The sequence below is a fragment of the Leifsonia sp. Leaf336 genome (assembly GCF_001423695.1).
In the GTDB taxonomy this organism is placed as follows: Bacteria; Actinomycetota; Actinomycetes; order Actinomycetales; family Microbacteriaceae; genus Leifsonia.
This window is the reverse complement of record NZ_LMOZ01000001.1, coordinates 337291-393102: the sequence shown is the minus strand read 5'-3', so window position 1 is coordinate 393102 and position 55812 is coordinate 337291. Positions and strand designations below refer to the sequence as shown.

The following is a 55812-nucleotide window of genomic DNA, read 5'->3' as shown; positions in this document are numbered from 1 at the left end:
GAGTTGCCGACCACGGCGGAAAGCGAGAACTCATGACCACTCCTGTCGAAAACTCAGACGAGGACCGCGACGAATCGCTCGCAGGCTTCGCGTTCGCGACTCCGCTCGGTCTCTTCAGACTCGCAGCCAAAGCGAACCAGGGCGCATTCAGTGCGCCCAGGACTGGCCCTGCGATGGTGGCCGCCACTGCGCCGATGACGATGGCGAAACCGCCCATTGCATAGAGCCGATGGCGCAGCCGCACTCGGCCGGCGGCGCCGGTGAGACCCTGCGCAAGCGCGAAGGAGGACAGGGTCACGCCGAAGACCACGTAGAACGCGGAGAGTCCGCGACTGTCATACTTTGCCAGCGGAACGACATCCTCCTCCTGAACCGCGAGCCCGGCGTGTGCCGCGATACCGTGCACCAGGACTCGTGCTGCGCCGCTTTCGGTCAGCCCTTTGGCACCGGCGTAGTCGAGCTCCATGGCCTACCGGGAGGTGAACCCGATGGCGGCGACAGCGTCCCCGTCACGCACCATACGAGCGCCATCCTCGAGCGAGGTCACCCGCTTCACCTCGACCCTGTCACCCAGCTGCTGCTGTGCCGCCGAGGCGAGCCGCTCGCTGGCGACCGCCAATGGGAGATGAAGCGGCTCCGGGGTCACGCTGGATGCCCACGTAGACCGCGATGAACGCCGCACCGATGATCAGGCTGCTCACCACGGCTGCTATCCACGCGTTGTGATGATTTCGGGGAGCTGCATTCGCGGGGGGACGTGTGCGGGGAAGACATGGCACTGCCCTCTCGATTAGAATGGTTTGGATGTCAAACTCCGATAAGAATCCGCCAGCGGTTTGAAAAACAAACCATCTAAGGATTCGTTAGCGGTCGCCTTGGACGCCGTCAACGACCGATGGTCTCTTCACATCGTGCGCGCCCTCGCCTTCGGCGCCTCCCGGTACACGGAGATCCTTCGATCGGTCGGTGCGCCGCGTGATGTGCTCTCAGCGCGACTCAAGAAGCTCGCGGAGACGGGAATCATCCAGGCCAGGTCCAGCGAATCGGGCGTCGCCGGGTACGAGCTCACGCAAAAGGGCAACGACCTCGGCCAGGTGATCCTCGTGCTGAAGAGGTGGGGCGACCTGTACAAACCAGACGACGTGTCGCAGGTGGATTTCACTCACACCGCGTGCGGAAACGCCTTCGTCGCAGATGTTCGATGCGAGGCGTGTGGTAGCAGCGTCAAGTCCGGCGAATTAGCCGTTCGATCCACCGAGCACGAGGGCTAGGAGCGCCACGAAGTGAGTCGCGCCTCCTCGTCGGCGGTGATAGGGATCACGGATCCATGCCGCGCGCCAGCCGGGAGCATGGTCTCGGTCACGTGCTCCCAGTCGCCGGAGTGCGGATCCCGGCTCCGATACAGCTGGTATCCGCGGAGTTCGAACTCGTCCAGCAGCAGGTAGGCGAAGCCGTCGTCGAGGCCTGCGAATGCGGCGGGCCCCTCTGCCCGCGCCTGGTCCGCGCTCCCCAGCATCAGCGAAACTGTTCGCCCGGTCGACGTGTCCAGAGATGCCGCCCTGTCCTGCCGCACGAATTGCGACCTCCGTGCTCGGTCGGCGGTGAGCGAGTCGGCCGCGAATCGCGAGAGTTCACCCTCCCATTCCAGGAAGGTCGCATCGATCACGTCGTGGCCCGGATCCCAATAGACCGCAGGGGATGTGAAAGCGCGGAAGTCGGTGGTGTCGACGGTGAGGATGCGCTGGTGCGCTTCCGCCTCCCGGTCTGTCGGCGATTCGTACAGGGCCGAAGCGAAGAAAACCCGCCACGTCTCTCCGTCGGGAAGGAGGAACGCCTTAGGCGCCCACACGTTGCCCGCCGAGGCCGATGCAATCTCCTCCGTACGGGGAGGCGTCCAGGCCAGCAGATCGCTGCTCTCCCAGATCGTGATCGAGCGACTCCCCTGGCGAACTGCCCGGTGCCAATTGCCATCCGGGTGGATGCGCAGGTCCGTCGCGATGACGATGAAGCGGCCGCGGCGTTCGTCGCGGAGAAGGAACGGGTCGCGGGCGCCGAGCTGTCCGACGGTGGACCGCAGCATCGGGGCGCCCCCTCGGAGCGGGATCCAGCGAGTCGGCGAGCGACCTGCGCTCAGCGCGAAGCGGATCTGCTCGGCGTCCTCGCTATCGCCATTGCAGAAGTACGCCATGAGGTAGGCCGCGAAGGCTCCCATCTCAGCCCTTGACGCTTCCGCTCACCAGACCGCTGACGATCTGCCGCTGGGCCACCAGGAAGAAGATGACCATCGGCACGAGGACGATGACGCTCAGGGTCATGAAGGCCGGCCAGTCGGTCGTGAACTGCCCCACCGCCGAATACACCTGGAGGACCAGGGTCTGCTTGTCCGGGGAGTTGATGAACACGTTCGGTGTGATGAAGTCGTTCCACACCCACATCGTCTGGAAGACGCCGACCGTGACGAGGATCGGACGGATCAGCGGGAGGGCCACGGACCAGTAGATCCGGAACGGCCCGGCGCCGTCGATGCGCGCCGCCTCGAAGAGCTCCCCCGGGAGCGAGCGCATGTAACCGATGATGAGGAAGTAGCAGAAGATGGATCCGCAGGCGTACATGACGATCAGTCCGTTGAGCGAGTCCACGAGCTGCACCCCCGCGAGCATGTGGTACAGCGGGATGAGCGTGGCTTGCCCCGGCACCAGGAACGCGATCACGAGGACCACCCCGATGATCGTGGCCAAGCGGCCCCGGCCGATGAGGACGCCGAACGCGGCCATGGACCCGATCAGCAGCATGAGCGCGATCGAGATCACGGTCACGTAGAGCGTGTTGAGGAAGCTCTGGAAGATCGGCAGGGTCTGAAACACGTGGACGTAGTTGCCGAGATAGAACGAGGTTGGCAGTGCGAGCGGGTTCGCCGCTGTCTGCTCCTGCGTCTTCAGGGTGTTGACGAGGATGTAGTAGAAGGGGATCGCTGCGACGCAGGCGATGGGCAGCATCACGACGGAGAGGATGACCCCACGGCTCTTTTTCATGAGTAGCGCTCCTGAAGTCGGCGGGAGATAACGAGCTGGACGACGATGACCAGTCCCACAGCGAGGAGGAAGAGCACGCTCAGCGCTGATGCTTTCCCGACGTCGGACTGCGCGATGCCGTTCTCGATGATGGATTGGGTGAGGGTCCGGGTCGCGAATCCGGGACCGCCCTTGGTGAGCGTGAACGGCAGGTCGTAGACCTTCAATCCGTTCGTCAGGAGGAGGAGCGTGCTGACCGACACGGCAGGCATCAGGAGGGGCAGGGTCAGCATCCGGAACTCCTGCCAGCGATTCGCACCGTCGATCTTCGCCGCCTCGAAGATGTCGCTGGGCAGCGACTGGAGGTAGGCGAGGTAGAGGATGGCGTGCCACCCCGTCTGCGCCCAGACCGCGACGAGGATGACGCTGAACTGCGCCAGCGTCTCGTCGGAGAGCCATGGAATTGGGGCTATGCCGAGGTGGCCGATCAGCGAGTTGATGACGCCGGAGCCGAGCGGGCTGAGGATGAAGGTCCACACGAGGCCGAGGATGGCCACGCTGGGCACGGCGGGGAAGAAGAACACCGATCGCACGAAGCCCCGGCCGATGAAGCGGCGGTTAAGCACCATCGCGAGGGGGATCGCGAACAACGTCACGACGAGAGTCGTGATGAGCGCGTAGCCGAAGGTGAAGCCCAGGGCCGCCAGCATCGATGGATCGGAGCCGATGCTGAGGTAGTTCTTGAAGCCGACGAAGCTCGGAGAGCTGACGTAGCCGTTGTAGTCGGTGAAGCTGTAGTAGACGGACTGGGCGAGCGGGATCAGGTAGAGGACGACGAAGACGATCAGGATGGGGACGACGAACCAGTAGGACGCGTATCCTTCCCGTCTCCCTCTGGTGCCCATCGCCAGTCGCGGGCGTGGAACGATCTGAGGGCGCCGGACGGTGGCGGTGTCCCGGATCGGTGTCGCGTTGACCATGTGACTGACTTTCTCGAATCTGGCAGGGCGGGCCGGGTTGTGGCGCGTCGGCCCGCCCCGACGGTGACTACTTGGTGGACTGCAGCTTCGCGTCCAGGCCGGTACCGACGTCTTCAGGGTTGATCTTCCCTGCGATCAGCTGCTGCAGCAGCGCGACGGCTTCACTGTTGAGGACATCGCTGTGGTCGGGCCAGCTCACCTGCGGCAAGTAGAACTTGCCGTCCCTCACTGCCGAGCTCATCGTCGTCAGGGCCGGGTCGAGCGAGGGGGTGAAGTCGGCGGTCGTGGTGATCGACTGGGTCTGCTTCTGGTAGATCTCGACGCCCTTCTTGCTTTGGAGGAACTGTACGAACTTGTCGGCGGCCGCCGGGTCCTTCGCTTTGGCATTGATCGCGTAGCCCGGAGACACGGCGCCCGCCCAGTAGCTCTCCCCGCTCGCGCCGGGCACGGCGAGGAAGTCGAGCTTGAGGTTCGGCGCGGCCTGCTGCACCGCGCCGAGGTTCCAGGAGCCGGTGCCGATCATGGCGACCTTGCCCTGCTCGAACTGCTGCGTCACCTGGTCGCCCGTCAGGCCGGCCACCGTGCGCGGCTCGGCGCTCTCGGTGAAGAGCTTGTTCCAGGTCTTCACCGCGGGAGTCCAGGTCTTCGCGAAGGTGGTCTTGCCAGCCCAGATCTGCTTGTCCATGCTGCCTCCGTGGCTCTCGTTCTCCAGCCCTAGCAGCGCGGCCAGGCTGACCGGAACGCCGTCCGCTGCCTCATAGAACGGGGTGATTCCCGCACTGCTGAGCTTCTTGGCCAGGGCGAGGAAGTCGTCCCAGGTCTTCGGGGGCGCCGAGTAGCCGACCTTGGCCAGGAGGTCCTTGTTCACCAGGAACCCGCCTCCCCACGAAGCGACCGCGGCGCCATAGACCTTGCCATCCTTCGTGTACGTGTCGCGGGCGGCCTTGGCCACGTTGGAGATCCACGACTCACCGCTCAGGTCTTTGGCGAACCCGCCGTTCATGATCTGCGTCTTGTTCTCAGCAGTGATGATGAACACATCGGGTGCGGTGCCCGATCCCAGTTGGGTCTGCAGCTTCTGGATGTACTGCGGCACAGGAGGCGCGTAGGACGCCTGGACCTTGTAGCCCGGGTTCTCCTTCTCGAACTCCGCGAAGACCGGCTGCATCGTCTGCTGCGAGTCCCACGAGAGGAACGTGACAGTCTTGGAATCGGCGCTCGCCGAGCCGGCTGAGCAGCCGGTCAGGGCCAGGGCCGTGGCGGCGATCGCGGAGAGCGCGACCACCGTCCGCGCAAGCGCGCGGCGGCGCAAGGGGGCTGCGGGAAGCGACATTGCTTTCTTCTTTCTCTGAGCCTCTAGATATCGAGGGTTTCTGGAATTGCTGTCTTCGTCAACCGGATCGGCTCGAGCGTGGGGGTGACGCGCTCGAGGTCGCCGGACGGGAGGTGCGTCAGCGGGTCGATGACGATCTCCCGGTGGAATCCGTTCCCGTCCGGAATAGCGAAACGGTGATACGCGATGACCCACTCGTCCGTGCCGGAGAGCCGCAGGATCGAGTGGTGTCCGGTGCTGAGGATGCCGTCCTTCGGGGATTGCTCCAGAAGGATCCCCCCGTCCTCCCACGGCCCGGTCGGGCTCGCGCCCCGCGCCCAGCGGACGCGGTAGTCGGGGTTTCGCGTGTCGTTCTCCGACCACGTGAGGTAATACGTTCCGGCGTGCTCGTGGACGTGTGCGGCCTCGCGAAATGTCGCGTGCTCCCACGCGACGACCGAGGACTCGTCGATCGAGACCATGTCCGCCTCGAGCCTTGCGAAGTGCGCGACCGCGTTTCCCCAGATCAGGTAACTGGTGCCGTCGCGGTCGGTGAAGACAGAGGGATCGATCGCCCGGCCCGGGTACTGGCCCTTGGCCACCAGCGGGCGCCCGGAGTCGCGGAACGGTCCCTCCGGTGCCATAGCAGTGGCGACGCCGATGTTGTCGTCGGCCGTGAAGTAGAAGTAGTAGACCCCGTCCTTCTCGGCGGCGGCGGGCGCCCACGCGTTGCGGCGAGCCCAGGAGACGTCGCGGCCCAGGCGCAGGATCTCTCCCCAGTCCTCCCAGTCGCGCAGGTTAACGGATGCGAGCACATGGAAGCACGTCGAGGACCAGTCCACGAGGCCGTCCGTCGTCGGATACAGGTAGTAGCGGCCGTCGAAGTGTACGAGAGCAGGGTCGGCGAAGAACCGCGGCGAGTGCGGAGAATCTCTTTTCACCGGTTCGGTCATCTTGTTCCTCACCATCGAAGGGGTTCCATTTTTGTATCGATACACGATCGATGGGATGTATCGTTACATATCGAACCGGGGGCGCGCAAGTGCCGAACAGAATCCGCGTTGATGTAACGTTCAATACGGGAAGGCGCCTCGAACCGGAAAGGCTGAAAGATGGTGACGATTCGCGACATCGCGCAAGCAGCCGGTGTTTCGCCGATGACCGTCTCGAACGTCCTCAACAAGCGCCCGCACGTGGCAGAGGCCACACGCGAGAAAGTTCTCGAGACGATCGATCGGCTCGACTACCGCGTGAACGTAGCGGCCAGGAACCTCCGGCGCGGGCGCACGCACACCATCGGCCTCGCCGTCCCGGAGATCGACCGCCCCTACTTCGGTCAGCTCGCAGCGGCGGTCATCGAGGAGGGCGCGCGGCGCGACCTCAATGTGGTGGTCGAGCAGACGGGACGCTCCCGCGAGAGCGAGCTCAACGCACTCGCGGCGTCGCGCGTCCGCATGTACGACGGGTTGATCCTCAGCGCCGTCGGCCTGGGTTCATCCGACCGCGATCTCCTCCGGGTCGACTTCCCCGTGGTGATTCTGGGTGAGCGCATCTTCCAGGGGCCCGTGGATCACGTCGCGATGGCCAACGTCGAGGGCTCCGCGGCCGCCGTCTCGCACCTGATCGCTCGCGGCAGCCGCCGCATCGTCGCCATCCACGACCATTTCGAGGGCGACGAGGTCAGCGTCTCCAGCCTCCGGAACGCCGGGTACCGTCGCGCTCTCGCGGCACACGGGATCGCTTACGACCCGTCACTGGTCGTCGAGATCGACGAGTTCACGCCTGAGCGAGGCGCCGAAGCCATCGCGCGACTGCTGACGCAAGGCATGCGCTTCGATGGCGTATTCTGCGTCACCGACTATGTCGCGCTCGGCGTCCTTCGTGGCCTTGCGGACGCCGGAGTCGATGTTCCGGGAGACGTGAAGGTAATCGGCTTCGACGACGTCGAGTTCTCGAAGTACGTCGTGCCCTCGCTCTCGTCCGTGAACCCCGACCATGCGTTCATGGCGCAAACAGCCGTCGAACTGCTCGCCGCACGAATCGAAAGCAATGACCGCGAAGCCGTCGAGATCGTCAGCCCGTATACCGTCGTGGGACGGGAGTCCACCGGCGGGCGAGTTTGGTCTCCGCTGAACTGACGGAGGTCGTTGCGTGTCCAGCTGCATGACCTCGTCACCTGAGCGCCCGCCGATGTTGGTCACGGTATCTCGCGCGACGATTTCCCGGTAGATCGGTGACGTCATGCTCGAGCAGGAACCGTTCTCCGGTCAACCGATGAGCCAAGATCACGAGCCGGGTTGATCGCGACGGCCGTTGAGCGCAAATCGATGACCGCGGCGATCAGCATCAGCAGGAGCGTCGTCCGACGATGGCGATCGACTATTTCTTCGGCCCAGAGTTCGCCTCGCCCGATGCCGAGAACGCGCTCGTCCTCGGCTTCGTCGAGCTCTCGCGCACCATGCCGAAATCGCCGGAGGTGCTCACGACCGCGTATAGCGCCACCCGGGTGCCGCTCGTCGACTCGTGCAACTCGCGAAACCCGAGGTCAGCGCCAAGGTCTGCCATGTGACCGCCTACGGAGTGCCCACTTTGCGGCATCGGCACCGTGTTCTCGGCGATGTCGACAAGTATCCGACCCGTCCTACCATTTCGCGTGCCGCAGCCGAGGCAATGATCGCCGCGCTCTGCCGTGTCTATTCGCCACATTTAGCGACCGATTCCGTGTAGCTCCCGGCGAGCATTCATATGCGCGCGCGCGTCTCCTACCGATTCGACGGCGGCGAGTCGGCCGAGCCGGTAACTGCGCACGGAGAACTTCCCCGAATTAGGGTCACCCACGACCTCATACTCGTCGTCTGCCCGAGTAAGCCCCGCGATGTGCAGTTTTACTGAACCTTGATGCGACCAGAACACCGGCAGGGCGTCGAAGGGATCCTCTGCCCCCGTCAGCATGTGCCGCGCGGCATAGCGGGCCTGGTCGCCGGCGTTCTGCACCGCCTCCAGCCTCGTCGGCACCCCCCGGTACGGAAAATTCGCACAGTCGCCGATCGCGTAGATCCTCGGATCGCTGCTTCGCAGCGACCCGTCGACGACGATCCCGTTGCCAACTTCGAGTCCAGCGCGCTCGGCCAATCCGACCCGGGGCAGCACTCCGATCCCGTAGAGGACGAGATCCGCCGAGTAGGCGCCGCCCCCCTGCGTGCGAACCGCGGTCACGCGCCCCGATCCATCCGTTTCGCAGGCGACGACGGCCGAATCGAAGTGGAGCTCGACGCCCGCCCCCCGATGGGCGGCTTCAATCCACTCCCCGAGCAACGGACTCGTCGCCCTCGACATCGCCCGCGGCGCGTATTCGAGCACAGTCACGTTCACCCCGCGCTCGCGCACGGCCGCGGCGAACTCCAAGCCGATGAACCCGGCGCCTACGACCACCACGTTGCGTGCGGTAGTGAGCGCCTGACGCAACGCCCGAGCGTCTGCAAGTGTGCGTAAACCGAAGATGCCGACCGCACCTGCTCCGGGTACCCCCAGGGCCCGGTTCTCGGCCCCAGTGGCAAGCACCAGCCGGTCATAGCGCACTCGCTCTGACTCACCCCCGCCCGCGGTCGCGATCACAAGCTCGGAGTTGCCTCGGTCGATCTCGGCCACACGCATGCCGCGACGCAATTCGATAGCGGCGTCTTCGAAGAAGCGGGGCGCCCGGAGCGGGAGCGCATCGAGCTCGCAGCCATCACCAACGAACTCGGCCAGGAAGTCTTTCGAGAGCGGTGGTCTCTGGTAGGGCTGCGCTGGCTGCTCGTCCACCAGGCTGATTGCTCCCTCGAAACCGCCCGAGCGCAGCGAATCGGCGAACTGCACGCCGGCGTGCCCGGCCCCCACCACCACCACACGTTCGACGTCTGCGGCTGTCACAGCTGGCTCTTTGGAACGTCGACCTCTAGGCCGGAAAGCTCGTCGCTCATGCGAATTTGGCAGCCCAGGCGCGAGCGCTCGCTGCGCTCCTCACTCGTGCAGTCCAACATCTCGTCCTCGTCCTCGCTCATCCCGGGCAGTCGGTCGAGCCAGGCGGGGCGCACATAGACGTGGCAGGTGGCGCACATGGCCTGCCCGCCGCACTCGCCGACGATGCCGGGAACGCCCGTCATCACGGCGGCACGCATCACCGACGTGCCGGCGTCGGTCTCGAGCTGCGTCTGGGATCCGTCTGGCTGACAGTAGAGGATGCGAGGCGACATGGTGGTACTCCTTGTTCGTTTTTGAGTATGCGGAGCCGGTTACCAGCTGACCGGAAGACTGGTAAAGCCGCGGAAGCCCCAGCCCGCGGCGCGCGACTCGCGGCTGTGGTCGAGATGCAGCCCCGGGAACCGGTCGAAGAGTCTGGGCAAGGCACAGTCAGCGACACTCGACTTCGCGATCCAACGACCGGCGCACTGATGCACGCCGGTGCCGAAAGCCAGCTGCCCACGTGAGCCGCGCTCAAGGTCGAAGCGGTCGGCCTGCTCGAATACCGCACTGTCTCGGTTAGCCGAAGCCAGGAGCAGGCCGACCGGCATCTCCGCATCCATACGCACCCCCTGCCACACCAGATCCTGGGTGGTCACCTTCGCCACCATGCCGATGGGTGAGAGCCATCGCAACGTCTCGTAGAACACGTCAGCCCAGTCCTTCTGCCCGCTGCGCACCAGTCCGAACTGGGCATCATTCTCGAGGAGCGCCCACGTGCAGCTGGTGATCATATGCTGAGGCTCGTTGACCCCGCCAGAAATGACGAGGTGCACATTGGAACGCGTGATCCGTTCCGGCACTCCAGCCTCCAGCAGATGCGAGGTTACTGAGCTGTCGGGCGTGCGACGCAGGATCGGGATCAGATCGTCGAGCAGAACGTCGACCTCGGCGCGGCTGCTGCGCGCACGATCCCAGACCGCCGGATCGGCGAACTCATTGTCGAGGCCGGAAATGTAGTCGCTCGACCAGCGTGCCATGTCGTCGGCCACAACGGAATCTGGCAGCCCCACGAGGTCGATGATGTTCTGCGCTGCAAGCGGCGTGGCAAAGTCGCGCACCAAATCGGCCTGCTCCGGGCCGATCTCTGCGAGGCGTTCGATCATTCGGCTGGTATTGGCCTCAAAGCGTTCCCTCCAGATCTGCGACACCGCGAGCGGCCGCAGGGTGGGATTGATCGCACCTCGCTCGCTTGCATGCTCGGGATCATCTTTGTGCAGCATTGCTCGGCCGCCGGTCACGATGTCGACATCCTCACCGGGGATGAGCGCGCTGAACAGCTCGGGGTGCCGTTCGGCCTCAACCACGGTCTCGTGGGTGGTCAGCAGGTAGCCATCGAGCCCCGGAACCCGCACGACCGGCCCCGTCTCGCGCAGCCTTGCGTAGCTCGGATACGGGTCTCGTTCCATCTCCTCGAAGTCGATCCAGTCGGCGAGGGGCGCTTCGATCCCGTCCTGTTGCATTGCGACTCCCAGAAATCCGAGCTCTCAGATCGCAGCGATCTGGGTCCCGATTCTCGGGCCCAGACTTAGCGTGACGAGCGAGACAGCGCGGTGATCCTCTGAGTCGCCGAGTAGCATCCTCGGAAGAACCGGGGTGTTAGGGCGCAGCCTCCACACCACGTCGCACTTCATCGGCCACCCGCAGCAGCAGGCTGACCGCCGTGTTTGGGTCTGCGTCCCGCCACACCAGCTTGATGTCGATCACCGGGCTCTCAGGTGCGATGCGTAGGTGCCGCACCCGGTTGCCATCCCAGGTGAGCTGCGGGTCGCTGTCAGACATCAAGATCGAATATCCCAGCCCCTGCCCCACCATCGCGCGGCAGAGCTCAACGTCAATGGCACGATGTGCGATGCGGGGCCGCACGCCGGCACGCCCCATCAGCTCGAGGGTGTGCGTGCGGGCCGTATCGATGTCGAGCAGCACCATTGGCTCGTCTGACAGCTCCCGCAACTCCACCACTTCGCGCAGTGCGAGAGGATGCCCATCATGGACGACCACAGTCGCCTGCGTGCGATCGAGCGTGTAGCTCGGCAGCTCGTGCGAGACATCGATATCGAATGCCAGCACCGCGTCGAGCCGACCCTCACGCAGCGCATCCACCAGCTCATGCTGGTCGGCGATGGTGTATCGGACTTCGACGGCCGGAAACTCACGCTGCATAACGACGAGCAGCAGCGGGAGCACGCTCGGAGCAAGCGCCTGGACAGCGCCGACTCGAACGACTCCACTGGCTTGCCCCGCTTCGGGCCCGAGCACGGCAGAGAGCCGTTCGGACTGGCGCAATAAATCACGTGCCGACGCGAGCACGGCGATCCCATCTGAGGTCAGCTCAATGCCGCGGGCACGCTGGCGGACGAGCAGTGTGGTCGCGAAAGCGCCCTCGAAACTTCCAAGCGCCTCTGCCACTGCCGATTCGGAGAGATGCAGCAAGCGCGCTGCACTTGCGATACTGCCGGCATCGGCGACCGCCACAAAACACTCGACCTGGCGCAGGGTGTAGGAGCCGGCACGAAACGCTGGGGGTGGCTTCACGACTTCAGCGTAACCGCGCCCGCGGGCGGCGACCTCAGCATCTTGCGACTGGGAACAACGGGAACCCAGCGAGAGAGGGGAACGGTCCAAACGGAGTCTCCAACCCACATTCGAGCCGCCGTTACCTTCGCCTCGAACAAACAGGTCGAGCTGCCCAGAGCGAAGGGACGCAGCGTTAAGCACACTGCCGGACGCCGACGACTGTTGGCCTGGGGCGGAAAGTCCCTGGCCAAGACCGACGGCTGTCCCTTCCACGGTGCCACGGGCAAAACATCAGGATCAATTCAGATCGCAGCTGGCCACCTGCCTGCCTGGATGGGGTCAGCGTCAGGTTGCGCTGGCAATCACTCGACTTCGCAGCTCGGCCTTGCGCACCTTTCCTGTTGCTGTTCTTGGGAGGTCATCGAGCACGATCAATTGTTTCGGATGTTTGTAACGCGCCAAGCGCCCCTCCAGGTGGGCGCGCACGCCATCGAGATCGAGGCTCGCGCCGACCCGCAGCGTGACGACCGCCCACGGGACCTCTCCCCAACGGTCGTTCGGGATGCCGATGACGGCCACACCCGTTACACCGTCCAGTTCGGAGATAAGGTCTTCCACCTCGGCTGGGTATATGTTTTCTCCCCCGGAGATGATCATGTCCTTCAGCCGGTCGGAGACGAATAGATAGCCGTCGTCGTCAACTGAGCCGAGGTCGCCCGAACGAAACCAGCCGTCGGCGGTGAAGGCCGCGGCAGTTGAATCTGGAAGGCCGTGGTAACCACCGAACACGTTCGGTCCGCTGACCTGAATCTCGCCGACGACGTATGGTGGAAGGGGGGTACCGTTCTCGTCAGCGACACGGACGTCTGTGAAAAAGTGTGGCAGGCCAACGCTTCCCTGCTTGGCCCGTGTCATTTGCGGGTCGAGAGACGTCGCGCCGGGGCTGGTCTCCGTCATCCCGTAGCCTTGCGAGAAGTGTAGGCCGCGCTCCTCATACGAGTTGAGCACCCGAGTCGGCACGGGCGAGCCGCCGCAGGTGAGCTTGTTCAGGCTGGAGAGATTGGTCGCCGCCCAATCTTTGTGGTCGGCAAGTAGTTGGAAGGTTGTGGGGACGCCGCTAAGCATGGTGACGCCGTACCGTTCGATGAGTCGCAGCGCTCGGCCAGGGTCGAACGAGCGCTCTAGGATGAGCGTGCCTCCCTTGAGGATGACCGGGAGCGCCCCCATCCCCAGTGCGGCGACGTGGAAGAGCGGGGAAATCATTAGAGCGACCTCCGAGGACACCACGTCGTAGTCCACCAGCGTGTTTACGGCTACCCAGGTCAGGTTGCTGTGTGTGAGCACGGCACCCTTGGCGGTGCCGGTGGTGCCGGAGGTGTAGACGATTGCGGCGGGATCGTCTGGGGCGAAAGCGATGTCGTGGACCTCGGGTTGGGTCAGCCGGGCAAGGACGGCGAGGCCCGGGTCGTCGATCTCTCCCGCGTCGGTCACTAGGGTCGGCGGCGCATCGGCCGCGATGAGCTCAATCCGCTCGGCGAACTCGGGCTCGTGCACGAGCAGCCGCGCTCCCGAGTCGCGGAGAACGTGTGCGATCTCGGGAGGCGCGAGTCGGGTATTGACAGGGACGAAGACTGCTCCGATCCGCGCGGCAGCGAACAGCACCTCGAGGAACTCGGGGCTGTTCTCGCCGAGGAACGCCACCCGGTCGCCGGCAGTGATACCGCGGTGGCGCAACAGGGTGGCGACGCGGTCGACGGTGTCGGCGAGGTCGGCATATGTGATGGTCATGCCCTGTCCGAAGACGATGGCGTCTTTCTGCGGCGACTTCAGCCGGCGTTTGTCCATCCATGCCGCGAGTCCACGATTGTTCATCGGCCTCTCCTCTGAGGAACGAATGAGTAGTGCTAACCGGCGCGAGGGGCGCTCACGCGTAGAAGCGATACAGCCCCCGTGCGACGACGGCGGGCTTGAGGCCACCCTCGATTTCGATGGTCTGGTCGACCATGAACTGGTAGCCGCCGGGAATCTCCGTCACCTCGGCGATCACTGCGTTCATGCGTACGCGGGCGCCGACCTTGACCGGAGAGATGAATCGCACCTTGTCGAGGCCGTAGTTGACTTTGGTGGTCACGCCCTGCAGATCGAAGAGGTCGGTCCAGAACTTCGTCGCCAACGACAGCGACAGGAAGCCGTGGGCGATCGGGCCACCGAAGGGGCCGTTCTTCGCGCGCTCGGGTTCGACGTGGATCCACTGGTGGTCGTCGACCGCGTCGGCGAAGAGGTTCACGCGGTCCTGGGTGACCTCGAGCCAGTCGCTCCAGCCCAGGTCAGCGCCGGCGAGCGCGGGAGCGTCGGAGTAGGAGGCGGTGGTTGTCATCGGGATACCTTTCGTCAGGAGGATTGGGGGTCAGCCGGGGAGACCGAGCAGCCGCGCCGCGTTTTCTTTGAGGATGCCTGGCAGGACCTCTGGCTTAAATAGGTCGGCCGTCTCGACGTCGCGACGCCACCGGTCGGGCGTCAGCAGCGGGAAGTCGGAGCCGAACAGCACGCGATCCTTCAGCTGCGTGTTGGCGTGCCGCACGAGTTCGGCTGGGAAGTATTTCGGGCTCCACCCGGAAAGGTCGATCCAGGTGTTGTGCTTGTGGGTTGCGACGGCGAGCGCCTCTTCCTGCCACGGCACCGAGGGGTGGGCCATCACAATCTGCAGGTCGGGGAAGTCGGCTGCGACACTGTCGAGGAGGATCGGGTTGGAGAGTCCGAGTCGGAGGCCGCGGCCTCCGGGGAGCCCGGCGCCGATGCCCGTCTGGCCGGTGTGGAACAGGGCGACGGCGCCTGCGGCCTGGAGGTCGGCATAGAGCGGGTAGTAGCGCTCGTCGCTGGGGTCGAACCCTTGCACCGTGGGGTGGAACTTGAATCCGCGCATGCCGTTCTCGTCGAGCTGGCGGCGAATGCGATCGAGCGCATCCGATCGTCGGGGGTCGACAGATCCGAACGGGATCATGATGTCGCAATTCCGCGCGGCGCCCTCGGCGATCTCGGCGCTCGAAATTGGGGGGTGGCTGAGCTCGCTCACGGCGTCCACTGAGAACACCACTGCGGCGGTCTTTCGTTCTCGGTAGTATGCCGCGACGGAGTCGAGGTCAGGTCGTGGGCCGTCCGTGCGGAAGTATTTTGACGCGGCTTCCGCCAGGTCGTCGGGAAGCGAGGCATGACCGTGACTGTCGACTTCGATGTGCACGTGCACGTCGATCGCGTCGATGCTGTCGAGGTCAATCGCGGGCTCGTAGCGGGTCATGACCGCTGGAGTTCCTCGGGCAGCGCGGGGAACTGCTCGCCAACGGACTGGAGAGCGCTAGCGATCGAGGTGGGGAGTCCCTGTGCGAGTGCATCGGCGTTCCAGCCGCCGTTGTGGTATTCGGTGACGACCGCTTCGGGGTGCGACCACAGCTGGATGCGGTCGCCGCCGATGCCGATCGCCTGGCCGGTCACGCCCGCCGCGTCGTCAGAGGCGAGATAGGCGATGAGGCCGGCGACGTCGTCGGCGGTGCCGAAGCCTAGGTCGTGGCGGAAAAAGGCGGGCATCGGCTCGCCCTTCTCGTCCGCCTCCACCGCGGCAGCAAAGTAAGGCACGGTGGCGGTCATGGCTGTCGCCGCGACCGGGATGACCGCGTTGGCAGTGATCCCGGCCTTTTTCAGTTCGAGGGCCCAGGTGCGGATCATGCCTACGATGCCGGCTTTGGCTGCGGCGTAGTTCGTCTGGCCGAAGTTGCCGCGTTGCCCGGTCGGGGAGCCGATGCAGATGATGCGTCCGGCGATCTCGTTCTCGCGCATGTACCGCGCAGCTTCCCGGGCACAGGTAAATGTGCCGCGCAGGTGCACGCCGATCACGGTGTCGAAGTCGTCATCGCTCATCTTCCAGAGCACCGTGTCGCGAAGCACACCCGCGTTCGTGACCAGGATGTCGAGGCGGCCGAATGTCTCGACGGCGGTGCTCACGAGCTTCTCAGCGGTCGCGGTCGGACCAACCGGTGCCACCACCGCTACGGTCCTTCCGCCGATGGCTTCGATGCTGGCCACGGCGTCCGCGGCCGTCGCGGCATCGACATCGTTTACCACGACGGCGGCACCCTGGCGGGCCAACTCACGGGCGTACGCGAGACCCAGTCCGCGTCCGGATCCTGTGACGACAGCAACCTTGCTCTCAAGCGTCATACTCACTCCAACTTCCTCGGCGAAGCTCGCCGTATGACGCGCCCTCGTGTAATGGCATCACACAATAATTGTGATTGTCAATAAGTAAGAGCATCACTGATTGAGTATCCTCGGACCATGGCCGACCTAGACAAGACCACCCTCGCCGAGGACATGAGCTTCCTGTTGGCACGCGCGAGCGCCATCTCCGTTTCGGCAGCAAACGCTGCACTCGCCCCTCTCGGCCTCAGAGCGCGCTCCTACTCAGTGCTCACTGTCGTTGCGGACGGGGCCAGGCCGACGCAACGCGACTTGGCCGATTTCCTCAGGCTCGATCCGAGCCAGGTGGTAGCGATCGTCGACGATCTTGAAGGGCGAGGGCTCGTACAGCGCGTCCCGGACCCAGCTGACCGCCGGGCGAAGATCGTTGTATGCACGAGCGACGGCGCGGCTCTGCAAAGTCGCGCCGCCCAGTACGCTCGGGCGGCCGAACGGGCCACGCACGCGCTACTCTCCGAACAGGAGCGACCTGGCGTCATCGCACTCTTGCGCGAGTTGGCGTTCCCGAGCCCGATGTCCAGAGAATCCGGGGACGCGAACTCCGCGACGATGCACGTGGAGCGGTAGTCGCGCCTGATAGGGATCGCGTCGCGCAAGAAGCACTCCCGCTTCACAAAGTTGTGAGCAACATCTCGGCCGCGGCGCGCGAACGCCCTAGCCGCGCGGGGTCGGCGTCGAAGTCTCCGAGGAAGGCCGAGCCAAGCGCACAGGTGAGGACACCGTACGCGATAGTGGCGCATGCCTCGCGCGAGGCGGCCGGCTTGGCTTCGGCTACGAGTTCGGCCAGCTGACTGCTGGTCAGGGCGTACGACGAGGCAAGCACCTCCGCGATCTCCGGGTTCGTACGGGAGAGCTCAACGAGCCCCAGCACCACAGCACTCTCGCGGTCCGGGGAGCCGAATACCGGGCCGAAGAGATAGTCGAGCGCTTCGGCAATGGTGGCCACCGGGCCTGGGAGTATCGATCCGACTTCGCCAGACCCATCCGAGAACACCGCAACGGCGATATCTAACATCAGCCGATCGCGATTACCCACGAAGTGCCGCACATGGCCACGCGACATCCCTGCTGTTTCGGCGATCCGATCCAGCGTCGCCCCCCGGATACCGTGCTCCGCGATCGTCGCCATCGCCGCCTCAAAGATCTGCTCGCGCCGTTCGGCCGCTACTGATGCACGTGGCATGGCGCCTCCTCCAGCTCGATTGTAACGAGTGAGTAAATTCTAGTCTAGTCCGACTTGACTAACATAGAGCGACTCCGTAGCGTGACCTCACCGTGATCATCCGTATGGAATGAATCCGACCGTCTCGAAGGAGAGAAATGCCTGAAGTTCTGCGCCTGTCCTCGGCCCCTGAGAGTGCCCTCTCGGTCCCGGCCCGGGTCCGCATGCGCGACGGCATCCTCCTGGCGGCCGACGTATATCTGCCTGGCCCGCCCACTCAGCTCGACGCGACACCGGGTGACACCATCCTTATCCGTTTGCCCTACGACAAGTCGGGCAAATACTGCTTCATCCCGCAGATCGCCAACTACTTCTCACGCCATGGATACCGTGTCGTGGCGCAGGACGTGCGCGGAAAATTCCGCTCCGAGGGCGAAGCGCTGCTCTTCGTGAACGAGGTCGACGATGGCTACGACACAATCCAGTGGATCACGCAGCAGCCCTGGTCGAACGGACGCGTCGCGATGTGGGGGGACAGCTATTACGGTTACACCCAATGGGCAGCGGCGGCGAGCGGTCATCCCGCGCTCAAGGCGATCTCGCCGCGGGTAACGGGCACCCAACTCGGCGAGCCGGTGCACCGGAACTCCGGCGATCGCACCCGGCCGGTCGAGTGGGCCGTGACCTACATGTACCCGCTCACGCAGTTCTTCGGCCGGGATACGTTCCAGTGGGAGCCGGACTGGTCGCGCCGCGATTTCGCGGCCCAGGCCGAGGAGTTCATGGCGCAGGTCGGCGAGCGCGGAGTGTCTTACGACCAGTGGTATCCGCGTCCCGTCCACCTGCCGCGCTTTCCGGAGGGCGACCCCTTCGCCGGCCGTTCTGTACCAGTGCTGCACACCATCGGCTGGTGGGACAACTGCGCTCCGCTTTCGTGGGCGGACGTCGAGCACATCGCGCGGCACCCCCAGTGGGATGCGCACCACTTCCTCCGGGTCGAGCCGATCGACCATGAGAGCTTCCAACTGCTCGACGCCGACGACGACCGCACGTGGGACCGGAGCGATGAGCAGATCCATGCCCTCCTCCCGCGGACGCTCGACCCCGCTCTGGAGTTCTTCGAGGTCTTCGTGCGCCGCAACGGCACGGTGGCCGACATCCCCCGGGTGTCCTGGAACCTCGCGCACACCGACGGGATGCGCGAGAGTGCGACGTGGCCACCGGCGGGTGCGCGCGCCGTCAGCCGCTTCGCTTCGGCGACTGGAGCGCTGCTCTCCGAGCGCCCGGCCGAGGCGTCCACGGCGAACTGGACGCACAACCCTGACCACCTAGTCCCCTCCAGCGTGCCCGATGCCTTCTCGTACCTGCTCACCCGTCCCGACGAGGGACCCATCGGGCAACGGCCCGACGTTCTCCGATTCGATTCGCTGCCGGTAGCGGCCGATGTCGATCTCGCTGGGCCGGTGCGTGCACGAGCCCAGATCCACTCCAGTGGCCCGGTAATGGACCTGTTTGTGCGGGTGCTCGACGTGGCACCCGACGGCACCGCGCTGCGCATCGCCCGCGGTCAGGTGCAGATGCTAAATGCGTGCGAACCGGGCGTGGTGGAGGTCGACCTCGGTCAACTCGGCTACCGGCTGCGGGCGGGCCACCGGCTGCGCGTGCACGTGTCCAGCAGCGACTACCCCGAGTTCCTGCCCCAGACCGGCACCGGTGCCGACCCCTGGACCTGGGGTGAGACCGCGACGAACACGCAGTCCCTCACCCTCGGCGGAGACGACGCCTTCGCCCTGACCTTCACCGTCCTGGAAGGAGAACTGCCGTGATCGAGCCCCGGCTGGAATACGTCTTCGAAATCCGCGCCCAAATCGCCGCGGACCTGCACATCGGTCGCGGCCCGGAGGAAAAGCTCGCGTTCACGCCCGTCACGGGTGGGACCGTCGCCGGGCCACGATTGAACGGGGAAGTCCTCTCCGGCGGCGGCGACTGGGCGGTGGAGCGGTTCGGCACGGCGCAGCTGGAAGCGCACTACCTTCTCCGCGCTGACGACGGCGCCGTCATCGACATCCTCAACCGGGGGTACTTCCGGGCGTCCCCGGCCGTGTGGGAGCGCATGGAGCGCGGCGAGAACGTCCCCGAAGACGAACCGGAACTCTACTTCCGCACCGCGCCGGTCTTCCAGACCGACGCACCCCAACACCGCTGGCTCGCGGAGAACCAGTTCGTGGGCCTGGCCCGCGACGAAGACGGGGCCGTCTGCGTCCGCGTCTTCCTCCTCACATAACCGAACAGAATCAGCAACCGAACGGCTCCTCAACCGAACTAAGCGATACACCCGACAACGACCCCGACAGAAGGACAGCAGCATGAAACGAACAGCAGTCTCGGTAGCAGCGCTGACCTGCGTGGCAGCGCTCACGCTCGCCGGATGCGCGCCCCGCGACAACGGCTCCGACACCAGCAGCTCCAGCGGAAAGCTCACCATTGTCGACTCCCAGCCGGCGGGCACCAAAACCGTCGACAAAGTGACCTGGGCCATCGTCGAGGGCGAGCCCGCGACACTCAACCCTGCCGCGTCCGCCAACCTGATCATCCCGAACCTGTGCGACAACCTCCTCACCCTGCAGCCGGACTACTCCATCAAACCCGGAATCGCCAAGAGCGCCGAGTTCGTCAATCCCACGACCTTCGTCATCGAACTGCGCGACGACGTGAAGTTCTGGGACGGAACCCCCGTCACCGCCGACGACGTCGTCTATAGCCTTGGCCTCAACATGAACCCAACCTCGCAGTGGTACGGGGCGTTCGCACTGGTCAACCCGGCTCCGGGTCAAGGCATCGTCGCTACCGGACCCCATGAAGTCACTGTTCATTTCGTAGCACCCGACTCCGCCTTCCGAGACGCGTTGTCCGGCCAAGGCGCTGCCGTCATGGAAAAGGCGTACGGCGAAAAGGTGGGCGCGGCGCTCGGCACAGCCGACGGCGGCCTGATGTGCACCGGTCCCTACGAGCTAGCCAAGGGTGGCTGGAAGGCCGGCAGCGAGATCGACACGACCGCCAACCCCAGCTACTGGAACGGCAAGGTGCTCGCCAAGAACCTGAACTACACGTTCGTCTCCGACGGTTCCACACTTACCACGGCGCTCACTCAAGGCGAGATCGACGGTGCCATCAACGTGCCGCCGAGCTCACGGAGCGCGTTCCAGGGCGGCGCCGGCACGCTGACGATCGGGCATTCCACCGCCTCCTACGGTTTCGGGCCCGCCTCAGCTACCGGGCTGGCGGCGAACCCGAAGATCCGCCAAGCGTTGAGCATGGCGATCGACCGGCAGCAGTACATCGACACCGTGGTCAACGGCCTCGGCTACGTGCAAAAGACGATCGTCCCGGAGTTCTCGTTCCAGACCATGCAGGAGGCCAAGACCTACCAGGCCGGATACGACGCACTACCGACCCCGAAAGTCGACATCGCCGGCGCGAAAAAGCTGATCAAAAACAGCGGAGAGGACGTCAGCAAGCCGCTCGTCGTGGCGGTTCCGGCAGGGGCGACGCAGTTCCTGCAGACGGCGACGATTATGCAATCTGCCGCCAAGCAGATCGGCCTTAGCATCAAAATCGATGAGATGCAGGCCTCCGACTTCGGAGCACTCTTCTACGACCCGACAAAACGGCAGGGAGTCGACTTCGTGGCCACTCAGGGCTATCTCGAGACGCCCGGCGTCGTCGGGTACCCGTCGCTGTTCGTTCTCCCCGCCGACAAGGGAGGCGTCTTCAACTGGAGCAACTACAGCAACCCTGAGGTCACGCAGCACATGCTGGCGGCACGGAGCGCGACAGACCCGCAGACGGCGGCGAACGAATTCGTCTCCGCTCAGAAGATCTTCGCGCCCGACCAGCTGCAGACCACCCTCGCCGGCACGTATCAGCTCACCTACCTCAACAAGAAGCTAACCGGCGTGACGACCTCCGTGGCCGCCTACGACAGCCCCTGGGCCCTGCGCCTGGGCGGCAAATAGAAACCTGGGGAGGGGTCGCCACCGCTACGGCCCCTCCCCACCCGACCAACGGAAACGCACCAATGACCACTTCGGACACAGAGAGGAGAAGCGGATGAACACCGTCGCCAGAACACTGCTCGGCAGGCTCGGCGGACTTGTGCTGACACTATTCCTCGCGAGCATCGTGATCTTCTCCGCGACCCTGCTGGCCGGCGACCCCCTCGCCGCGCTGGCAGGCGGCGCGAAACCGACTCCCGAGCTCATTGGGCAGATCCGCGCGTCGTATCACCTCGACGATCCGCTCTGGACCCGCTACTGGCTGTGGCTCACCGCCGCCCTCCACGGCGACTTCGGCACCTCGTTCGTCTACAAGACGGACGTCATGACCCTGATCGCACCCCGGTTCGCGATCACTCTCGAACTGGTGCTCCTGACCGTCATACTCATCCTCGTCTTCGGCGTAGGCTCGGGTATCCTGGCCGCCATCCGCGGCCGAGCGGTCGACCGGACGGTGTCGATCCTGACCTCGCTCGGGATGGCGCTGCCGACGTTCGTTGTTGCCATCCTCCTGATCTGGATTTTCGCGAAGACCCTCGGCTGGTTCCCGGTTTACGGCGCGGGCACCGGCGTATGGGATCGCGCCTGGCATCTCTTCCTGCCCGCGGTGTCCCTTGCCGTCCTCTTCATTGCCTACATCAGCCGGGTGACACGCAGCTCGCTCGTGGCGCAGCTGCACTCGGAGCATGTCGACACCGCACGCGTGCGCGGCATCCCCCGCAGCCGGGTCTTTACCGTCCATGTCTTCCGCAACGCCTCGCCCCAACTTCTCGCGATCGCCGGAACCACCATCGCCGGGCTCTTCGCCGCCTCCGCGATCGCCGAAGTCGCGTTCGGCATCGGCGGCATCGGATCGCTGCTGGTCCAGGCAGCTAGCCGCGCTGATCTGCCGGTCGTTCAAATCGTGTCCCTAATCCTGGTCACCATCTTCGTGGTGCTAAACGCCCTCGCCGACCTCGTCAGCGCCCTGATCGATCCGTCCAGCATCTCCGGAGGGAGCCGAGCATGAGCGTCGCACAGATCGCCCGCGGGCGTGTTCCCCACGCCGCCAAACGCGCAGCCTCCCGAGACTGGCTCGTCATCGGCGCGCTGGCCGTGCTGGCCGTGCTGACAGTAGGTGCGGTACTCGGCCCCTGGATTGCGCCGTACGACCCGAACCAGCTGTACACCGGACCGATCAACGGGCCGTCCAGCCTCGCGCACCTGTTCGGCACCGACGACCTCGGCCGCGACATCTTCTCCCGCGTCCTTGTCGGAGCCCAGACCAGCCTGTTCGCCCCTGTCTTCGTGGTCATCCTGTCCACGGCGCTCGGTGTCTCCGTGGCGATCGTCGGCGCCTGGTTCGGCGGCTGGGTCTCCGGAGGCATCGCCCGCATCGTCGACGTGATCTTCGCGATCCCAGGATTGGTCATCGCCGTCCTGGCAGTCACGATCTTCGGCAAGGGGCTCGCTGCCCCGATCGTCGCGCTCTCAATCGCCTACATCCCTGTCGTCGCACGCCTAACTCAGACCGCCGCCTCCCGAGAGATCGGCCGCCCCTTCATGGCCGCGCTCCGCGTACAAGGCGTATCGGGCCCCGCGATCTGCTTCCGGCACCTCGTCCCCGCGCTCGTCCCACTCGTCGCCGCTCAGATGGCCGTCGGCTTCGGCTACGCAATGCTGGATCTCGCCGCGATCTCCTTCCTCGGACTCGGCCAGCAGCCCCCCGCACCCGACTGGGGATCAATGATCGCCAGCGGCCAACCCGGCATCCTGGCCGGCGCACCCGAGCAATCGGTCTACCCCTCAATACTCGTAGTCGTAACGGTGCTCGCCGTCGGCATCGTCGGCGCTCGCGTCACCGTCTGGGCCGAGGAGAAGGAACAATGAGCCATCCTGTCCTCGAACTCCAAGATCTCGACATCTTCGCCCCCGCCGCCGACGGCCCCCGTCAGCTCGTCTTCGGAAGCTCCCTCACCGTCGGCCGCGGCGAGGCCGTGGGCCTCGTCGGGGAGTCCGGGTCAGGCAAGACACTCACCGTCCGCGCCGTCGCCGGGATCCTCCCGGACGGCTTCACAACCTCCGGCACGATCCGGATCGACGGGCAGAACCTCCCCACGCTGGGCGAGCGCGATCTGCGCGCGCTTCGTGCGCGTCGGCTCGGGATGGTCTTCCAGACTCCCCGCGCACACCTCAACCCGCTTCTCACCATCGGCGAGTTCCTGACCGAGGCGCTCGTCCACGTCGCGGGCGAGAAGCGCGCGCAGGCCGAACAGCGGGCGTGCGAGCTGCTTGACGAGGTCGGGATCACCGATCCCCGCCGACGGCTGCGCCAGCATCCTGCCGAGCTGTCCGGCGGCCTGCTCCAACGTGTGATGATCGCCGCGACGCTGGCGATGGACCCGGACATCCTGCTCGCCGACGAGATCACCACCGCGCTCGACGTGACGACGCAGGAGGAGGTGATGGCGGTCATCGCCGACCTGCGGACGCACCGCGAGCTGTCGCTGCTCTTCATCACCCATGACCTCGCCCTTGCCGGCGCCGTGTGCGACCGCGTGACCGTGATGCAGCACGGGCGCATCGTCGAAACCCTCCAGGCGAGCACGATGCGCCGCGACGCCACCGAGCCATACACGCGGACACTCATGTCGGCAGCGCTCGACGAGACTCCCCCGATAGCTTCGGACAACGAGGCTGCCGCGCCGATCCTGACGATCGACGGCCTGCGCAAGACCTACCGGATCCGCGGCGCTGACGGAGGGAAGGAAACCCTCATCGCCGTGGACGACGTGTCGCTCGAGGTGCTCCGCGGCGGATCCGTCGGTATTGTCGGCGAGTCGGGCTCGGGCAAGTCGACCACCGCACGGGTCCTCCTTGGACTCGAGCATGCCAACGCCGGAACCATCACCGTCAACGGCCAGGAGTGGAGCCAGCCCGCGCGTACCGGCCGCGAACGCCGTCAGCGCGCCAAGATCGCGCAGATGGTCTTCCAGGACCCCTACCAGTCCCTCGACCGCCGCCAGACGACAAGGCAATGCCTGACCGAGGCGATCCGCGTGCACCGCCCACACGACACGAAAGCCGCCATCGCCGAACGGGTGACGGAGCTTATGTCGCAAGTGCACCTGGACGAAGCACTGCTGGACACCCGGCCGCGCGCGCTGTCCGGCGGTCAGCGCCAACGCGTCGCGATCGCGCGCGCCCTGGCCGCCGACCCCGCCCTGCTCGTGCTGGACGAAGCCGTCTCGGCCCTCGACGTCACGACCCAGGTAGAGATACTCACCCTGCTCGACCGGATCCGACGGCAGACCGGGGTGACACTGCTGATGATCACACATGACCTCACCGTTATCAGACGGCTCTGCGACCAGGTCATCGTCATGCGCAACGGCCGCGTTGAAGAACGCGGCACCGCCGCCGACATCCTCGACGCGCCACAAGCGGAATACACCCGCCTTCTTCTCGACTCGATCCCACGCGAGGGCTGGACCCCTCAGCGACAGCGCCTAGGACGAACCCGAGCACTTCCAGCCATAACCAGCAGCAAGACGCGTCGAAAGTAGGGCACACCTCATGCCAGCACCACTGATGGAACCCGCCTTCGAGTACTGCTTCGAGCTGCGCTGCCAGGTTGACGAGGCGCTGCCGCTCGGAGGACAAATGCCAGGCGAAGGACTGCACTTCGCCCGGGTATCCGGCGGCTCGTTCGACGGGCCACGGCTGCGCGGGACGATCCTCGACAGCGGCGGCGACTGGTGGCAGGGCAAAGGGCTCACTGTCCGGCTGGACGCCCGGTACGTGATCCAAGCCGATCTCCCAGAGACAGGCGCGCGCGCCGGCGTGGAAGTGGTCAACCGCGGAATCTGGCGCACCGATGCTGCCACGTTCGAGCGAATGCTCGCGGGCGACCACGTGCGCGAGGAGGACCTCTACTACCGCACCGCCTTCCAGTTCCGCACCGATCACCCCGATCTGCAGTGGCTGGTGGAATCCCAGTTCGTCGGCTACGCCCGCGCGGAGCCCGGTCTCGTCGTCATCCGCGTCTTCCGCCTTCTCTGATTCCCGCGAAAGGAACCCCAACATGAGCTCCGCAGACCTAGTTGTCTTAAACGGCCACGTATTCGACGGAAAGGTGCGCACCTCCTCCACCGCAGTGGCTGTGTCAGGCGACCGCATCGTGCGCGTCGGTTCCGACGAAAGCGTGAGCGAACTCATCCGCGATTCCACGCGTGTGATTGAAGCCGACGGCGGAATCATCCATCCCGGGTTCGTCGATGCGCACGTGCATGCCGCATTTGCCGGTGTGGAACGTTTGAGTCTTGACCTCACACCGGCCCGGAGCGTCGAGGAGACGCTCGACCTCATCCGGCAGGCAGCAGCTCACAGCGACGACACGTGGATCACAGGTGGAGGCTGGGACCACGAACTCTTCCCAATGCCCACCCGCCACGCGCTCGACGAGATTGTCGCCGATCGGCCCGTCGCCCTCAGCGACGCCGGCCACCACACCCTGTGGGTCAACACGAAAGCGCTGGAGCTCGCCGGGGTGACCCGCGACACCCCGCAACCGCACGGTGGGAACATCTACCTCGACGATGCGGGCGACCCAATCGGCTACCTCAACGAGACCGCGGCTGAGCTCGTCGGTCGGGTCATTCCTCCGGCAACAGACGACGAGATTTACGCCGGCCTGCTGAACGCGCAAGATCACCTGTGGTCGCTGGGCGTCACGGGCTGGCACGAAGCAATCCTCGGTGAGTACAACGGAAAGGCCGATGCCACAGCCGCGTACGTGCGAAGCATTGCAGACAACACACTGCGAAGTGACACGTCGGGTGCCCTTTGGATTGAGCGTGGACTCAAAAAAGAGGATGTGGCAGCGCTTGTGGCCCACTTCATCGATCTTCGCGAGACCAACGCGACCGCAGGCTTTTCCACCTCAACCGCGAAAGTCATGATCGACGGGGTCCCCCATGGCGAAACCGCGGCGCTCCTGGAGCCCTACTACAATCACGCCGATGGTTTCGCGGGCGAACTGCATTTCGACGAGGAGACGATCTTTGCCTTTGTCACCCAGCTCGACGCAGCAGGGTTCGCCATGCACCTGCATATCATGGGCGATCGGGGAATCCGCGTGGCCCTTGACGCGATCGAGGCGGCACGCATCGCAAACGGCGCTGGCCCCCAGCATCACATCGCCCATCTGTCCATGGTTCGACCGGAGGACGCCGTACGTTTCGGACCGCTCGGAGTAACGGCCAACATGCAAGCTCTGTGGGCAACGCCAGACCCTTACCTGGCAGGGTTGATCGGTGAAGAACGGATGCACGAAGGCTATCCGTTCCGGCTGATCGCAGAAGGCGGCGGCGACCTCGCCATGGGATCAGACTGGCCGGTGTCGCCTGCCGACCCCTGGTTGGCCATCCACGTAGCCGTCAACCGGCAAGCTCCGCGTCCGGTCGCGAGCAACGCGACTACACACCTTGCGGCTTCACAAACCGCGACGCTGGATGCCGAGCACCAGGCCCTCAGCCTGGAGCAGGCGCTTAGTGCATACACGAATGGATCCGCCGAACTCGTCCTTGCGCGGTCGGCCCGCATCCGCGTCGGGGAGCGTGCGAATCTAGCCATCGCCACCGCGGATCCGTTCGAACTGCCGCCCGACGCCATCGGGTCGGTGCAAACGGCCGTCACCGTCGTTGCCGGAGAGGTCGTCTTCTCACGCTGAACGTCGCAACTGTCGGCTCGATGCGCTCTCCCGGCGATACGCGTTTCACATTCGATAGCACCGGTGCAATCGGCAGAAGAGCTCTCGAACGCGAGAACCCTCGCCACATCCGAGGCCGATAGCGTACCCTGCTGTCTGCGTCATTAGGGGCGCGATCGCAAGAGCGGATCGCAACGGCGGAAACGACGGCGCCATCCTCAAACTCGTCGACGCTCTCGGCTACTCCTTTGACTCGTGAGTACTAGCGAGGCGCAGACGGTGAAATTGCAGAGATGAGCCGGCGGAACAATGCACTCGCCGTCGACTTAGCCTTGGAGGTCATCGCGCGTAAGGATGTCCTCGAAGGCCGACCTCATCCACGCGGATCGCGACCGCGGCGAACGCCGCAACCGCACGTCCGGCCAGCACGCTCGCCCGCGAGTCGAAGTTCGAACGCCTTAGGCGTGCTGCGTTGCTACGCCCTCTTTCCGATCCGGCAGCCGATCATAGCGAGCTGAACCAGCTCCGTTCCCTCCACTCGCTTTTTGCAGACTCCACTCGCTGCGCATCAATCGAGCCACCCGCGTTCATTCTCAAGCACTACTCCGACGAGTTCATGGGACACGTTGGAGTGGAACTTTCTCCGATCACCGTTCCGTACCCGGTCTACGCCTTCGAGTACGTCAGCGCCGGCGGCAACAGCTCCCAGCGAAGCACGGTCACGCTGAATACCCAGACCATCGACGCCCTCGTTGAGACGATTTCGCAGAAGATAAAGTTCAACAAGTCCGCGGCCGGCCAGCGAGCGTTGATGACCGCGCGGCTCCGAACCTTCATAAAGACGAGGGATCAGCACACTTGTCGAAACTGTTCGGTCTCGCTCGCGACTGAACCTCACCTATTGCTCGAAGTCGACCATGTCATTCCCGTGTCGAAGGGCGGAATGACGACCGAGGACAATCTGCAGACACTGTGCTGGCGATACAACCGGACCAAGTCGAACAAGATCCTGCCCGTCTGAACCGGCACGAGCGGGGCTGCTGATACGTCATTCCCGAACCGAGATTGAAGTGAGTCGGCTGTTCGTGGGCCCGCCGTCCGGCCGGCCCCGAACGAGATGTAGTCAAATGTAGTCAACCGGCTCTTGGCCTACATGCAAAACGCCCCGGATCCCTGTATTTTCAAGGAATCCCGGGGCATTTTCATGGCGGTACCGGTGGGATTTGAACCCACGGTGGGCTTTCACCCACACAACTTTTCGAGAGTTGCACCTTCGGCCGCTCGGACACGGTACCGCAGGCGAGTTTACTGGAACGGCGGCGAGGTCGCCAATCGAGCGGGTGGCGCGTGCGGGCGACCCCCAGCCGGGCCGCGAAACAGCGGGGTACGCTGCGGGGATGGGGTTCCTGAAACCGGCTTTGTGGGTGAGCGGCGCCCTCGCCGTCGCGACTGCGACGACGGCCGCCGTTCGGGCGGGGCTCGCCCAGCATCAGGCGCGGCTGGAGGCCGGTCGGGAGCGCATCAATCAGACACTTCCGGTCCATTCGGCCTGGTGGCGGGAGCACGCGCACACCGAGGGCGAGATCCTCTACGTTGCGATCGGCGACAGCGCGGCGCAGGGCATCGGCGCGTCCGTGCCGCGCAACAGCTACGTCGGCATCATCGCCGACCACATCCGCGCCGCGACCGGGCGCAGCGTCCGCGTGGTCAACCTGTCGGTGTCAGGGGCGACGGTCGCGCTCGCGGTCGCCGACCAGCTTCCGCGGTTCGCCGGGTACGAGCCCGACCTGGTGACCGTGTCCATCGGCGCGAACGACATCGCCGACTTCGACGCCGACCGGTTCCGGGAGGGTATCCGGGGAGTTCTGGATGCCGTGCCCTCCGACGCCGTGGTGGCCGACCTGCCCTACTTCTACTTCCCCGCCAACGAGAGGAAGGTCGCCGTCGCGAACACGATCCTCCGCGACGAGGCCGGCGAACGCGGGCTGACGGTGGTGCCACTCCACGAAGCCATGCGCCGGGAGGGGATCCGCGGGGCGATCACCCAGTTCGCGGAGGACTGGTTCCATCCCAACGATCACGGCTACCGGGTATGGGCGTCGGCTTTCCTCCCCGCGGTGCTCGAGCGGGCCACGACGAAATTCCCGAGGCGTCCTCCCGTCGACGCCTGACCGCTCCGCCTCACGACTTGGTGCCCGGCGCGAGGTGCGACAGCACGCGACCCCACGCCTGCGCGATGACCAGGTGGCCGACGCCGGGAACCATCTCCATCCCCGCATCCGGGATCGCCTTCTGATACCAGGCGGCGTGCGCGTTCCCCGCGATCGGGTCGGCCTGACCGCCGATGATGAGCGTCTTGGCCTGCACGTCTCCCGGGTCGAAGCCCCAGGGCTGCGCGGTGTAGCTGAGCACGTCGCCGGCGACGCCGACGGGTCCCTGCCGGAACGCATCGATCAGCATTCGGCCGAGCCGGTCGTGGAGGCCGGGGCGCTGCAACGCCCCGGCGTCCGCCGGCCCCGCGCCCAGCAGGTCGAGCGGAACCGCGCCCTCACCGTCGGCAGCGTTGACGGCGTCCGCCTGCCCCTGCATCATCCCGGACAGCCGACTCAACGCGACGTCCGGCGGCTGGTGGCCCAGCTCGTCCGAGAGCTTCTGCAGCTCGGGTGGGATCCACTGCACGTGCTCGTTCGGCGCCGGCGTCGCGACCACTGCGACCCGGTCGACGAGGTCGGGATGGCGTGCCGCGAAGGCGAGCGCCACGCGGCCGCCGGCCGACCAGCCCGCGATGCCGATGGTCGGCGGCCGGTGGACGCCGATCGGACCCTCGAAACGCTTCATGTCACGGATGTACTCGGCGATGTCGTCCGCGGCGCGGACGATGCTGGGCCAGGTGCCGAACGGCCACGGGTCGCTGGAGCCGTAGCCCGGGCGATCCAGCGACACGATGTGGACGTCGCGGTTCGCCGACTCGTCGGGGTCGGGATCGAACACCGACGAACCCGGCGCCGGATGGCAGAACACGACGACGCGTTCTGCGACGGGGTCGCCGAGGGTGGTCACGCCGACGCGCCGGCCAGAACGGAGGGTGAAGGTCAGGTTGGCCATGCCGTCATTGTGCTCCGCACAGCCGACACGCAGTACCCCATCCCGCGCGCGACGGTAACGGAGGAGATCCGGTGCGACGCGCCGTGGGCCGAAGGCTTCGGGAGGAGATCGGACGCGGTCGCGGCGATTTCTCCTCCGTTCCCGGCGACGACGGGCGACGCTCAGAACGCGGCGTCGAGCTCCCGCTCGCGGGGGGTGGCAGCCGCCGAGAAGGCGACGCGGAGAGCCTCGCGCACGGTGGCGCTGCGCTCGTCGATGCGGGTGGTGAAGCCGAGCCGGGCCGCCTCGGCGGTGCGCTGCTTGCCGCTGGTGACGGGTCGGATCTCGCCGGCGAGGCTGATCTCACCGAAAGCCGCGAGCGTGTGCGGGATGGCGCGGTCGCTCGCGGCCGACGCCACCGCCAGAGCGATGGCGAGGTCGGCGCCGGGCTCGGCGAGCCGCACCCCGCCGACGGTCGAGACGTAGACATCCTTGTCGCCGAGACGGATGCCGGCGCGGCGCTCCAGCACGGCGAGCAGCATCGCGACGCGGGAGGAGTCGACGCCGTTGGTCACCCGCCGCGGATTGGGCGCGGTGGTCGCCACGACCAGGGCCTGCACCTCCACCGGCAGCGGACGCCTGCCCTCCATCGCCACCGTGACGCAGGTGCCGGAGACCGGAGTCGTCGTGCGGCTGAGGAAGAGGCCGCTCGGGTCGGGCACCTCGGCGATGCCGTCGCCGGCCATCTCGAAACAGCCCACCTCGTCGGTCGGCCCGAACCGGTTCTTCAGCGCTCGCACGAAGCGGAGCGCCGTCTGACGGTCGCCCTCGAACTGGCACACGACGTCGACCAGGTGCTCGAGCAGCCGCGGGCCGGCGATCGAGCCGTCTTTGGTGACGTGCCCGACGATCAGCACGGGCAGGTCGCGCTCCTTGGCCACGCGGATGAGCGTGCTCGCCACCTCACGCACCTGGCTGGGGCCTCCGGCGATTCCCTCGCCCGAGCTGCTCGACACGGTCTGCACCGAGTCGACGATCACCAGGGAGGGCCGCACCGCGTCGATCTGCCCGACGATGGTCGCCAGGTCGGTCTCGGCGGCGAGGAACAGCTGATCGTGGAGGGCGCCCGTGCGCTCGGCGCGCATGCGCACCTGGCTCACCGACTCCTCCGCGCTCACGTAGAGCACCGGCCGGCCCTCGCGCGCAGCGCGGGAGGCCACCTCGAGCAGCAGAGTCGACTTGCCGACCCCGGGCTCCCCGCTCAGCAGGATCGCCGCGCCGGGCACGATGCCCCCGCCGAGCACGCGGTCGAACTCGCCGATGCCGCTCGGCCGCCGCCGCGCCGGCTCCATGCCGATCTCGGTGATCGACCGCGCAGCGCGGTCGGCGCCCACGTTCACCGGCGTCAGCGAACGCAGCACCCCTGTGCGCGCCGCCGCCTCTGCCACCGTGCCCCACTCCTGACATTCGCCGCAACGCCCGACCCACTTGACGGTCGTCCAGCCGCACTCGGTGCAGCGGTACGACACAGCGGCTTTAGCCACGGCACCTCCTCGGTCGGGCCGGTCGATCCGGCGCCTCCCACACTACGGGCGGCCACCGTCACTCGCCGGAGGATCGCGGAACTCGTGGAGAAGGGCCTTCAGGCCGCGCTGTGGAGGAGAAGCGTCACTGCAGGATGAACTGCTTGGTCGTCGGCGACGTGATGCCCGCGACCGACACCTGTAGGTGATACGACGCGCCTCCCGCGGGAACCTGCTGCCGCTGCGCCTGGCACGTGGCCGGGTCGGATCGCGTGCGGTCCCAGGTGATCGGCGTCTGCGACGAGATGGTCTTGCCGGGCTGCAGGAGCACCTGCGCGTCGACCTTGGAGGCCTGGCAGTCCGTCGACTTCCAGTAGACCTCCGAGCCGCTCGTGATGGTGAAGACCTGCTGCGACGTGCCCGCGTCGATGACGCACGCGGACGAACCCGTGTTGGTCAGCGCGACCGAGAGCTGCGGCAGCTGCGCGGCCGCGTACTGGGCGGCGTCGGTGACGGCCTCCACCTTGACGTCGGTCGGCTTGCACTCCTGGCCGCTCGCGCTCGCGCTGGAGGTCGGGATGCTGGTCGCCGCGGCCGGAGCCGGCGTCGACGAGTTCGTGCTGACCGGGGCCTTCGCGGGCTCGCCGCTCGACGAACCGGGCCGCACCACGATGAGCACGACCGCGACGATCACGGCGACGAGGCCGATCAGGACGATGAGCCTCCGGCGCCAGTAGACGCTGCTCGGCTGAGGGCCGACAGGGCGCTTGAACGTCGACATGCCCGAAGGTTAGCCCCGACGTGCGACACGCCGACGCAGGCGCGCTCAGAGGTGCTTCAACATGCGCGTGTTTCCCAGGGTGTTGGGCTTCACGCGGGCCAGATCGAGGAACTCGGCGACGCCCTCATCGGTGGAGCGGACGAGTTCGGCGTACAGCGTCGGGTCGACCGTCTCCGTTCCCATGTCTTCGAAGCCGTTGCGCTGGAAGAAGGGCACCTCGAACGTCAGGCAGAACAGCCGGCTGAGCCCCAGCTCGCGCGCGTCGCCCTCCAGGCGGGCGAGGAGGGCGCGGCCGACCCCGCGGCCGAGCCATGGGTCGGCGACGGCGAGGGTGCGCACCTCGGCCAGGTCGCTCCACATCACGTGGAGGGCGCCGCAGCCGATCAGCTCGCCCTCGGCGGTCTCGGCGACGCGGAACTCCTGCACCGACTCGTAGAAGGTCACGGCCTCCTTGCCGAGCAGGATGCGTCGCTGCACGAGCGGCTCGACAAGCTTCTGGATGCCGGGAACGTCGCTCGTACGCGCCCTCCGAACCACATACGCGCTGCCGTCACCACTCACCCTCCAACCCTACCGACCCCGAGCACGACGAAGGGCCGGCCCCCGCGTGCGCGGAGGCCGGCCCTGGTGCCGAGTGGGTCAGTCGTTCGCGGCGAGATCCGGGGTGACCGGGCCGGTGCCGATCGCCGCGGCGGCGTTGACGCCAGCGCCGACCGACTCCTGACGAGCCGTCGTGGTGAACACGAACTCGCCGTTCTGGAAGTCGACGTGGACGTGGTCGCCGGCGTTCAGCTCGCCGTGGAGGATCTTCTCGCTGAGACGGTCCTCGATCTCGTGCTGCACCGCGCGGCGCAGCGGCCGGGCGCCGAGCGTCGGGTCGAAGCCGACCTCGATCAGTCGCTCCTTGGCGGGGACCGCCAGCTCGATCGTCATGTCGCGGTCGAGCAGCCGGTCGGAGAGGCGCTTGATGAACAGATCCACGATCTGCAGAAGCTCCGCCTTGTTCAGCTGCGGGAACACGATGATCTCGTCGACGCGGTTGAGGAACTCCGGCTTGAAGTTCTTCTTGAGCTCCTCGTAGACCTTGCCGCGCATCCGGTCGTAGCCGGTGGTCGGGTCGCCCTCGATCTGGAAGCCGACGGGGCCGCCGGAGATGTCCTTCGTGCCGAGGTTCGTGGTCATGATGATCACGGTGTTCTTGAAGTCGACGACGCGGCCCTGGCCATCCGTCAGACGTCCCTCCTCCAGGATCTGGAGCAGCGAGTTGAAGATGTCGGGGTGCGCCTTCTCGATCTCGTCGAACAGCACGACGCTGAACGGCTTGCGGCGGACCTTCTCGGTGAGCTGGCCACCCTCCTCGAAGCCGACGAACCCGGGAGGGGCGCCGAACAGCCGGGAGACCGTGTGCTTCTCGCCGTACTCCGACATGTCGAGCGAGATCATCGCCGACTCGTCGTCGAACAGGAACTCCGCGAGCGCCTTGGCCAGCTCCGTCTTACCGACACCGGTCGGGCCGGCGAAGATGAACGAGCCGGAGGGACGCTTCGGGTCCTTCAGACCGGCGCGCGTGCGGCGGATCGTCTTCGAGAGGGCCGCGATGGCCTCCTCTTGGCCGATGACGCGCTGGTGCAGCGCCTTCTCCATGTAGACCAGACGGGCCGACTCCTCTTCGGTGAGCTTGAACACCGGGATGCCGGTGGCCTGCGCCAGCACCTCCGCGATCAGGCCCTCGTCGACCTCCGCCGTCGTCTTCACGTCGCCCGAGCGCCACTGCTTCTCGAGGCGCAGCCGCTCGCCGAGGAGGTTCTTCTCCTCGTCGCGGAGGCTCGCGGCCTTCTCGAAGTCCTGGTCCTCGATCGCGGCCTCCTTCTGGGAGCGCACGGCGGCGATCTTGTCGTCGAACTCGCGCAGCTCCGGCGGCGCCGACAGGATCGACAGGCGCAGGCGGGCGCCGGCTTCGTCGATCAGGTCGATGGCCTTGTCGGGGAGGAAGCGGTCCTGGATGTAGCGGTCGGCCAGGTTGGCAGCCGCGACGATCGCGCCGTCGGTGATGGACACCTTGTGGTGCGCCTCGTAGCGGTCGCGCAGGCCCTTCAGGATGTTGATCGCGTGGGGCAGCGACGGCTCGGCGACCTGGATCGGCTGGAACCGGCGCTCCAGCGCGGCGTCCTTCTCGAAGTGCTTGCGGTACTCGTCGAGCGTGGTGGCGCCGATGGTCTGCAGCTCGCCGCGGGCCAGCAGCGGCTTGAGGATGCTGGCCGCGTCGATCGCGCCCTCCGCAGCGCCCGCGCCGACGAGGGTGTGGATCTCGTCGATGAAGGTGATGATGTCGCCGCGGGTGCGGATCTCCTTGGTGACCTTCTTGAGGCGCTCCTCGAAGTCGCCGCGGTAGCGGGAGCCGGCGATCAGGGAGCCGAGGTCGAGCGTGTAGAGCTGCTTGTCCTTCAGCGTCTCCGGCACGTCGCCGCGCACGATCGCCTGGGCGAGGCCCTCCACGACGGCGGTCTTGCCGACGCCGGGCTCGCCGATCAGCACGGGGTTGTTCTTGGAGCGGCGCGACAGGATCTGCATGACGCGCTCGATCTCTTTCTCGCGCCCGATGACCGGGTCGAGCTTGTTGTCGCGAGCGGCCTGCGTCAGATTGCGGCCGAACTGGTCGAGGATCTGGCTACCGGCCTGCGCGGTGGTCTGATCGTTGCCTCCGACCTGGACCTGCTCCTTGCCCTGGTAGCCGGAGAGGAGCTGGATGACCTGCTGGCGCACGCGGTTGAGGTCGGCGCCCAGCTTGACGAGCACCTGGGCGGCGACGCCCTCGCCCTCGCGGATCAGGCCGAGGAGGATGTGCTCGGTGCCGATGTAGTTGTGGCCGAGCTGGAGGGCCTCGCGCAGGCTGAGCTCGAGGACCTTCTTGGCGCGCGGCGTGAACGGGATGTGGCCGGTCGGCTGCTGCTGGCCCTGACCGATGATGTCCTGGACCTGCTCGCGGACGGCGTCCAGCGAGATCCCGAGCGACTCCAGCGCCTTGGCGGCAACACCCTCACCCTCGTGGATCAGGCCGAGCAGGATGTGCTCCGTCCCGATGTAGTTGTGGTTGAGCATCTTGGCCTCTTCTTGGGCCAGGACGACGACGCGTCGAGCGCGGTCGGTGAATCTCTCGAACATCTCTACTCCTCTCGACACCGTTGCAGGGTCGGTATCGATACATCGAGGGTAACCGCGGGTCGCCGGGCTGCGGAGTCATGTTCGCTGGAGGCGCACGTCCGCGTCGTGCGCGCGGGCGGCCTCCCGGTCAGCCGCGCAGGGCCGGGATGGTGAGAGTCGTGTCGGGCAGCTTGACCGTCACGTCCGAGGTCGTGGTCACGCCGCTCGGCCTCGCGAACGCGGTGGTGTGCGGCACCAGGTCGTGCGTGCAGACCCCGCCGGACGCGGGGGCGAGCATGGCCTCCAGCTGGTTGGAGGCCACGACCTTGACCGACTGCACGGTCGGCGGGCAGGTGGAGCTGCCGTAGAGGACGATCCCGAACTGCTTGCCGCTCTGCATCCAGGTCGCCCAGGAGGCGCCTCCCGCGCTGCTGGCCGGCGCTTCGACGCCCTTCGGTTCACCCGCGTAATCGCTGACGGGCTTCACCTGCGTGCTCGAGCAGCCGGCGAGCAGCAGTGCTGCGGCGGCGACGGCGATGAAGGAGGTCAGAGGGCGCGCTGCTCGGTTCACGCGCTCATTCTAGGTGCCTCCGGATGTGTTTTCGGGGGGCCGGCGCGGGGCGCGCGGGAGCCTAGGATGCCGCTATGAGCAACCTCGAACGCGACCCGGTGGAGGTCCTGGTCGGCGACGACGCGGTGGTCGACGACGCCCGGGTGGAGATCCTCGAGCCGAGGGAGGTGCCGCTCGGCGGCCCCCGCGCGATGACCGTGAGGCGCACCCTCCCCCAGCGCCGCCGCTCGCTGATCGGCGGTTGGTGCTTCGTCGACCATTACGGGCCGGACGACGTGTCGGCGACCGGGGGGATGCAGGTGCCGCCGCATCCGCACACCGGCCTCCAGACCGTGAGCTGGCTGTTCGAGGGCGAGATCGACCACCGCGACAGCGTCGGCAGCCACGCGCTGGTGCGGCCGGGCGAGCTCAATCTGATGACGGCCGGGCGCGGGATCAGCCACTCGGAGGTGTCCACACCCGGGACGCAGCGCCTGCACGGCGTGCAGCTGTGGGTGGCGCTGCCGAGCGCCTCCCGCGACGTGGCGCCCTTTTTCGAGCACCACGTCCCTGTGGCGTCGATGCTCGGGAAGGCGACCGTGCGGACGTTCGTCGGGGGGCTCGCGGGCAGCGGCACCTCCGCGACCGTGTTCTCGCCGCTGGTGGGCGCCGAGCTGCTCGTGCCGGCGGGAGCGCGCGTCACTGTGCCGCTCGATCCGTCGTTCGAGCACGGAGTGCTCGTCGATGCGGGGGACGTGACGGTCGACGGCTCCCCGGTGCCGCTCGCGCACCTCGCCTACCTGTGCCCCGGCCGCGATGCGCTGGAGGTCGCGGCCGGTGCGGACAGCCCGGCGCGCCTCCTGCTGCTCGGCGGCGAGCCGCTGGGCGAGGAGATCGTGATGTGGTGGAACTTCATCGGCGGCAGCCACGAGGACGTCGTCGCGGCCCGCGCCGAATGGCAGCGCGACGTGATCGACGGCGAGGACCCGGACGGCCGGTTCGGGACCGTGCGCGGCTTCGACGGCGCGGCCCTGCCGGCGCCGGTGCTGCCGACGGTGCGGCTGAAGCCCCGCGGCTAGCCGGTTGGGGGCGGCGACGCTCTACTGCAGGGCCGACGTCAGGCGGGCGAGGTTGTCGAGGACGGTCGAGCGCAGCGGCTGGCGCATCCACTCCTCGAGGGTGAGCTCGCGGCTGTCGCGGCGGTAGCCGTCCTCCACCTCGCGCATCGCCTCCACGAACGAGCGGCCGCGCACCATCAGCGAGACCTCCATGTTGAGCAGGAACGAGCGCATGTCCATGTTGCTCGACCCGATCACGGCGACGTCGTCGTCGATCGTGAAGTGCTTGGCATGGAGGATGTACGGCGCCTTGTACATCCAGATGCGCACGCCCGCACGCAGCAGCGCCTCGTAGTACGAGCGCTGGGCGTGGTAGACGAGCGCCTGGTCGCCGATCTCGGAGACGAACAGCTCGACGGCGATGCCGCGCTGGGTCGCGGTGGTGATGGCGGTGAGCATCGCCTCGTCCGGCACGAAGTACGGCGACGTGATGACGATGCGCTCCTGCGCGTAGTAGAGCAGCGCGAGGAAAAGCCGGAGGTTGTTCTCGCCCGCGAACCCGGGCCCGGAGGGGACGACCTGCGCATCCAGCTCGTCCGGGTCGATCTCGTCGGTGATCGGCTCGGTCTCGCGGCGGAGCAGCTCGTCGGTCTCGCTGTACCAGTCGGTGATGAAGATCGCGTTCAGACCGGCGACGATCGGGCCCTCGAGCCGCACGAGCAGCTCTTTCCACTTGAGCCCGCGCTTGATGTTCGACTTCTTGTTGTAGCTGCGGTCGATCACGTTCTGCGATCCCATGAACCCCACCCGGCCGTCCACGATGAGCAGCTTGCGGTGGTTGCGCAGGTCGGGACGCTGATACCGCCCCTTGAAGGGCTGCACCGGGAGCATCAGGTGCCACTTGGCGCCCATGGCCGTCAGCCGTTCGATGGTGGCCTTGTAGTCCGGCGTACGCCGGGACGCGATGTGGTCGAGCAGCACGCGCACGACGACGCCGCGCTTCACCGCGGCCTCCATCGCCTCGAAGAACGGCGTGGTGGTCTTGTCGAGCGTGAGGATGTAGAACTCGACGTGCACGTAGCGCTTCGCGTCGGCGATCGCGGCCGTCATCGCCGCGAGCGACTCGTCGTAGTGCCCGATGAGCCTGGCACGGTTTCCGCCGACGAGCGGCATGGCGCCCAGGTTGCGGTTGAGCTCGACCACCGACTCCAGCCACGGAGGCCACGGGTGGTCGCGGCGCACCCGCTCGATGCCCTCGGTGCTGTCGATGATGAAGCGGTTGATCTCGTCCTGCTTCTCGCGCCGCTTCTTGGGGAGCTTGTAGCTGCCGATCAGCAGGAAGAACAGCACGCCGATGTACGGGATGAGGAAGATCGCCAGCAGCCAGGCCGTCGCCGAGGTGGGCTTGCGGTTGCGCGGAACGACGATGATCGCGATGACGCGGATGACGAAGTCGACGAGCAGAAGCACCACCACGATCGTCGTGGTCAGGAAACCCGCGTCCATTCAGGCCCCCTCCGGCGTTCTCGCGTCGAGGACTGGGATGAGTGCCCTCTCACGCCTACCGTAGCGGGCGCTAGCTCTTGGGAGCGAGACCGCGCCGGGCGCGCTCCTCAGCCTCCATGCGGGAGTAGACCTTGCGCTCGGTGCGGTCGGCGCGCACGATCGCGCGCATGATCAGCCAGAACAGCAGGCCGACGAGCACGGTCGGGGCGAGCGCCCAGACGATTCCACCGATGATGTCTCCCATAGCGGGATAATGGTACCTCCCGTACATGTAAGTTCTGACCCGCCTCTGGCCGACCTTTTCCCGGAGCTGTACCACGCCTCCCTTCCTCGTCTTCCTCACCACGTGGTCGTTCGACCCGGCGGCCGCGATCGTGCTCGTCGCGGCGGCCGTGCTCTACCTCGGCGGTGTGCGGTCGCTCCGCCGGCGCGGTCACCACTGGCCGGCCCGTTTGACGGCCATGTACTTCGTGCTCGGCCTCGGTTCGTACGCGGTGATCTCGTTCGGATTCCTCGGCGCGGAGAGTCACGAGCTGCGCTGGGCGTTCACGACCCGGATCGCGCTGCTGCTCTTCGTCGTGCCCGGGCTCGTCAGCCTCGGCAGGCCGATCGCGCTGGCCCGCGCCGCGCTCGGCGCGACGGGGCAGCGCCGCACCGACCGCTTCCTGCGATCGCGCCCGGTGCGGCTGTTCGGCAACGCGATCTTCGCGACGGTGTTCGCGTGCGTGGCGTTCATGATCTTCCTGACGCCGATCGCGGCCGTGCTGCGCGACAACCCCTGGTCGGAGTGGACGATCTCGGTGCTCGTCCCGCTCGCCGGACTGCTCATGGTGCTGCCGATCGCGGCCCACTCGGTGCTGCGAACGAGCTTCTTCATCACGGTGGAGTTCCTGCTCGCGTTCGTCGCGATGATCCTCGACGCGATCCCCGGCCTCCTGCTGCGCCTCAACGACGCGGTGCTGGACCACGCCCCTGCGGTCGTCGGGAACGTGCCGTTCTGGTTCCCGAGCGCCCTGCACGACCAGCACTTGTCCGGCGACTTCCTGTGGTTCATCGCCGAGGTCGCCGACGTGCCGGTGCTGGTGCTGCTGTTCGTGCGCTGGATGCGGCTCGACCGCCGCGAGGGCAAGAAGCTCGACGAGCTCAGCGATGAGGAGATGGAGGCGCTCACTCAGGCGCACCTCCGCCAGCACGGCTGACGCGGCGGTGTCCCGCACCGCCGCTCTCTCGCATCGAAGGGCACGCAAACGCCCCTAAAACTGGGTTTTAGGGGCGTCTACGTGCCCTTCGGCGGGTGGTGAAGCGCGGGGCGCTACTTGACCAGCGGAAAGAGGATGGTCTCGCGGATGCCGAGGCCGGTGAGGGCCATCAGGAGGCGGTCGATGCCCATGCCCATGCCGCCCGTCGGCGGCATGCCGAACTCGAGGGCACGCAGGAACTCCTCGTCGAGGCGCATCGCCTCGTCGTCGCCGGCCGCCGCCAGGCGGGCCTGCTCGATGAAGCGCTCACGCTGCACGACGGGGTCGACCAGCTCGGAGTAGCCCGTCGCCAGCTCGAAGCCCCGGGTGTAGAGGTCCCACTTCTCGACGACGCCGTCGCGCGAGCGGTGGGCGCGCACCAGCGGGCTGGTGTCGACCGGGAAGTCCATCACGAAGGTCGGGCGCACGAGCCCCGACTTCACGTGGTGCTCCCACAGCTCCTCGACGTACTTGCCGGGCAGCGGGTGCGGCACCTCGATCTCCGCCTGGGCGGCGAGCTCGCGGAGGCGCGACATGGGCGTCTCGGGCGTGATCTCTTCGCCGATGGCCTCCGAGAGGCTGTCGTACATGCGGATGCGGTCCCACTGGCCGCCGAGGTCGTACTCGGTGCCGTCGGCCCAGGTGACGACGTGCGAGCCGGAGATCGCGACGGCGGCGTCCTGGATGAGCTGCTGCGTGAGGTCGGCGATGGAGTTGTAGTCGCCGTAGGCCTGGTAGGCCTCCAGCATCGCGAACTCGGGCGAGTGCGTCGAGTCGGCGCCCTCGTTGCGGAAGTTGCGGTTGATCTCGAACACCCGGTCGATGCCGCCGACGACGGCGCGCTTCAGGTACAGCTCGGGCGCGATGCGCAGGAAGAGCTCGGTGTCGAACGCGTTGGAGTGCGTGACGAACGGGCGGGCGGAGGCTCCGCCGTGCATCACCTGCAGCATCGGCGTCTCGACCTCCACGAAGCCCTGCGCGGCGAAGGTGCTGCGCAGGCTCGCGACGGCCGCCGCGCGGTCGAGCACATTGCGGCGCGCCTGCTCGCGGGCGATCAGGTCGAGGTAGCGCGAGCGCACGCGCGTCTCCTCGCTGAGCTCGTTGTGGAGGTTCGGCAGCGGCAGGATCGCCTTGGACGCGATCTCCCAGCCGCGGACCATGATCGACAGCTCGCCGCGGCGGCTGGAGATCACCTCGCCCGAGACGTACACGTGGTCGCCCAGGTCGACGAGCTCCTTCCAGCGGACGAGCGACTCCTCGCCCACCTCGGCGAGCGAGAGCATCGCCTGGATGCGGGAGCCGTCGCCGGACTGCAGCACCGCGAAGCACAGCTTGCCGGTGTTGCGCTGGTGCACGACGCGGCCCGCGAGGCCGACGGTCTCGCCGGAGGCCTGGTCGGCCTCCAGGTGGCCCCACGCGGCGCGCACCTCGGGGATGGTGGTGGTCACCGGCACGTGCACGGGGTAGGCGCCGCCGCCCGCGTCGCCGGCCTCGGCGATCAGGCGCTCGCGCTTGGCCAGCCGGACGGCCTTCTGCTCGCTGATCTCGTCGTCGGTGAGGTCGGTGGGCGGCGCTTCGGTCATGGTGTCTTTCCGTTCCGGCGGGTGGCGGTGTGTGTCGGTGGTTCGGGAGGCTGCGCTCAGCCCAGTGCGATCCTGGCGTTGTCGATCAGGCGGGTGGAGCCGACGCGCGCGGCGATCAGCAGCAGTGCCGGGCCGTGGAGGTCGGCGCCCGCCTCGAGGAACGTGTCTTGATCGACGATCGCGAGATAGTCCAGTTTAACGACCGGCTCGGCCTGCACGCGCGCGGTCGCGGCGGCGAGCGCGGCCTCAACCCCGGCCGACGCGGCCTCTGCGCCCGCGGCGAGCGCCTGCGACAGCGCGACGGCCGCACGACGCTGGTCGTCGTCGAGATAGCGGTTGCGGCTCGAGAGGGCGAGCCCGTCGTCTTCGCGCACGGTGTCGACCACCGCGATGGTGACCGGGAGGTCGAGCTCGTCGACCATGCGGCCCACCAGGTGCACCTGCTGGGCGTCCTTCTGGCCGAAGACCGCGACATCGGGCTGGACGATGTTGAGCAGTTTGGCGACGACCGTGAGCATGCCGTCGAAGTGCCCCGGCCGCGACGCCCCTTCGAACATTCGGCCGACGTCGCCGGCGGTGACCCGGGTGGAGGTCGCTCCGTGCGGGTACATCTCGGCGGCCGTGGGCGCGAACACCAGATCGGCGAGGCCTTCGAGGGCCTCCACGTCGGCGTCGAGCGTGCGCGGGTAGCGGTCGAGGTCCTCCCCCGGCCCGAACTGCAGCGGGTTGACGAAGATCGAGACGACGACCAGGCCGCCGAGGTCGCGCGCACGGCTCACGAGCCGCAGGTGGCCGCGGTGCAGCGCGCCCATCGTGGGCACGAGGACCACCCGGCCGACCGGTGCGTCGACCGGGCCGTCGAGGGCGGCCTCCCGCCTGGCGCTCGCGACACGCTCGCGCAGCTCGGCGATGGTGGTCACGACGTCCGGCATGAACGGGTCTCCTCTGTGCTGGTTCGGTACTGCGCTGGTCTCTGTGCTGGTGCGCGGCCTCCGTCTCGGGAGGCCGCATCCAGGCTACTCGCCGCGCAGGAACCAGCCGCGCCCGTCGTCGTCCGCCGGGCCGTCGCCGGGCCGGACGCCGCCCTCCTTCAGTTCGTCGAGGAGGCCGACGTCGAGCGCGCTCGGTGCGCCGGCGCGCGTCAACGCGTTGTCGACGGCCGAGCGCAGCAGCGAGCTGAGGAACGACCCGGGGTTCTCCACGCCGATCCCGGCGAGGATGCCGGTGGACTGCTCCACGATCGAGCGCGAGAAGGCGGTGGCGGTCGCGATGGCCTCCGCGTACGCGGGCCGGTCCTCCTCGGCGATCACCACGGGCTCGCCGCCCATCTCGACCACCAGGGCCTGCGCGATCGGCAGCACCGGCGCCGGCGCGGTGACGGCGAACCAGCTCTCGCCCAGCCGGGAGAGGTCGAGGCTCGTGCCCGTGAACTCGAGGGCGGGGTGCACCGCGAGCGGGATGGCGCCGGCCTCGGCGGCGGGGCGCAGCACACCGACTCCGTGAGCGGGCGCCGTGTGGAGGACGAGCTGGCCGGGCTGCCAGGTGCCGGTCGCGGCGAGCCCGGCCACCAGCCCGGGGAGCTCGAGGTCGGGAACCGCGAGGATCACCAGCTCGCTGCGCTCGACGAGAGTCGGCACGTCGAGGATCGGCGCCTGCGGCAGCATGGCCTGCGCGCGCTCGCGGCTCTCGGCCGACACCGCCGAGATGCCGACGATCGCGTGCCCCGCGCCGGCCAGGGCGGCGCCGAGCACGGGCCCCACCCTCCCGGCTCCGACGATGCCGAGGCCCAGACGACCCGAGCGTGCGGCGGCATTCATGCGTCCTCCCCAGGGGTGTCGTTACGAGGTGCGGACTCGATGCGCTGGTCCAGAGCAGGAGCGGGAGCGGGAGCGGGAGCGGGGCCGTGCACCCCCCAGCGGTGGCTGCGGTCGCGGGCCGCGGCCTCCACCGCCCGCGCGGCCACCGTCTCGAACAGGTCGACGCCGATCGTGGAGTCCATCGCGCCGAGCCGCGGGCGCACCGGCCCCGAGACGGTGTGGAATCGCGTCTCGGCCAGCCCCAGCAGCCGGTCGATCGGCCCCTGCTGGAGCTCGAGGCTCTGCAGCCGGGCCAGCGGCACGATCGCGAGACTGCGCCAGACGAAGCCGCGGCGCAGCAGCACGACGCCGTCGACCATCCGGAACCCGGTGCGCTGCCACGACAACGGCCGCAGCCACGCGGCACGGCGCGGGCTGCCGGTGAAGTCGTCACGACCGCGGGAGGTCATCCCCTGCAGGACGGCGTCGCTGTGCTCTGCGGTGAACGTCGGCAGCACGAGCGCGAGCACGCGAGCCACGTCGGCCTGGTCGCCGACCGGCAGCATGGTCGTGTTCGGCTGCCCTGCAGCGCCCTTCTCGCGCGAGTGACCCGCGGTGTCGATGCGGATCTGCCACCAGCCGAACGGGCGCCACAGCAGCGGCTGCTGCACCTCCACCGCGTGCACGCGGCCCGGCGGGAGGGTCTCGTTGCTCGTGCTCAGGAGGCCGAAGCCCACGCGGACGCCGTCGGGTGTCCCCGCGATCGAGTAGCGCAGCGACTTGGTGAAGCGGTTGATGTAGAAGCTGGCGGAGCCGATCAGGCCGGGCAGGACGACGATGAGCAGCCACGGCGCCCCTCCGGCCGACCCGATCACCAGCAGCACGATCACGACGACCACGAAGATCGAGAAGCCGCTCAGCACCAGCGAGCCCGCGAGCCGCAGCGGCGGGATCTTGACGACCGACTCGGGCGGAGCGGCGTTCGGGTCGAGTTCGGGGGCGAGGAAGTCGTTGACGCGCTGGCCGATGAAGTCGCCCACCTGAGCGCTGCGGGAGGCCGGGGGCACCGGACCGGTACCCGCGCCGGCTGGGTTCGCAGCACCGACGCCGGCGACGCCCTCGACCCCCTGGGCCTGAGCCGCCTCCGCTGCGCGCACGCCGGAGGCGAGCCGCAGCACGTCTGACCGCAGCCCGTCGGCCAGCACCGAGCCGAGGTACGCCAGCGGCACGTTGGCGTCGTGACCCGCCACCGTGATGTCGAGCTTCGCGGCCCCGAAGATGCGTGCCAGCAGGGGCCGCACGATGTTGATGCCCTGGATGCGGTCGAGTCGCGCCTTGCGCTGCGTGCGGAACAGGATGCCGCTGCGCACCTCCACCGCGTCGTCGGTGATCCGGAAGCTGTGCATCCGCCACGACACGTAGAACGCCGCGAGGCAGCCGAGCAGCACCACGGCGATGCCGAGCAGCGCCCAGCCCTCCCAACCGTGGTTGACGATCGCGTCGATCGGGTCGCCGCCGACGTCGGGTGCGCCGACGAAGAAGCTCACGAGCCGCTCGCGCAGGTTCGACAGCACGAAGCCGAGCACCGCGATGAACACGATGCCGCCGCGCAGCAGCGGCGTCGCGGGGTGGAGGCGATGCCACTCGCCGTCGGTGAGATGCTCGGCGGCGCGCTCCGCCGCGCTGAGCGGGCCACCGGGCAGCGGCGCCTCCGGCTGCGGGGCGCCCGGCTGCCCCTGCAGGCTCACAGTCCCGCCCGGCGGCTCTCCGCCAGCTCCACGAGACGGTCGCGCAGTTCGGCCGCCTCGGCCTCCGGAAGCCCGGGGACGACGACGTTGGTCGACGCGGCCGCCGTCACGAACTTGAGGTCGGCCAGGCCCAGCATGCGCCCGACCGGCCCGCGCGTGATGTCGATGAGCTGCATGCGCCCGTACGGCACCGACACGAACCGCTGGTACATGATGCCGCGGCGGAACAGCAGGTCGTCGTCACGCAGACGGTAGCCGATCGAGCGCGTGCGGCGGTTGGCGACGAACAGCGAGATCAGCGTGACGACCACGATCACGATCAGCGCTATCCACGCCCACGACCAGCCAGCGACGAGCCAGAGGAACACCGACGCAGCGCTCAGCACCAGCCCGGTGAGCAGGGTGCTGACGACCACCACGACGACATACTTCGGCGAGACGCGGTTCCACTCTCCGACGGAGAGGTCAATGCGAGCGGACACGGGCGGTCTCCGGATCGTCGTCGTCATCGGGCGGCAGGGTGCAGAAGAACTCGGCGATCAGGCCCGCGATCATCAGGATGATCGCGCCGGCCGTTCCCAGCGCCGTCAGCAGCACCGCGTTGGAGGCCGGGAGCACGTCCCGGGTCACCAGGTACAGCAGGATGCCGAGGCCCGCACCGGTCAGCAGCGCGCCACTCAGGCTGCACGCCTTGGCGAACACGACGATGCGCATCGCCTGGAACGGGTCGATGCGGCGGGAGCTGCGCCCCCGCACCGCGCGCCGGATCGGGATGGCGAAGGCGACGACGATGATCGCGACCGCCACGAGCGTGATCGGGAGGGTCAGTGGCGGAACGAACACGGCGACGCCCATACCGGAGGCCGCGAGCTCGAGCAGGAAGCCGACGACCACGCCACCCACGCCGAGCCCGATGAGGGAGGTCGGACGGGTGCGCTTCACGAGCGGGTCCTCCCGTCGTCGTCGCCGCGCTCGTCGTAGAGCGTCACCGGGTCGGTCGCGGCCGCGGCGAGCGCCGCCACCGGGCCGTACCCGGCGAGCACCGCATCCGGGTCGACGTCGAGCCACGGCACTAGCACGAAGGCCCGCTCGTGCGCGCGCGGGTGCGGGAGGACGATGCGCGGGTCGTCGTCGGCGACGATCCCGCCGTAGTCCACGATGTCGATGTCGATCGTGCGGTCGCCCCAGCGCTCGTGACGCACGCGGCCGAGGGCGTCCTCCACCTGGTTGACGGCCGCGAGCAGGGCCAGCGGGTCGAGGATCGTGTGCACCCGGGCGACGGCGTTGAGGTAGGCGGGCGCCTCGTCGGAGATGCCCTCCGGCTTGAGCGCCGGCGTCTCGTACAGCCGCGACACCGCCTCGATGTGGAGGCCGGCGTCGTCGCCGAGCATCCGCAAGGCCTCCCGGATCGTCGCGGCGCGGTCGCCCAGGTTGCTGCCGAACGCCAGCACCGCCGGCGACCCGACCCGCAGACGTTCCGGACGCGGGGCGTTCACGACCGGCCCCGGAGGATGCGCACGGCGACGTCGTCGAACGGCACCTCGATCGGTGCATCGGGCTTGTGGACCGTCACCTCGACCGAGTGCACGGGCTCGTGGGCGAGCACCACAGCGGCGACGCGCTCGGCGACGGTCTCGATCAGGTCGACCGGGTCGCGGCGCACGGCGTCGGCGACCTCGACCGCGAGCTCGCCGTAGTGCACCGTGCGGCTCAGGTCGTCGGAGACCGCGGACGGCGACAGGTCGAGGTGCGCGGTCACGTCGACCACGAAGTCCTGGCCGTTCTCGCGCTCGAAGTCGAACACCCCGTGGTGAGCGCGCACGCGCAGCCCGGTCAGCACGATCGCGTCCGTCGGCCGCAGCGAGGCGGTCGCGGCATCGGATTCAGTCATCGCGTCCAGCTTGCCACGCCCGCACGACATCCAGGGCGATCCGCGTCGACGCCACGTCGTGAACGCGCACGGCCCAGACGCCCGCCTGCGCGGCGAGGGCGGAGATGACCGCGGTCGGGGCGTCGCGGTCCTCCACTGCGGCGTCCTCCGGCAGCAGCGCACCCAGGAATCGCTTGCGGGAGGCGCCGATCAGCACCGGGTAGCCGAGGGTCTCGAACTCGTGGAGGCCGGCCAGCACCTGCCAGTTGTGAGTCGCGTTCTTCGAGAAGCCGAGACCGGGGTCGAGCACCAGCTTGGCCGGGTCGATGCCGCGGTCGAGGAGGTCGGTGACCCGGGCGGACAGCTCGTGGCGCACCTCCGCCACGGTGTCGGTGTAGACCGCGCGGGAGTCCGCGGCGTCGAGCCGGCCGCGCCAGTGCATGACGACGTACTGGAGGCCGGTGTCGAGGACGGCGTCGGGCATCCCGGGGTCGCCGAGGCCTCCCGAGACGTCGTTGATGATCGCGGCGCCCGCGTCGGCGGCCGCCCGGGCGGTGGAGGCGTTGAGCGTGTCGACGCTGACGGTCACGCCGAGCCCGGCGAGGGTGCGGATGACCGGCACCACGCGCGCCTGCTCCTCCACCGGGTCGACGCGAACGGCGCCCGGGCGGGTGGACTCGCCGCCGACGTCGATCAGGTCGGCGCCCTGGGCGACCAGGTCGAGCGCGTGCGCGACGGCGGCGTCCGGTTCCAGCCACCGGCCTCCGTCGCTGAAGGAGTCGGGCGTCACGTTGAGCACGCCCATGATGAGAGTCACGCCCGCGCACCCCTCCGCGCGCGGCCGGCAGGCGTGGTCACGCGACGCCCCGGCCGATGAGGGCGATGAGCTCGGCGCGGGCTGCCGGCTCGGTGAAGGTTCCGCGCGCGGCGATCGTCACCGTGGAGGCCGCTGTCTGCCGGGCGCCGCGGGTCGTCACGCACTCGTGGGAGGCGTCAAGGACGACGAGTACGCCGCGGGCCGCGGCGCCGTTCTCGATGGTGTCGGCGATCTGCTCGGTGAGCCGCTCCTGCAGCTGCGGTCGGGCCGACAGGGTCTCGATCACGCGCGGGATGCGGCCGAGACCGATCACGGCCTCCCCCGGCAGGTACGCCACGTGCGCGACGCCGAGGAACGGGAGGAGGTGGTGCTCGCACACGGAGCGGAACCGGATGTCGCGCAGGATCACCGTCTCGGCCGTCGCGCCCTCCAGCGGCACGGGCTCACCGAGCTGCGAACGCGCGTCGACGCCGACGCCCGCGAAGAACTCCTCGTAGGCGTCGGCGACACGCGATGGCGTCTCGGCCAGCCCCGGACGCGACAGATCCTCGCCGATGGCGGCGAGGATCTCGGCGACGGCCGCCTCGATGCGTGCGCGATCGAAACCGGTCATGCGGCGCGCGGCCTAGGCCGTCGCCGGCCGCGGCTTGATGGCGGGAGCGCGCTTGGGCTTCGACGACGGCGGCTCGGAGTCCACTCCGCCATCGACCGCTCCGGCGTCGATCGGCGCCTTCGGGAACTCGATGGGCGGAAGGTCGGAGATCGGCCGCTTGTCGCTGGAGAGCCACTGCGGGCGCTCCGGCAGCTTCTTCACGTCGGCGAAGATCTCGGCGATCTGGTTGTGGTCGAGCGTCTCCTGCTCCAGCAGAGCTGCGGCGAGCCGGTCGAGCACGGCGCGGTTGTCGTTGATGACCTCCCACGCCTCGTCGTGCGCCTTCTCAATGAGAGCGCGCACCTCGGCGTCGACGCGCTCGGCGATGCGCTCCGAGTAGTCGCGCTGGTGGCCCATGTCGCGGCCGAGGAACATCTCGCCGTTCGCCTGGCCGAGCTTGACCGAACCGATGTCGGCGCTCATGCCGTACTCCGTGACCATCTTGCGGGCGATGGAGGTCGCCTTCTCGATGTCGTTGGAGGCGCCGGTGGTCGGGTCGTGGAACACGATCTCCTCGGCGACGCGGCCGCCCATCGCGTAGGCGAGCTGGTCGAGCAGCTCGTTGCGGGTGACCGAGTACTTGTCCTCCAGCGGCATCACCATCGTGTAGCCGAGGGCGCGACCGCGCGGGAGGATCGTGATCTTGGTCACCGGGTCGGTGTGCCGCATGGCCGCGGCGGCGAGAGCGTGACCGCCCTCGTGGTACGCCGTGATCAGCTTCTCCTGGTCCTTCATGACCCGCGTGCGCTTCTGCGGACCCGCGATGACGCGGTCGACCGCCTCGTCGAGTGCGCGGTTGTCGATCAGCTGCGCGTTGGAGCGCGCCGTGAGCAGAGCGGCCTCGTTGAGGACGTTCGCCAGGTCGGCGCCGGTGAACCCCGGCGTCTTGCGGGCGAGCACCTCGAGGTCGACGGAGGCCGCGAGCGGCTTGCCGCGCCCGTGCACCTCCAGGATCTTCTTGCGGCCGAGCATGTCGGGGGCGTCCACGCCGATCTGCCGGTCGAAGCGGCCGGGACGCAGCAACGCGGGGTCGAGGATGTCGGGACGGTTGGTCGCCGCGATCAGGATGACGTTCGTCTTGGGGTCGAAGCCGTCCATCTCGACGAGCAGCTGGTTGAGCGTCTGCTCGCGCTCGTCGTGCCCGCCGCCGAGGCCGGCACCGCGGTGACGGCCGACGGCGTCGATCTCGTCGATGAAGATGATCGCGGGCGAGTTCTCCTTGGCCTGCTGGAACAGGTCGCGGACGCGGCTCGCGCCGACGCCGACGAACATCTCGACGAAGTCGGAACCCGAGATCGAGTAGAAGGGGACGCCCGCCTCACCCGCGACGGCGCGGGCCAGCAGCGTCTTGCCTGTGCCGGGAGGGCCGTACAGCAGCACACCCTTGGGGATGCGCGCGCCGACCGCCTGGAACTTGGCAGGCTCCTTGAGGAAGTCCTTGATCTCCTGCAGCTCCTCGATGGCCTCGTCGGACCCGGCGACGTCGTCGAAGGTGACCTTCGGCGTCTCCTTGGTGACGAGCTTCGCCCGCGACTTGCCGAACTGCATGACCTTGTTGCCGCCGCCCTGCATGCCCGAGATCATGATCCAGAAGAACACGCCGATGAGCAGTGCGGGGATGAGGAACCCGAGGATGTTGACGAGCCAGTTCGGCTGCGGCACCTCGTCGTCGTAGCCCTTGGGGAGGTTCGCGTCGTCGATCGCCTTGACGACGTCCTGGCCGCGCGGGGTGACGTAATAGAACTGCACCTGCGTGCCGAGCGAGCCGTCCGCCTGCTTCAGCGTCAAGTCGACACGGTTCTCACCGTCGACGATCTTCGCGCTCGACACCTTGTCTTGAGACAGGAGGTCGAGGCCCTCCTGCGTCGTGACGCTCTTGAAGCCCGACATCGTGATCAGGCTGGAGCCGATCCACACCGCGATGATCGCGAGCACGACGTACAGGATCGGGCCGCGGAAGATCTTCTTGAGGTTCATGGTGCGACCACAGTACCGCCTGAGCGCTGTGGGTCGGCTGCGTGTTCGCTCTGGGCGCGCTTACGGCTGCGGGCGCGAGAGACCATGCCGGAGGACGCGTCAGGTGACGGGAAAGATGGCCGGCCAGTACTCGGCGATCATCCCGTCGGCGACGCGCACGAAGTCGTGCCCGGCGAAGGCCATCGTCTCGTCGCCCATACGGCAGGTGGCCACCCAGCGCGCCGCGACGATCCCGTCGTCCACGAGTGGGCCGGCCTGCACGTCGAACTCGACGCTGTCGAACTGGTCGACGGTCTCGGCGATCGCGCGGGCGAACCCGCGCGGCCCGACGACGTCACCCTCCGGCCAGTGCCCGACGGCCTCGGCCGCGATGATCGGCTCGAGCGCGGCGTGCCGGTCGCTCCACGCGGCCAGCCAGCGTCGGTAGAGCTCGGTGGGTTCGTCAGGCATGCGGACATCGGATCACTCCTGAGCCGGCTGCACAAGTGGACGAGCGGGTCAGCGCACCGCTGCGGCCCTCGTCAGCTATAGACGGCCGGGGCCAGGATGCCGACGCCGCGGAGGTTGCGGTAGCGCTCGGCGTAGTCGAGGCCGTACCCGACCACGAACTGGTTCGGGATCTCGAAGCCGACGTACTTGACGTCGATCTCGACCCGGGCGGCCTCCGGCTTGCGCAGCAGGGTGAAGATCTCGATCGACTCCGGGCCGCGGCTGTGCAGGTTCGCGAGCAGCCACGAGAGCGTGAGCCCGGAGTCGATGATGTCTTCGACGATCAGCACGGTCTTGCCGCTGAGATCGGTGTCCAGGTCTTTCAGGATGCGCACGACGCCGCTGGAGGCGGTGCCGCTGCCGTACGAGCTGACGGCCATCCAGTCCATCGTCACGGGGATGCGGAGCTCACGGGACAGGTCGGCCATGACCATGACGGCGCCCTTGAGGACGCCGACCAGCAGGACGTCCTTGCCGGCGTAGTCGGCCTCCACCTCGCGGGAGAGCTCGGCGATGCGGGAGCGGATCTGCTCCTCTGTGATGAGAATCTCGGTCAGGTCGTCGTGAACGTCCGTGAGTTCCATGGGGGAGGCGCGGTCCTTTAGCTGTCGGGGTGAAACGTGAGCAGGCCGTTCTGCCTGACAACTCTAACGCCTGGCAGGCTGAGCGGACCCTGGCCGTGCCAGGCCGTGATCAGCTCCGCGACGGCCAGCGTGTGCGCCCGGCTGAGGGACACCCCGAACTCGGCGGAGACGACCAGGCGGATGATGCGCTGGCGCAGCGCCGCGGGGTCGGCGGCGAGGCCGCGCACGTCGAGGGCGACGGCGCCGTCATCGGTCTGGCTCACCAGTTCCTGCGCCCACTCGAGGGCGAGGCCGTCGAGCGCCTCGTCGTCCTCCCGCAGCTGCTCGGCGGTGCGGGCGAGCGCCTCGGCCACTCCCGGCCCGAGCTCGTCCTCCAGGGCGGGCAGGAGCCGGTTGCGCACCCGCACGCGCGTGTAAGAGGGGTCGTCGTTGTGGGGGTCTTCCCAGGGGGTCAGGCCGCTGTCGGCGCAGAACGCGCGCGTCGTGCTCCGGCGCAGACCGAGGAACGGGCGCAGCAGCATGCCGGTGTCCGGTCGCATGCCCTGGAGGCTCGACGGCCCGGACCCGCGTGCGAGCCCGAGGAGCACCGTCTCTGCCTGGTCGTCGAGCGTGTGCGCGAGCAGAATGCGCTCCGCGCCTGTCGCGCGGCGGGCGCGGTCGAACGCCGCGTGCCTCGCCGCTCGGGCCTCGCCCTCCGGTCCCCGCTCCCCCGCCCCGACCTCCACCCGTTCGACGAGCACCGGGTCGAGGCCGAACGAGCGCGCCTGCGCCGCGGCGGCCTCCGCGACCTCCGCCGACCCGGCCTGGAGGCCGTGGTCGACCACGATCGCGCCCGCGCGATAGCCGCGCCGCGGCGCCTCGAACGCGGTCGCTGCCGCGAGCGCCAGCGAGTCGGCGCCTCCGCTCAGCCCCACCAGCACGAGGGCGCCCGGCGCGAGCGGGGTAGGCCGGGCCGGGCCGTGGTCGTCGTCGGGGTCCGTCGCGGGGAGGTCGGCGGCGGCGGCCAGAGCCTCCCGTACCGCGCGGCGGGCGTCGGCGATCGGCGGGGTCAACCGGGGGCGTCGGGGAGGCTCTTCGGGCGCTTCACCCGACGCGTCACCCGAGGAGCCGTTGAGCTGCATCCAGTAACGTTAGTGCAGATTTCCGACAGCTAAGGAGCAACGGCATGGCCGAATACGACGTCGTCATCGAGATCCCGAAGGGGAGCCGCAACAAGTACGAGGTGGACCACGAGACCGGCCGTGTGTACCTCGATCGCGTGCTGTTCACCAGCTTCGTCTACCCGACCGACTACGGCTTCTTCGAGAACACCCTCGGCGACGACGGCGACCCGCTGGACGTCCTGGTGCTGCTCGAGTACCCGGTCTTCCCCGGTGTCGGCGTCAAGGTCCGCCCGGTCGGCGTGCTGAACATGTCCGACGAGGCCGGCGGCGACGCGAAGATCATCGCGGTGCCCTACAAGGACCCGCGCTGGCAGCACATCCAGGACGTGAACGACGTCCCGGAGCAGACCCGCAAGGAGATCGAGCACTTCTTCGCCCGTTACAAAGACCTCGAGCCGGGCAAGTTCGTCAACATCGAGGGCTGGGGCGACGCCGCCGAGGCCGAGTCCATCATCGAGAAGGGCTTCGCCAAGCTCGCCGCAGAGGGCCACTGACCTTCGCACTCAGACGCAACCGCCGGGGCGGCAGATGACCTGCCGCCCCGGCGGTTTTTCGTGTCAGCGCGCCGTTTCGGCGACGCGGTTCGACCTCAGGCGGACGGGCGGGCGACCTGCGACCAGGGCGAACCCCACACCGACTGGACCTTGACGACGTCGCCCTCGGTGGGGGCGGCGATCATCATGCCGCCGCCGATGTAGATACCCACGTGATAGAAGCTGCCGGGACCGGAGCCCCAGAAGATCAGGTCACCGGCTTGGCGCTGGCTGTAGGGGACGATCTGACCGCGGCCTCGCGCCGTGTAGTACTGGTCGTTCACCGAGTGCGACCCGATGTAGAGGCCGGCATAGGCGTAGGCCTTCATCGTGAGACCGGAGCAGTCGTAGCCGGTCGGCCCCTCACCGCCGAAGATGTACGGCTTGCCGAGCTGCGCGCGTGCGTAGGCGATGGCCGTCTGGACCACGTTGCCGTTCGGCGGTGCGACCGAGCCGCCGCCGGACGAGCCGCCGCTCGACGAACCTCCACCGGAGGAGCCCCCGCCCTGCTGCTGCTGCTGTTGCTGTTGCTGCTGCTGCTGCAACTGCTGCTGCCGGCGCGCTTCCTCCTCCTGCGCCTTGCGGGCGGCCTCCTGGGCGGCCTTGACGGCCTCGCCCTGCAAGTAGGCGGCCTCGACCTGGGCGGAGGTGTTCTTCAGCGTCGCGAGCTGGGCGACCAGCTCGGTGGACTTGGTCTGCTGCTCGGCCAGCGCGCTCTGCGCGGCGGACTGCGCGCTCTGCGCGGCGGCGAGCGCCTTGTCGGCCTCGGCCTTGAGCGACTGGCGCTCGGTCGTGGCGACCTTCGCCTGCGCGGTGAGGGCCTCCGCGGTGTTCTTGTCTTTGGTGGCCTGGTCGTAGACGGCCTTCGACTGCTCGGTCAGCTTGCTCATGGTGCCGAGCTGGAAGAGCAGCTTGTCGGCGCCCTCCCCCGAGCCTCCACCCTTGAGCAGGAGCTCGGTGCTGACGTCGCCGCCGCCGCCGGCCGCCTTGGCGAGGTGCGAGGCGAGGAGGCCGGCGCGCATCTGCGACGTCTTGGCTTTGGCGGCAGCCGCCGACGCCTGGCCCTGGAGGTCGTTCTCTTTGGCGGTCGCCTTGTCCAGTGCGTCCTTGGCCTGGAAGTAGGCCTCCGCCGCCTTCTCGGACGCGATGCGCGCCGCGTCGACGTTGGACTGGAGGTTGCCGATCAGCGCCGTGATGTTGGCGACCATCGCCTGCTGGTTCGTGACGTTGGCCTTCGCCTGCTGCACGTCGTTCCATGATGGGTAGTCGACGGCGTGCGCCGGCGTGATGATGCCGATGGAGGCCGTGACCGCGCCCATGACGCCGGCGCCGATGGCCAGCCCGGGTCGGATGCGCGAGTTCTTCGAGGAGTCGCTAGCCAAGGGGTGCCTGCCTGTCTCTCATGAAGGGGATCCCGTCGATCTTCTGATCGTTCACCCGGACTTCGAAGTGCAAGTGGCAGCCGGTCGACGCGCCGGTGGTGCCGACGTGCGCGATCGGCTGGCCGGCGCCGACGCCCTGGCCGATGCCGACGAGGATGCCGCCGTTGCGGATGTGGGCGTAGCCGGTCTTGACACCGCCGCCGTTGTCGATGAGCACGAAGTTGCCGTAGCTCCCGTCCGGCCCCGCGTAGATGACGGTGCCGCTGTGAGCCGCGTAGATCGGTGCATTGCACGAGGCGCCGATGTCGATGCCCATGTGATACGTGCTGCCGACGCCGCCCGGCGACGGCCGAGCGCCGAATCCGTCGGTGATCGGGCCGGCCGCGGGAACAGCCCAGCCCTGCGGCCCGACGTACCCGCCAGGGAGGCCGCCCGACCCACGCGCGGCTGCCGCGGCTGCGGCGGCGGCCACGCCCGCCTGGTAGCCGGCGACGGTCTTGGCCGTGGCATCGCGCAGGGCAGCGAGCTGCGCCTGCATGATCACGATCTGCTTCTGCTGCTCCGCGAGCTTGTCTTGCGCGGCCTTCGCGGCGGCGACGGCGGCCTGGAGGGCGCTCTCGGCGGCGACGCGCAACTTCTCGCGCTCGGCCTTGGCGACCTCCGCCTGCGCGGAAAGCGACTTGGCGGTGTTCTGGGCGACCTTCGCGTCGGTGTAGACCTTGTCGGACTGCTCGGTGAGCTTGGACATGCTGCCGAGGTCGGAGAGCAGTTGCTCCGGGGTCGAGCCGCTCGCGCCGTTGCCGCTCAAGAAGAGGTTGGCCGTGAGGTTGCGGCCGCCCGTGCGGTAGAGCTGCGCGGCGAGCTTGCCCGCCTGCGCCGCCGCCGCGTCGGCCTTCTGCTGGCTGGCGGCGGCCTGGGCCTCGAGGTCCCTGGCCTCCATGTCGGCCTTGTCGTAGGCGGCCTCGGCCGCCTGCAGCTCCTCGCCGCGCTTCTGCGCTGCGGCCTGGGTGTCGGAGACCTCCTGGTTCAGCTGCGCGATCAGGGTCGTGATGCGCGTGACCTGGGCTGCGGCCGCCCCCTCGTTGGCCTTGGCGTTCTGGACGTCCTGCCAACTGGGGTAGTCGGCGTAGGCCGGAGCGGCGATCGAGCCGACCGCTCCCGTGACGACGATGGCGCCGACGCAGAGCAGGCGGATCAGGGCGCGGCGCGAGCGCCCCCGCCTGGGGAGCTCGTCACTCGTCTCGCGTCTCATACGTTCGTCACCTCGAACCCGTCGTAGTCAGTCAGTATCACCAGTCACACGAATCACACGGGTCGCGTTATCACCAGATGCAACTTTAGCAACATCGGGGCGCCGC

Annotated in this window: 56 protein-coding genes and 1 tRNA gene (1 of these 57 only partly in view); 17 read left to right on the top strand and 40 right to left on the bottom strand. The window is 67.8% G+C overall.

The genetic code is table 11. From position 1 onward, the window contains the following. On the bottom strand, nucleotides 1-466 hold the 5' portion of the coding sequence (locus tag ASF88_RS20240; protein WP_157498151.1) for a hypothetical protein. It extends 11 nt beyond the left edge of the window; the window shows 466 of its 477 coding nt (coding positions 1-466); its start codon is at nucleotides 464-466; its stop codon lies off the left edge, out of view. A gap of 370 nt (nucleotides 467-836) precedes the next feature. Here ASF88_RS20240 and ASF88_RS01850 point away from each other — a divergent pair, with 370 nt between their 5' ends. Then, the gene (locus tag ASF88_RS01850) at nucleotides 837-1271 is read left to right on the top strand and encodes a winged helix-turn-helix transcriptional regulator (RefSeq protein ID WP_082518691.1); all 435 of its coding nucleotides are present in this window, start codon (nucleotides 837-839) and stop codon (nucleotides 1269-1271) included. Here ASF88_RS01850 and ASF88_RS01845 read toward each other — a convergent pair. The 5 genes from ASF88_RS01845 to ASF88_RS01825 form a co-directional block, all read right to left on the bottom strand. Next, nucleotides 1268-2212, bottom strand: a complete 945-nt coding sequence (locus ASF88_RS01845) for a glycoside hydrolase family 43 protein (protein ID WP_055913430.1) — start codon at nucleotides 2210-2212, stop codon at nucleotides 1268-1270. The genes ASF88_RS01850 and ASF88_RS01845 overlap by 4 nt on opposite strands. 1 nt (nucleotide 2213) lies before the next feature. After that, entirely contained in the window at nucleotides 2214-3032 is an 819-nt protein-coding gene (locus tag ASF88_RS01840) for a carbohydrate ABC transporter permease (RefSeq protein ID WP_055913427.1), read from the bottom strand. Then, nucleotides 3029-3991, bottom strand: a complete 963-nt coding sequence (locus ASF88_RS01835; protein ID WP_235493237.1) for a carbohydrate ABC transporter permease — start codon at nucleotides 3989-3991, stop codon at nucleotides 3029-3031. Before ASF88_RS01835 ends, ASF88_RS01840 begins: the two co-directional genes overlap by 4 nt. Nucleotides 3992-4058: 67 nt before the next feature. Continuing rightward, on the bottom strand, nucleotides 4059-5324 hold the full coding sequence (locus ASF88_RS01830; protein WP_055913424.1) for an ABC transporter substrate-binding protein: 1266 nt from the start codon (nucleotides 5322-5324) through the stop codon (nucleotides 4059-4061). A 23-nt stretch (nucleotides 5325-5347) separates the two neighbouring features. Then, nucleotides 5348-6256 (bottom strand): family 43 glycosylhydrolase, encoded by a 909-nt coding sequence (locus tag ASF88_RS01825; protein ID WP_055916571.1) that lies wholly within the window; start codon nucleotides 6254-6256, stop codon nucleotides 5348-5350. 159 nt (nucleotides 6257-6415) lie between these two features. Between ASF88_RS01825 and ASF88_RS01820 the strand changes: the two genes are divergently transcribed. Continuing rightward, nucleotides 6416-7441 carry a LacI family DNA-binding transcriptional regulator gene (locus tag ASF88_RS01820; protein ID WP_055913421.1) on the top strand — a complete coding sequence of 342 codons (1026 nt, stop codon included), beginning with the start codon at nucleotides 6416-6418 and terminating at the stop codon, nucleotides 7439-7441. 230 nt (nucleotides 7442-7671) lie between these two features. Beyond that, nucleotides 7672-7872 (top strand): hypothetical protein, encoded by a 201-nt coding sequence (locus ASF88_RS01815; protein WP_055913418.1) that lies wholly within the window; start codon nucleotides 7672-7674, stop codon nucleotides 7870-7872. Nucleotides 7873-8009: 137 nt separating this feature from the next. Here ASF88_RS01815 and ASF88_RS01810 read toward each other — a convergent pair whose 3' ends face one another. From ASF88_RS01810 to ASF88_RS01775, 8 genes are all read right to left on the bottom strand, one after another. Further along, complete coding sequence (locus tag ASF88_RS01810) at nucleotides 8010-9215, bottom strand: NAD(P)/FAD-dependent oxidoreductase (RefSeq protein ID WP_082518690.1); 1206 nt, start codon at nucleotides 9213-9215, stop codon at nucleotides 8010-8012. Next, a complete protein-coding gene (locus tag ASF88_RS01805) occupies nucleotides 9212-9538 on the bottom strand; it encodes a 2Fe-2S iron-sulfur cluster-binding protein (protein ID WP_055913412.1) in 327 nt (108 codons plus the stop codon). Before ASF88_RS01805 ends, ASF88_RS01810 begins: the two co-directional genes overlap by 4 nt. A 39-nt stretch (nucleotides 9539-9577) precedes the next feature. Next, nucleotides 9578-10768 (bottom strand): cytochrome P450, encoded by a 1191-nt coding sequence (locus tag ASF88_RS01800; protein ID WP_055913409.1) that lies wholly within the window; start codon nucleotides 10766-10768, stop codon nucleotides 9578-9580. Nucleotides 10769-10904: 136 nt separating this feature from the next. Next, a complete protein-coding gene (locus ASF88_RS01795) occupies nucleotides 10905-11840 on the bottom strand; it encodes a LysR family transcriptional regulator (protein WP_162242554.1) in 936 nt (311 codons plus the stop codon). A gap of 327 nt (nucleotides 11841-12167) precedes the next feature. Further along, nucleotides 12168-13694 carry an acyl-CoA synthetase gene (locus ASF88_RS01790; RefSeq protein ID WP_055913403.1) on the bottom strand — a complete coding sequence of 509 codons (1527 nt, stop codon included), beginning with the start codon at nucleotides 13692-13694 and terminating at the stop codon, nucleotides 12168-12170. A gap of 52 nt (nucleotides 13695-13746) precedes the next feature. Next, on the bottom strand, nucleotides 13747-14199 hold the full coding sequence (locus tag ASF88_RS01785) for a MaoC family dehydratase (RefSeq protein ID WP_055913400.1): 453 nt from the start codon (nucleotides 14197-14199) through the stop codon (nucleotides 13747-13749). Between the two features lie 30 nt (nucleotides 14200-14229). After that, nucleotides 14230-15117 (bottom strand): amidohydrolase family protein, encoded by an 888-nt coding sequence (locus tag ASF88_RS01780; RefSeq protein ID WP_055913397.1) that lies wholly within the window; start codon nucleotides 15115-15117, stop codon nucleotides 14230-14232. Next, the gene (locus ASF88_RS01775) at nucleotides 15114-16034 is read right to left on the bottom strand and encodes an SDR family oxidoreductase (RefSeq protein WP_055913394.1); all 921 of its coding nucleotides are present in this window, start codon (nucleotides 16032-16034) and stop codon (nucleotides 15114-15116) included. Before ASF88_RS01775 ends, ASF88_RS01780 begins: the two co-directional genes overlap by 4 nt. 117 nt (nucleotides 16035-16151) lie before the next feature. Between ASF88_RS01775 and ASF88_RS01770 the strand changes: the two genes are divergently transcribed. Beyond that, on the top strand, nucleotides 16152-16640 hold the full coding sequence (locus tag ASF88_RS01770; protein ID WP_055913391.1) for a MarR family winged helix-turn-helix transcriptional regulator: 489 nt from the start codon (nucleotides 16152-16154) through the stop codon (nucleotides 16638-16640). A 43-nt stretch (nucleotides 16641-16683) separates the two neighbouring features. Here the strand turns inward: ASF88_RS01770 and ASF88_RS01765 are convergent, their stop codons facing one another. Next, complete coding sequence (locus ASF88_RS01765) at nucleotides 16684-17256, bottom strand: TetR/AcrR family transcriptional regulator (RefSeq protein ID WP_055913388.1); 573 nt, start codon at nucleotides 17254-17256, stop codon at nucleotides 16684-16686. Between the two features lie 137 nt (nucleotides 17257-17393). Here ASF88_RS01765 and ASF88_RS01760 point away from each other — a divergent pair, with 137 nt between their 5' ends. From ASF88_RS01760 to ASF88_RS20785, 9 genes are all read left to right on the top strand, one after another. Further along, on the top strand, nucleotides 17394-19061 hold the full coding sequence (locus ASF88_RS01760) for a CocE/NonD family hydrolase (protein ID WP_055913385.1): 1668 nt from the start codon (nucleotides 17394-17396) through the stop codon (nucleotides 19059-19061). After that, on the top strand, nucleotides 19058-19519 hold the full coding sequence (locus ASF88_RS01755) for a DUF3237 domain-containing protein (RefSeq protein WP_055913382.1): 462 nt from the start codon (nucleotides 19058-19060) through the stop codon (nucleotides 19517-19519). The genes ASF88_RS01760 and ASF88_RS01755 overlap by 4 nt, the downstream gene beginning before the upstream one ends. Nucleotides 19520-19640: 121 nt before the next feature. After that, entirely contained in the window at nucleotides 19641-21251 is a 1611-nt protein-coding gene (locus ASF88_RS01750) for an ABC transporter substrate-binding protein (RefSeq protein WP_235493236.1), read from the top strand. A 94-nt stretch (nucleotides 21252-21345) separates the two neighbouring features. Next, nucleotides 21346-22299 carry an ABC transporter permease gene (locus ASF88_RS01745; RefSeq protein WP_055913376.1) on the top strand — a complete coding sequence of 318 codons (954 nt, stop codon included), beginning with the start codon at nucleotides 21346-21348 and terminating at the stop codon, nucleotides 22297-22299. After that, a complete protein-coding gene (locus tag ASF88_RS01740) occupies nucleotides 22296-23159 on the top strand; it encodes an ABC transporter permease (protein WP_055913373.1) in 864 nt (287 codons plus the stop codon). The genes ASF88_RS01745 and ASF88_RS01740 overlap by 4 nt, the downstream gene beginning before the upstream one ends. After that, nucleotides 23156-24835 carry a nickel ABC transporter ATP-binding protein NikE gene (nikE, locus tag ASF88_RS01735; RefSeq protein ID WP_055913370.1) on the top strand — a complete coding sequence of 560 codons (1680 nt, stop codon included), beginning with the start codon at nucleotides 23156-23158 and terminating at the stop codon, nucleotides 24833-24835. Before ASF88_RS01740 ends, nikE begins: the two co-directional genes overlap by 4 nt. Nucleotides 24836-24845: 10 nt before the next feature. Beyond that, on the top strand, nucleotides 24846-25331 hold the full coding sequence (locus tag ASF88_RS01730; protein WP_055913367.1) for a DUF3237 domain-containing protein: 486 nt from the start codon (nucleotides 24846-24848) through the stop codon (nucleotides 25329-25331). A 22-nt stretch (nucleotides 25332-25353) separates the two neighbouring features. Then, on the top strand, nucleotides 25354-27000 hold the full coding sequence (locus tag ASF88_RS01725; protein ID WP_055913364.1) for an amidohydrolase: 1647 nt from the start codon (nucleotides 25354-25356) through the stop codon (nucleotides 26998-27000). A gap of 451 nt (nucleotides 27001-27451) precedes the next feature. Next, nucleotides 27452-28000 (top strand): HNH endonuclease, encoded by a 549-nt coding sequence (locus ASF88_RS20785; RefSeq protein WP_235493234.1) that lies wholly within the window; start codon nucleotides 27452-27454, stop codon nucleotides 27998-28000. A gap of 184 nt (nucleotides 28001-28184) precedes the next feature. On the opposite strand, the gene ASF88_RS01715 is transcribed toward ASF88_RS20785, so the two are convergent. Further along, nucleotides 28185-28274, bottom strand: a tRNA-Ser gene (locus tag ASF88_RS01715). A gap of 102 nt (nucleotides 28275-28376) precedes the next feature. Between ASF88_RS01715 and ASF88_RS01710 the strand changes: the two genes are divergently transcribed. After that, entirely contained in the window at nucleotides 28377-29150 is a 774-nt protein-coding gene (locus ASF88_RS01710) for an SGNH/GDSL hydrolase family protein (protein WP_082518687.1), read from the top strand. 10 nt (nucleotides 29151-29160) lie between these two features. Here ASF88_RS01710 and ASF88_RS01705 read toward each other — a convergent pair whose 3' ends face one another. The 6 genes from ASF88_RS01705 to ASF88_RS01680 form a co-directional block, all read right to left on the bottom strand. Continuing rightward, on the bottom strand, nucleotides 29161-30084 hold the full coding sequence (locus tag ASF88_RS01705; protein WP_055913361.1) for an alpha/beta fold hydrolase: 924 nt from the start codon (nucleotides 30082-30084) through the stop codon (nucleotides 29161-29163). A 161-nt stretch (nucleotides 30085-30245) separates the two neighbouring features. Continuing rightward, complete coding sequence (gene radA, locus ASF88_RS01700; protein WP_055913358.1) at nucleotides 30246-31607, bottom strand: DNA repair protein RadA; 1362 nt, start codon at nucleotides 31605-31607, stop codon at nucleotides 30246-30248. Nucleotides 31608-31731: 124 nt separating this feature from the next. After that, entirely contained in the window at nucleotides 31732-32367 is a 636-nt protein-coding gene (locus tag ASF88_RS01695; protein ID WP_055913355.1) for a hypothetical protein, read from the bottom strand. A 45-nt stretch (nucleotides 32368-32412) separates the two neighbouring features. Continuing rightward, nucleotides 32413-32928, bottom strand: coding sequence for an amino-acid N-acetyltransferase (locus ASF88_RS01690; protein ID WP_055913352.1), 516 nt, complete (start codon nucleotides 32926-32928; stop codon nucleotides 32413-32415). Between the two features lie 78 nt (nucleotides 32929-33006). After that, the gene (locus tag ASF88_RS01685; RefSeq protein WP_055913349.1) at nucleotides 33007-35529 is read right to left on the bottom strand and encodes an ATP-dependent Clp protease ATP-binding subunit; all 2523 of its coding nucleotides are present in this window, start codon (nucleotides 35527-35529) and stop codon (nucleotides 33007-33009) included. Nucleotides 35530-35656: 127 nt separating this feature from the next. Continuing rightward, the gene (locus ASF88_RS01680) at nucleotides 35657-36079 is read right to left on the bottom strand and encodes a hypothetical protein (protein ID WP_055913346.1); all 423 of its coding nucleotides are present in this window, start codon (nucleotides 36077-36079) and stop codon (nucleotides 35657-35659) included. A 74-nt stretch (nucleotides 36080-36153) separates the two neighbouring features. Between ASF88_RS01680 and ASF88_RS01675 the strand changes: the two genes are divergently transcribed. Beyond that, entirely contained in the window at nucleotides 36154-37137 is a 984-nt protein-coding gene (locus ASF88_RS01675) for a pirin family protein (RefSeq protein ID WP_055913343.1), read from the top strand. 21 nt (nucleotides 37138-37158) lie between these two features. Here ASF88_RS01675 and cls read toward each other — a convergent pair whose 3' ends face one another. Continuing rightward, the gene (gene cls, locus ASF88_RS01670) at nucleotides 37159-38622 is read right to left on the bottom strand and encodes a cardiolipin synthase (protein ID WP_055913340.1); all 1464 of its coding nucleotides are present in this window, start codon (nucleotides 38620-38622) and stop codon (nucleotides 37159-37161) included. A 70-nt stretch (nucleotides 38623-38692) separates the two neighbouring features. Beyond that, nucleotides 38693-38866, bottom strand: coding sequence for a hypothetical protein (locus ASF88_RS20780; protein WP_200935216.1), 174 nt, complete (start codon nucleotides 38864-38866; stop codon nucleotides 38693-38695). Between the two features lie 130 nt (nucleotides 38867-38996). On the opposite strand from ASF88_RS20780, the gene ASF88_RS01665 reads away from it, so the two are divergent. Further along, nucleotides 38997-39821 (top strand): cytochrome c oxidase assembly protein, encoded by an 825-nt coding sequence (locus tag ASF88_RS01665; RefSeq protein WP_082518686.1) that lies wholly within the window; start codon nucleotides 38997-38999, stop codon nucleotides 39819-39821. Between the two features lie 113 nt (nucleotides 39822-39934). Here ASF88_RS01665 and lysS read toward each other — a convergent pair whose 3' ends face one another. The 14 genes from lysS to tilS all read right to left on the bottom strand — a co-directional run bounded on the left by lysS (nucleotide 39935) and on the right by tilS (nucleotide 52497). Further along, the gene (lysS, locus tag ASF88_RS01660; protein WP_055913337.1) at nucleotides 39935-41443 is read right to left on the bottom strand and encodes a lysine--tRNA ligase; all 1509 of its coding nucleotides are present in this window, start codon (nucleotides 41441-41443) and stop codon (nucleotides 39935-39937) included. 56 nt (nucleotides 41444-41499) lie between these two features. Next, on the bottom strand, nucleotides 41500-42375 hold the full coding sequence (panC, locus tag ASF88_RS01655) for a pantoate--beta-alanine ligase (RefSeq protein WP_055913335.1): 876 nt from the start codon (nucleotides 42373-42375) through the stop codon (nucleotides 41500-41502). Nucleotides 42376-42459: 84 nt separating this feature from the next. Beyond that, nucleotides 42460-43260 carry a Rossmann-like and DUF2520 domain-containing protein gene (locus ASF88_RS01650; RefSeq protein WP_055913332.1) on the bottom strand — a complete coding sequence of 267 codons (801 nt, stop codon included), beginning with the start codon at nucleotides 43258-43260 and terminating at the stop codon, nucleotides 42460-42462. Next, on the bottom strand, nucleotides 43257-44987 hold the full coding sequence (locus tag ASF88_RS01645; RefSeq protein ID WP_235493233.1) for a PH domain-containing protein: 1731 nt from the start codon (nucleotides 44985-44987) through the stop codon (nucleotides 43257-43259). Before ASF88_RS01645 ends, ASF88_RS01650 begins: the two co-directional genes overlap by 4 nt. Then, on the bottom strand, nucleotides 44984-45469 hold the full coding sequence (locus tag ASF88_RS01640) for a PH domain-containing protein (RefSeq protein ID WP_157498149.1): 486 nt from the start codon (nucleotides 45467-45469) through the stop codon (nucleotides 44984-44986). Before ASF88_RS01640 ends, ASF88_RS01645 begins: the two co-directional genes overlap by 4 nt. Then, nucleotides 45453-45929 carry a DUF3180 domain-containing protein gene (locus ASF88_RS01635; protein ID WP_055913328.1) on the bottom strand — a complete coding sequence of 159 codons (477 nt, stop codon included), beginning with the start codon at nucleotides 45927-45929 and terminating at the stop codon, nucleotides 45453-45455. The genes ASF88_RS01640 and ASF88_RS01635 overlap by 17 nt, the downstream gene beginning before the upstream one ends. Next, nucleotides 45926-46483, bottom strand: a complete 558-nt coding sequence (gene folK, locus ASF88_RS01630; RefSeq protein ID WP_055913326.1) for a 2-amino-4-hydroxy-6-hydroxymethyldihydropteridine diphosphokinase — start codon at nucleotides 46481-46483, stop codon at nucleotides 45926-45928. The genes ASF88_RS01635 and folK overlap by 4 nt, the downstream gene beginning before the upstream one ends. Beyond that, entirely contained in the window at nucleotides 46480-46878 is a 399-nt protein-coding gene (gene folB, locus ASF88_RS01625) for a dihydroneopterin aldolase (protein ID WP_055913323.1), read from the bottom strand. The genes folK and folB overlap by 4 nt, the downstream gene beginning before the upstream one ends. After that, on the bottom strand, nucleotides 46871-47674 hold the full coding sequence (gene folP / locus ASF88_RS01620; RefSeq protein WP_055913320.1) for a dihydropteroate synthase: 804 nt from the start codon (nucleotides 47672-47674) through the stop codon (nucleotides 46871-46873). Before folP ends, folB begins: the two co-directional genes overlap by 8 nt. Nucleotides 47675-47711: 37 nt before the next feature. Further along, the gene (folE, locus tag ASF88_RS01615; RefSeq protein WP_055913317.1) at nucleotides 47712-48287 is read right to left on the bottom strand and encodes a GTP cyclohydrolase I FolE; all 576 of its coding nucleotides are present in this window, start codon (nucleotides 48285-48287) and stop codon (nucleotides 47712-47714) included. Between the two features lie 12 nt (nucleotides 48288-48299). Next, on the bottom strand, nucleotides 48300-50303 hold the full coding sequence (gene ftsH / locus ASF88_RS01610) for an ATP-dependent zinc metalloprotease FtsH (protein ID WP_055913314.1): 2004 nt from the start codon (nucleotides 50301-50303) through the stop codon (nucleotides 48300-48302). 99 nt (nucleotides 50304-50402) lie between these two features. Then, a complete protein-coding gene (locus ASF88_RS01605) occupies nucleotides 50403-50753 on the bottom strand; it encodes a nuclear transport factor 2 family protein (RefSeq protein ID WP_055913311.1) in 351 nt (116 codons plus the stop codon). A 71-nt stretch (nucleotides 50754-50824) separates the two neighbouring features. Then, the gene (gene hpt / locus ASF88_RS01600; RefSeq protein ID WP_055913308.1) at nucleotides 50825-51376 is read right to left on the bottom strand and encodes a hypoxanthine phosphoribosyltransferase; all 552 of its coding nucleotides are present in this window, start codon (nucleotides 51374-51376) and stop codon (nucleotides 50825-50827) included. A gap of 17 nt (nucleotides 51377-51393) precedes the next feature. Further along, nucleotides 51394-52497: a tRNA lysidine(34) synthetase TilS gene (tilS, locus tag ASF88_RS01595; RefSeq protein WP_055913305.1), complete on the bottom strand. Its 1104-nt coding sequence runs from the start codon at nucleotides 52495-52497 to the stop codon at nucleotides 51394-51396. 44 nt (nucleotides 52498-52541) lie between these two features. Here tilS and ppa point away from each other — a divergent pair, with 44 nt between their 5' ends. Then, nucleotides 52542-53033, top strand: coding sequence for an inorganic diphosphatase (ppa, locus tag ASF88_RS01590; protein ID WP_055913302.1), 492 nt, complete (start codon nucleotides 52542-52544; stop codon nucleotides 53031-53033). 95 nt (nucleotides 53034-53128) lie between these two features. Here the strand turns inward: ppa and ASF88_RS01585 are convergent, their stop codons facing one another. Further along, complete coding sequence (locus ASF88_RS01585) at nucleotides 53129-54454, bottom strand: C40 family peptidase (RefSeq protein ID WP_055913298.1); 1326 nt, start codon at nucleotides 54452-54454, stop codon at nucleotides 53129-53131. Continuing rightward, nucleotides 54447-55706 (bottom strand): M23 family metallopeptidase, encoded by a 1260-nt coding sequence (locus ASF88_RS01580; protein WP_055913296.1) that lies wholly within the window; start codon nucleotides 55704-55706, stop codon nucleotides 54447-54449. The genes ASF88_RS01585 and ASF88_RS01580 overlap by 8 nt, the downstream gene beginning before the upstream one ends. Between the last annotated feature and the right edge of the window lie 106 nt (nucleotides 55707-55812).

What these genes read in the sequence shown, in the direction of transcription:
- ASF88_RS01790 (WP_055913403.1), bottom strand. Translation starts at nt 13,694, where the DNA reads ATGAACAATCGTGGACTCGCGGCATGGATGGACAAACGCCGGCTGAAG.
- ppa (WP_055913302.1), top strand. Translation starts at nt 52,542, where the DNA reads ATGGCCGAATACGACGTCGTCATCGAGATCCCGAAGGGGAGCCGCAAC.
- ASF88_RS01745 (WP_055913376.1), top strand. Translation starts at nt 21,346, where the DNA reads ATGAACACCGTCGCCAGAACACTGCTCGGCAGGCTCGGCGGACTTGTG.
- ASF88_RS01725 (WP_055913364.1), top strand. Translation starts at nt 25,354, where the DNA reads ATGAGCTCCGCAGACCTAGTTGTCTTAAACGGCCACGTATTCGACGGA.
- ASF88_RS01730 (WP_055913367.1), top strand. Translation starts at nt 24,846, where the DNA reads ATGCCAGCACCACTGATGGAACCCGCCTTCGAGTACTGCTTCGAGCTG.
- panC (WP_055913335.1), bottom strand. Translation starts at nt 42,375, where the DNA reads ATGCCGGACGTCGTGACCACCATCGCCGAGCTGCGCGAGCGTGTCGCG.
- ASF88_RS01770 (WP_055913391.1), top strand. Translation starts at nt 16,152, where the DNA reads ATGGCCGACCTAGACAAGACCACCCTCGCCGAGGACATGAGCTTCCTG.
- nikE (WP_055913370.1), top strand. Translation starts at nt 23,156, where the DNA reads ATGAGCCATCCTGTCCTCGAACTCCAAGATCTCGACATCTTCGCCCCC.
- ftsH (WP_055913314.1), bottom strand. Translation starts at nt 50,303, where the DNA reads ATGAACCTCAAGAAGATCTTCCGCGGCCCGATCCTGTACGTCGTGCTC.
- ASF88_RS01805 (WP_055913412.1), bottom strand. Translation starts at nt 9,538, where the DNA reads ATGTCGCCTCGCATCCTCTACTGTCAGCCAGACGGATCCCAGACGCAG.
- ASF88_RS01815 (WP_055913418.1), top strand. Translation starts at nt 7,672, where the DNA reads ATGGCGATCGACTATTTCTTCGGCCCAGAGTTCGCCTCGCCCGATGCC.
- ASF88_RS01840 (WP_055913427.1), bottom strand. Translation starts at nt 3,032, where the DNA reads ATGAAAAAGAGCCGTGGGGTCATCCTCTCCGTCGTGATGCTGCCCATC.
- ASF88_RS01710 (WP_082518687.1), top strand. Translation starts at nt 28,377, where the DNA reads ATGGGGTTCCTGAAACCGGCTTTGTGGGTGAGCGGCGCCCTCGCCGTC.
- ASF88_RS20780 (WP_200935216.1), bottom strand. Translation starts at nt 38,866, where the DNA reads ATGGGAGACATCATCGGTGGAATCGTCTGGGCGCTCGCCCCGACCGTG.
- ASF88_RS01785 (WP_055913400.1), bottom strand. Translation starts at nt 14,199, where the DNA reads ATGACAACCACCGCCTCCTACTCCGACGCTCCCGCGCTCGCCGGCGCT.
- hpt (WP_055913308.1), bottom strand. Translation starts at nt 51,376, where the DNA reads ATGGAACTCACGGACGTTCACGACGACCTGACCGAGATTCTCATCACA.
- ASF88_RS01685 (WP_055913349.1), bottom strand. Translation starts at nt 35,529, where the DNA reads ATGTTCGAGAGATTCACCGACCGCGCTCGACGCGTCGTCGTCCTGGCC.
- ASF88_RS01825 (WP_055916571.1), bottom strand. Translation starts at nt 6,256, where the DNA reads ATGACCGAACCGGTGAAAAGAGATTCTCCGCACTCGCCGCGGTTCTTC.
- ASF88_RS01845 (WP_055913430.1), bottom strand. Translation starts at nt 2,212, where the DNA reads ATGGGAGCCTTCGCGGCCTACCTCATGGCGTACTTCTGCAATGGCGAT.
- ASF88_RS01580 (WP_055913296.1), bottom strand. Translation starts at nt 55,706, where the DNA reads ATGAGACGCGAGACGAGTGACGAGCTCCCCAGGCGGGGGCGCTCGCGC.
- ASF88_RS01765 (WP_055913388.1), bottom strand. Translation starts at nt 17,256, where the DNA reads ATGCCACGTGCATCAGTAGCGGCCGAACGGCGCGAGCAGATCTTTGAG.
- ASF88_RS01780 (WP_055913397.1), bottom strand. Translation starts at nt 15,117, where the DNA reads ATGACCCGCTACGAGCCCGCGATTGACCTCGACAGCATCGACGCGATC.
- lysS (WP_055913337.1), bottom strand. Translation starts at nt 41,443, where the DNA reads ATGACCGAAGCGCCGCCCACCGACCTCACCGACGACGAGATCAGCGAG.
- ASF88_RS01820 (WP_055913421.1), top strand. Translation starts at nt 6,416, where the DNA reads ATGGTGACGATTCGCGACATCGCGCAAGCAGCCGGTGTTTCGCCGATG.
- ASF88_RS01835 (WP_235493237.1), bottom strand. Translation starts at nt 3,991, where the DNA reads ATGGTCAACGCGACACCGATCCGGGACACCGCCACCGTCCGGCGCCCT.
- ASF88_RS01740 (WP_055913373.1), top strand. Translation starts at nt 22,296, where the DNA reads ATGAGCGTCGCACAGATCGCCCGCGGGCGTGTTCCCCACGCCGCCAAA.
- ASF88_RS01775 (WP_055913394.1), bottom strand. Translation starts at nt 16,034, where the DNA reads ATGACGCTTGAGAGCAAGGTTGCTGTCGTCACAGGATCCGGACGCGGA.
- tilS (WP_055913305.1), bottom strand. Translation starts at nt 52,497, where the DNA reads ATGCAGCTCAACGGCTCCTCGGGTGACGCGTCGGGTGAAGCGCCCGAA.
- ASF88_RS01650 (WP_055913332.1), bottom strand. Translation starts at nt 43,260, where the DNA reads ATGAATGCCGCCGCACGCTCGGGTCGTCTGGGCCTCGGCATCGTCGGA.
- cls (WP_055913340.1), bottom strand. Translation starts at nt 38,622, where the DNA reads ATGGACGCGGGTTTCCTGACCACGACGATCGTGGTGGTGCTTCTGCTC.
- folE (WP_055913317.1), bottom strand. Translation starts at nt 48,287, where the DNA reads ATGACCGGTTTCGATCGCGCACGCATCGAGGCGGCCGTCGCCGAGATC.
- ASF88_RS01800 (WP_055913409.1), bottom strand. Translation starts at nt 10,768, where the DNA reads ATGCAACAGGACGGGATCGAAGCGCCCCTCGCCGACTGGATCGACTTC.
- ASF88_RS01830 (WP_055913424.1), bottom strand. Translation starts at nt 5,324, where the DNA reads ATGTCGCTTCCCGCAGCCCCCTTGCGCCGCCGCGCGCTTGCGCGGACG.
- ASF88_RS01760 (WP_055913385.1), top strand. Translation starts at nt 17,394, where the DNA reads ATGCCTGAAGTTCTGCGCCTGTCCTCGGCCCCTGAGAGTGCCCTCTCG.
- ASF88_RS01695 (WP_055913355.1), bottom strand. Translation starts at nt 32,367, where the DNA reads ATGTCGACGTTCAAGCGCCCTGTCGGCCCTCAGCCGAGCAGCGTCTAC.
- folB (WP_055913323.1), bottom strand. Translation starts at nt 46,878, where the DNA reads ATGACTGAATCCGATGCCGCGACCGCCTCGCTGCGGCCGACGGACGCG.
- ASF88_RS01675 (WP_055913343.1), top strand. Translation starts at nt 36,154, where the DNA reads ATGAGCAACCTCGAACGCGACCCGGTGGAGGTCCTGGTCGGCGACGAC.
- ASF88_RS01705 (WP_055913361.1), bottom strand. Translation starts at nt 30,084, where the DNA reads ATGGCCAACCTGACCTTCACCCTCCGTTCTGGCCGGCGCGTCGGCGTG.
- ASF88_RS01605 (WP_055913311.1), bottom strand. Translation starts at nt 50,753, where the DNA reads ATGCCTGACGAACCCACCGAGCTCTACCGACGCTGGCTGGCCGCGTGG.